The following is a 56,461-nucleotide window of genomic DNA, read 5'->3' as shown; positions in this document are numbered from 1 at the left end:
CCCTGGCGATTTCCGCGGTGACCGACGGGACCAGGTAGGGCATGTCCTCGGTGACAATAGCTACGAGGCTGGCGTCGGCCTCGTTCAGGACGCCGATCACTGCTTGCCCGGGAGCCCGCCGTTCCGCCAATGAGCGGTGGTACCGCGCACGCTCCAGGAGTGCATCCGTGGTGTAGTCGCGGACATCATCATCGGCCACGTGCTCGTAGTAGTCGGTCAGGAATCGGTCCGGGGCGCCGGGGGCAGTGCCTCCCAAGGCGTGGTCCGCGGGCTCGATTCCGGGTGACATGTCGCTGCGCCTCCGCCGCGCAAGGAGCGGCCGTGCTGTAGCGGTCGGCGAAGTCCTGCGCCTGATTTCATGATGGCTGGCGCGGGGCAGGCAGTAAAGGCTTGGACTTGCCTCACTAGCCTGTGCGCCGTTGGAAGATCACTTTCGCTCTCGGCCGGTCTCGACAGGCTGTGCCTGGAGTCGGCTACGCGCGGGATGCGCGAGGATTATTCCATGACACTGGTTCATCTCAGCGGACAACTCGTGTGCCGCGACGCTGACGAGGTCGCCGTCGTCGTCCTCCACCTTGCCCGCCACGTCGCCCTGACACGCGCCGAGGCCGGCTGTATCTCATTTCACGTGACCGCCACCGACGACCCGACGGTGTGGCAGGTTGACGAGAGGTTCAGCGATGAGGCGGCCTTCAGGGCCCACCAAGACCGCGTCGCTAGAAGCGAATGGGGTCGCGCCAGCGCCGGAATAGAGCGTCGATACTCCGTAACAGGGCTCTAGAACAGAGCATCAACCCCTGCGATTCTTTGGTCCAGGATCAATCATCGACTGGCTGCCACGCGGCAGCCAGTCGATGACCGGTGTGTTCGTGAGGAGAGACAGCCGCGGCTTCGCTTTCTCCGGAGGTGTCCGTGCCGTGACTAGCCCTTGACGGCGTCCAGTTTGAGCATCTTGGCGATGACGCCGTCGAGTTCGGAGTCGTCGAAGATCTTCTTCCAGTCGTCCTTGATGATGGTGTCCTTGCCGTACTGGATGGCGATTTCGCAGGCCTCGGAGAACGGGTTCGAGCCGCGCAGGGCGTTGGTCAGGGCGATCTGCACGTGGCCGAAGAGCATGGCCTTGGCTGCTTCTTCCGGGACGCCGGCGGTGTGCACGGTTTCGTGCAGGGCTTCGTTGAGGAGGGTGCCGATCATGCAGGCCACGGTTTCCACGAGGGTGGGTTCGAGGATGGCGAGCTGCTTCACGGTGACCCAGTGGACATCGATCACGGGAGCGTAGATGGTGCGGATGGTCGCCTCGGCCGCGTCGCGGGTCGCTGCGGGGGCGTCCTCGTCGATGGCTGCGACGACGTTCTGGGGGGCGCCCTGGCCGCCGAAGGTGTCGGCCCATTCTTCCTTGGTGGTGCGCTCGAGGAACACGGACGGATGGCAGGGGTGGGCGACCGCCTGGATGACGTCGTCGCGCTTGGCCAGCAGTCCGGCGTAGGCCGCGGCCGGGTCCAGGGTGAGCAGGATCGAGCCGGGCTTCATCTGCGGGACGACGCCTTCGGAGACGATGCCGAGGACGGTGTCCGGCACGGCGAGGATCACGACGTCGGCGCCCTTGACGGCGTCGTCGGTGGCGGTGATTTCGCGGCCTTCGGCGCAGACGCGGTCCTGGCCGGCGGGGGAGTTCTCGCTGTAGGTCACCGTGTGGTTGGACTTCTGGAGGTTGGCGGAAACGCGCATCCCCATCTTGCCACCGGCTCCGACAACGGCGACGGTCAATTGTTCTGCTGACATTTCACTTGCTCCTTAGGAATTCGAGGCTTTGTTGGGTCCACTGGTTTTCGAGGCGGATGGTTTCCGACTCTGAGTCCTGCCAGGGCAGCCAGTGTTCGACGATCTGGTTGATGTTTCTTTGCGCGGGCTGGATCTTTCCGGCCATGTAGTCGTAGTCCAGGAGGCCTTCGCCGAGCGGTGCGCCGGAGTACGTGAACCCGACCCACCCCTCTTTGCGGCTGAACGCAAAGTCTTTGATGTGCATGTTCAGGACATAGGGCGCGACGGCGTCAATCACCTCGCGGGGCATCTCCAGCGCCGCGACGGTGTTGGCGGGGTCGCTGCAGATCCCCAGGTACGGGCTGTCCACCCGCCGGATGACGTCCAGGATCCGTGCCGTGGGGACCCGTTCATAGGTCTCGACGGCGATCCGCACGCCTGACGCTTCGAAGGCCGGAAGGATCCCGGTGAAGATCGCCGTGGCTTCGTCGGCGTCGGGGGTGTGGCCGGGGACGTTGAACATGGTCCGCAGCAGCTTGGCTTCGAGGGCCACAGCGATGTGCAGGAACTTGTGCAGGTGCTCCGGCCGGATGCCCTTCGTGCCGAGTTCCAGCGTGATGCCCAGGGTGTCCGCGGTGGCGCGGACGGCGGCGAGTTCGTCGTCGGACATGTGCTCCAGGGGAGCGTAGTCGCAGATCTGGAACAGCTCCACGCCCAGTCCCGCCGTGCGCCGCAGTGCTTCGTGGATGCTCAACGGTGCCGAGACGGCGTCCGAGAGCTGCCAGAAGAACGCGTAGCTGCTCAGGCCGATGGTTGAGCTCATGCTGCTGCCCCGTTTGCGGCCCTCGCCTGTGCGGATGCGGCGAGACGGGCTGCAGCCTCGTCCAGGATGGTCTTGAGCGCTTGTGGGTCGTGCGCGAAGCGGCCCAGGAACAGGCCGGCGACGGACATGTCCAGCCGGGTGATCAGTCCAGGCCCGGCGCTCCCGCCGTAAATGACCCGGCTCTCGGACTGTCCCGGCAGGCTCCGGAGGTGCTCGTCCAAACCCCGGACCACGGCGCTGATGTATTCGGGCGTCGCGGGTTCCGGTGCGCCGATGGCCCACTGTGGTTCATAGGCCACGATCGTCCGCTTGGCGAGATCGAGGCTGGATGCACGATGAAGGACCGCGTCTAGCTCCCGGGCGCAGTAGGCGACAGCCTCTGCCGCCGTGCCTTGCACGGGTTCGCCGACGCAAAGAACCGGAGTGAGTCCGTTGCGGTAGGCTGCCGCCGTCTTGAGCCCGACCACGTCATCGTCTTCGCCGAAGATGCGGCGGCGTTCGGCGTGTCCCACCTCTACGTAGGACCCGCCGAGTTCGGTGATCATGGGACCGCCAACCTCACCGGTGTACGCGCCTTCGTCTTCCCAGAAGATGTCCTGGGCTCCCGTCCCCGCCCCGGAGGGGGCAAGGACGCTTCCGGCCTCGCTGAGGACAGGGAAAGCAGGGAGGGCGAAGAGCTCGATGCTGCCGTCCTGGACGGCCGGGTGGGCTGCGGCGATATCGGCCACGGCGCGGCACCAGTCAAGCGTGCGTTCGTAGCCGAAGTACATTTTCAGGCTGACGCCGACGACCGCCTTCTCATTCGTCCCGCCACCGGCGGGTTTAGCAGGAAGTGACACCCTCGTAGTCCTTAATGAGCGTGACCTTCTCGGCGGAGGCCGAGGACTCGTCGAAGGTGTATGTGAGCCATTCCTTGGCGAGGCGGCGGGCCAGTTCCAGGCCGACGACGCGCTGGCCGAAGGTGAGGACCTGGGCGTTGTTGCTGAGGACGGCCCGTTCAACGGAGAAGCTGTCGTGTGCGGTGACGGCGCGGATGCCGGGGACCTTGTTGGCGGCGATGGCCACCCCGAGGCCTGTGCCGCACACCAGGAGTGCGCGGTCGGCCTTGCCCGCGGCGATGAGTTCGGCCGCGGCGATGGCCACGGACGGGTAGGGAGTGTGGCTGATGGCGTCCACTCCGACGTCGGTCACGGATTCGACGAGTTCACTGGACTCGAGGTCCGCCTTGAGGGCTTCCTTGTACTCGAATCCGGCGTCGTCCGATCCGATGACCAGGCGCAGTTTGGTGCTCATGCTGTCTCCTTAATGCTGTTTTCGACGGTGTTCTCCTTGAGGAGCGACTCGTAGATTGCCTGGACGATCAGCGCCATCGAGACGGCTCCGGCGTCCGGGGTGCCCAGGCTCTTCTCGGCATGCGGGCGGGCGCGGCCCATGAGCGGCAGCAGGTTCGCGGTGTCCTCGGCAGCCTGTTGGGCTGCCACGACGGCGGTACCCCACGCGTCCGTCAGGGACCGGCCGTCCTGCACGCCTTCTTTGAGAACGTCGCGGAACGGGACCAGCACATCCACCAAGGTCTTGTCGCCCACCTTGGCCTTGCCGAAGTTCATGATGGCCGCGGCGGCATCCGCCACACCGGCGGCGACAGCGCCGCCGTCGGGCGCGTTGGCGTCGCCCAAGGCGTCAGCGACGGCCCGCAGCGCCATGCCCCACAGCGCACCGGAGGTTCCGCCGGCCTTGTCGGCCCAGGCGTCCCCGGCGAAGTGCAAGGTGGTGGCCGCGCCGGCTCCGCGTGCGACGGCGTCTGCCGCGGCTTCCACGGCGGCGCGGACCCCGCGTTCCATGCCGATGCCGTGGTCGCCGTCGCCGGCGATCGCATCGATCCTGCCGAGTTCGTCGGCGTTGGCGCCTACGACGTCTTTGGCGGCGCCAAGTGCGGCGAGGACGCGGACGGCGGCCGCGCGGGACTCGGCCGTGGCGGCAGGGATGGAACGTTCGACGTCGGCCAGCTCGCCGTCGTCGAACGCCAGCGCCTGGGCTGTAATCGCGCCGCGACGGAAGGCGGGGGCGTCGGCCGGCGCGAGCCAGAGATGTTCGAGTTCCTCGTCCAGCCAGAACAGGGTCAGGGAGGTGCCTGCCATGTCGAAGCTGGTCACGAGCTCGCCCACCTGGGGATCCACGACGTCGAGTCCGGCTTCTGCGAGGAGCTGCGCCACGCGGCGGTACACCACGAACAGTTCCTCGTACTTCACGCTGCCCAAGCCGTTGAGGATGGGGACGACGCGGGAACGGCGGATCTCGACGCCTTCGGGAACCTCGGCGAGGAGCTTGGTGACCATCAGCTCGGCGAGCTGATCCGCCGTCGGGATGTCCGTTTCGCCGATGCCCGGTTCGCCGTGGATTCCCATGCCGACGGCCATCCGGCCCTCGGGGACGGTGAAGAGCGGCTGCTCCGCACCGGGAAGCGTGCATCCGGTGAACGCGACGCCGAAGGAGCGGGTGCGGTGGTTGGCGCGTTCGGCGATCTGCACGACGTCGTCAAGGGTGTAACCCGCTTCGGACGCGGCAGCGGCCACCTTGAAGACGGTCAGGTCCCCGGCGATACCCCTGCGCTTGGCTCGTTCCGACGGTGGGGCGGAGGAGATGTCATCCGTGACGGCGATGCTGCGGCAGTCGATTCCCTCCTTGCGGAGTTTCTCCTGGGCCTTGGTGAAGTGCAGGACGTCGCCGGCGTAGTTGCCGTAGCCCAAAAGGATGCCTCCGCCGTTGTCCGCAGCCTTGGCCACGTTGTAGATCTGCTGCGCGGACGGCGAGGCGAAGAGGTTGCCCATCGCGGCGCCGTGTGCCAGGCCCTGGCCGACGAGTCCCCCGAAAGCCGGGTAGTGGCCTGAGCCGCCGCCGATCACCAGTGCTACCGTGCCGGGAGTGCTCCGGGTGTTGCGGGCGACGCCGCCGGAGACGCGCCGTACCCAGCGGCCGTGCGATGCGACGAAACCTTCGATCATCTCGTCAGCGAAGGCTGCGGGTTCATTGAACAAGCGGGTCATGCGGAACTCCTGGACCAAATAGCGAGGATTGGGGTGGTGCCGGATGGCGGGACTGGGGGCGTGATGCCTGGCGACCCAACTAACTGACAGTTGTTGTCGTTCTGAGCCCCCAAAACGACAACAACTGCGAGCTAGTTGGGCAGGCCGGGGTTAGGGCTCTGCGTGGTGGCCGGCGACTGCGGGGTCAAGCGTCTCTGCGGGGATGCCGTCGCTGGCTTTTCCCCGGCGGCTGAGGACAACCATGAGGATCGAGGACAGGAGCATGAAGCCACCGACCACGAACATGGGCACCACGTAGCTTCCGGTCCAGTCCTTGAGCCAGCCCGTGATGTAGCCAGCGCTGAAGCCGGCCAGGTTGCCGACCGTGTTGATCAGCGCAATCCCGGCTGCGGCCGCTGCTCCGGTGAGGAACTGCGTGGGCACCGTCCAGAAGTTCGGCAGTGCCGCGAAGATCGACATGGCGGTGATGGTGATGACGGCGATTGTCGCGGCCGGGGATCCTGCGAACAGTGCCAACGGGATGCTGACGGCGCCGGTCAGCGCGGGGAGGGCAATGTGCCAGGTCTTGACGCCGCGCTTGGTGGCGTCCCTGGACCAGAAGTACAGGGCGACGGCGGCAGGCAGGTACGGGATGGCCGTGATGAGGCCTTGCTGGAAGACGTCGAATTTCGTGCCGAACTGGGACTCGAAGCCCTTGATGATGGTCGGCAGGAAGAAGCCGAGGGCGTAGAGGCCGTAAATGAAGCCGAAGTAGATCAGGGAAAGCATCCAAACGCGGCCATTGCCGAACACGGTGCGGACGCTGACGTGCTTGTTGCTGGCCGCCGTCGTTTCCTTTTCCTTTGCGAGAGCACCGGTCAGCCAGGTTTTTTCCTCGGACGTCAGCCACTTGGCCTTGGCGGGGGAGTCGGCCAGATAGAACCAGGAGATGACACCGATGGCGATCGCCGGGATGGCGACACCGAAGAACATGAACCGCCAGCCTTCAAGGCCGAAGAACACGCCGTGCTGCTGGATCAACGCGCCGGCCAGCGGAGCGCCGATCACCGTGGTCAACGGCTGTGCCAAGTAGAAGAGGGCCAGGATCTTGCTGCGGTGCTTTGCGGGAACCCAGAGGCTCAGGAAGAGAATGGCGCCAGGGAAGAATCCGGCCTCGGCCACACCCAGGATGAAACGCAGGATGTAGAGATGGTCCACGTTGCCCACCCAGGTGAACGCAAGGGACACAATGCCCCAGCTGACCATAATGCGGGCCAACCAGCGGCGTGCGCCGAACTTGTGCAAAGCAAGGTTGCTAGGGATCTCCAGCAGGATGTAGCCGATGAAGAAGACTCCGGACGCGAAGCCGAACTGCGCTGCGGAGAGCGCCAGGTCCTTGTTCATGCCGTTGGGGCCGGCGAACGAGATGGCCGTCCGGTCCAGGTAATTGATGAAGAACATCAAGGCGACGAACGGCACCAGCCGGATCGCGACCTTCTTGATGGCCGATCTTTCGACCACCGATTGTGTGGTGTCCACATTGACTCCTAGAGGTTGCCGGAGCGCGTTGTCCTTCTGCGGACCAGGCGGCTCGGGTTTTCTTAGTGCCGATCCGTGGACTTCGATGCCTCAGGACCGAGCTAAGCGTGTGATAAAAACCATAAGCCTTCCAGCGCAAATTGGTCAACCGGTTGACTGATCGTAATTTTCGGACGCCGGGCTCGCATGGCGGCTGGACCGTGGGTGCGGGCCGTGGGCTGCGTTCCGGAACCCAGCCCACGGCCCGCACCCACGAATTCGTGGGCCTGCGCTGCGGTAGAAATTGGTCATCCGGTTGCTACGCTGTGAAGATGTCAGCGAATTCCGCCGCCGCAGCGGCCCAGATGACGGCAGCCCTTGCCCCCATGGAGCACGGCTCCGTCGTCTCCGAGGTTGCGGAGAGGCTGCTCGCGTATTTCACGAGCGGCGACATTGCGGCGGGGACGCGCCTCCCGGCGGAGCGGCAACTGGCGGCGTCGCTCGGCGTCGGGCGTTCGGCGGTTCGTGAGGCGTTGGCCGCGCTGGAAATCCTCGGCATCGTCATAGTCCGGCCGGGATCCGGAACGTACTTGCGCGACGGCGTCTCCGAATTGCTGCCCCGCACCCTCAGCTGGGGGCTCATGCTGGGCGAGCCACGCACGCGCGAACTCGTTGAACTGCGCAGTGGCCTGGAGGTCCAGGCGGTTCAATTGGCCGCGGCCCGCATTACCGACGAGGCCTTGGAGCGCATGCGAACCAACCTCGACGCGATGGAGGCCGGCTTGGACAACCTTGCGGTCTTCGTCGAGGCCGACGCCGCATTCCATAAGGAAATCGCGTCCGCTTCAGGAAACCAGGTCCTGCAGGAACTCCTGCAGAGCATTAGGTCGCTCTTGCGGATCTGGGTGGACCGGGCGCTGACGGATGAGGGCCATGCCGCCGCCGCGCTCGCCGAGCATCGCGCGATCTTCAAGGCCCTCGAGTCCCGGGATGCCGCGTTGGTGACAGAGGCTATGGTCTCGCACATGGGCACGGCGTCTCGCCGCCTGCTCGCGGGCTACGACGCGGTCCAGTAGCTTCGGCGCCCGCGCAGGGCCGTTTTCGCCCAGTGCAACACATGAGACGTAGTGGCGGGATTCGAACCCGCGTGCGCTGCTTTGCAGGCAGCTCCCTGGCCTCTCGGGTACACCACGTGCATCGAGGTTAGGCAGGCGGCGGCGTGCGAACCAATAATGGTTTCGAAGCCTTTCGCCGGGTTTCGCGGCGTTGCGTCAAGTGACCTCCCGCGACGAGGACCGCCGGGCCTGCATTCTCAAATATTGGTCAACCGGTTGACTCGTCGCATGGCCCGCGTCACAATTGATTCCGGTTACGCTAACTTCCGTCCCCGCTGCAAAGGCCTGCTGTGATCAATGACGAAAACCACGCCAGGCTGTTCGCCCCATCGGAAACGATGGACGCCGCAGCTTGGCGAGCCGAGCTGCGCAACGACGAACTCTCGGACATCACGTTCAACGGCATACCGGTACTTCGGGCCGTTCGCGCAGTGGTCCGCGACCACGATTGGCGCACCCTCGTGCCCACAGTCAGCCGGGTGGCGCAACACGCCCGCGACGGCGGTGTCAGGCTCCAGCTCGGCATCGACTTCGCCGGGTTCGGCACCAGCTACACAGGCGAGCTCGCCGTTCACCTCATGCAGGACAGCGTCAAAGTGACGTTCGACGGCGTCGCTCCCGCAGCCTTCCGCAGCCTTCCGCAGCAACCGGATCGGACTCGTGGTGCTGCACCGCCCCGACGACGCCGGCCGCGCGGTGAGCATCGGCAGCCCCGGCGGCGCTAGTACGCCGTCGTTCTTCCCCATGGACATCAGCCCTCACCAACCCTTCATGGACGTTTCTTCCATGGCATGGGAGCGCGACGGAACACGATTCAGGCTCGACTTCCACGGCGACGTCTTCGAGACCGAAGACCAGCGGAATTGGACGGACGCTTCCTTCAAGACGTACAGCACGCCGCTTTCGAAACCGTTTCCGGTTGATGTTTCCGCCGGCGATCGGGTCCACCAGTCGGTGCTCCTGACGGCGATGCCCGGGCCTGTGGCGCCGTCTGTTCGGCAGTCAGAAGGCGTGCTCGCAGTGCTCGACGGCGGCGCAGCCCGGGTGCCTGGGCTTTCCGTTTCGGCTACCCCCGTCTCGGCAACCTCGGCTTCGGCGACAACATCCAAGACCCGTCCCGAGCCTATCCCCGGCTTGGACGCGCTGCTTCTGGAGCTGGCGCCCGGGCCGGACGCGGAACACATACTCCGGCTCGCGACGGCAGAAGCCGCAGATCTGGGCGTTCCGCTGGATGTGCGCCTGTCGGTCGACTCGTCGGATCGCATCGGGGGGCTCCTGGACCTCCTGCCGTTGGACAACGTGGTCCGGCTCGCGGTGTTCGACGCTTTCAGCCACGTCACGGAGCCAAAGCTCTGGGATGAACTCAGGGACGAGGCTCGGCGGCGAGACTTTACGGGCACACTGCTTTCAGGCGCGCGGTCGCACTTCACCGAGCTGAACCGGAATGCGGAACGCCTCCCGGCGGACGCCGACGCCGTGTCTTTCAGCATCACGCCGCAAATGCACGCGACCGAGGTGCCGCACGTCGTCGAGACCCTGCCTATGCAGCGTCTTGTCGCGCTCAATGCCCTTCGTATCGGCTCGGGACGGCCGCTGCACCTCGGGCCGGTGACCCTGAAGGCGCGGTTCAACGCCGTCGCCACCGAGGGCGACGACGCGGCAGCCGAAGCCATGGCCACGGACCCGCTCCAGCCCGAGGCATTCACGGCCGCCTGGCTGTTGGGCAGTATCGCAGCCCTCAGCTTTCCCGGCGTCGAATCAGTCAGCTATTTCGAGGCAGCAGGATCGCGCGGCATTCGCGGACCCGGCGGCTTCACGCCCGCGGGCGAGCTGCTGGCCGCCGTCGCCGCCTTGCGCGGCTGCGAGGTCCTTGACGTGGCGGGCGGGGTGCCCGGCGTCGTGCTGTATCCCGTGCGCGGCGGCGGCACAACGGTCCTGTTTGCCGCTAACCTCACTGCCAAGCCGCTGAGCGTCGTCGTCCGGCTGCCGGGCGGCGACAGTACCAACCTTGAATTCGAGCCGTGGACTGCTGTTGTCCCCCGCGTGGACTGAACTGAAAGAGGACCCACAATGAGTAAACGACTAGACGGCAAGACCGCACTTGTCACAGGAGCAGGCTCCGGCATCGGGCTGGCCGTGGCCCAGCGCTTCGTTGCCGAGGGCGCCCGCGTGTACTTCGCCGACATCAATCTGGAAGCCGCCGAGAAGGCTGCTGCTGTCACGGGATCGGTCCTAGCCCGGGCCGTGCGCATGGATATCTCGGACGAAGCCAGCGTGAGTGCGGCTTACGCCGCCGTGGCGGAAGGCGGAGCGCTGGACGTCGTCGTGGCCAATGCCGGGGTGCAGCTGTTCGGGCAGGACGCCCGCGTTGGCGAGCTGGATCTGGAGGTTTGGGAGAAGACCGTGTCCATCAATCAGCGCGGAGCCTTCCTCACACTCAAACACGCAGTCCGTGCCATGGAAGGTCGCGGCGGCTCGATCATCTGCACTGGAAGCCCTACGGCGGTGGTGGCCTGTGGGCAGACCTTCACCGCGTACACGAGTTCAAAAGCCGGGGTGCATGGCCTTGCGCGGGTGGTGGCCGCCGACTATGCCGCCGAAGGAATCCGAGTGAATACGGTTGTTCCCGGGTACACCGAGACCCCGCTGGTGCAGACGATCGCGGACGATCCAGTGAGTCGTGCCGGGCTGGTGGACTCCACGATGCTCGGCCGGCCCGGAACCGCGGCCGACGTCGAGGGCATCATGGTGTTCCTCGCCAGCGACGATTCCGCGTACGCCACGGGCGGGCTGTTCACCGTGGACGGCGGCCTGACGGCGCTGTGACGCAGGGCGCTTGCTTACCCCAAGTAACTCGCAGTTGTTGTCGTTTTGAGGCCCCAGAACGACAACAACTGCGAGCCAGTTGGGCTAGAAGCTCTCGGTCGTGACGGCGTTCAAGTAGGCCGCGACTTCGGATGGCATGTCGACCGATTCGTTATCGAGAAGCCACTGGACCTGCAACCCGTCCATGAGCGCAATCAATTGCCGTGCGGCTGCGCTAGGCGCGATACCTGGCCGTAGCTTGCCCTCATCCGCCATGTGCGCGAAGCCCTCGGTCATCAAACGGCGTACCCGCTCGTACCGTTCAAGAAAGTACTTGTGGGCAGGGTGTTCGGGGTCGGTGGCTTCCGCGGACAGTACGCAGTACAGCGCCACGAGGCCTGGGATGGTGGTGTTGTGCCGTGTCAGGTCCACCATGGCGTGCAGCAAGTCTGCACCCTTGGCATCCAAGGCCCCGGTGTAGATCGCGGACTCGTCGTCGCGAAAGGTCAGGAGTGCCTCAAGCAAGGCTTCTTTGCTGGGAAAGTGGTGCAGGAGCCCTGCTTGGGTCAGGCCTACTTTGTCCGCTACGTCCTTCAGCGAGCCTGAGCGGTAGCCCGAGGACGAAAAGACGTCGAAGGCGGCCTTCAGGATTTCCTGCCTCCGCGCCTCCGTCTTGGCATAAGTGCCGCGGCGCCCTCGACGCACCGTCTCGGGCTGGGTGCCGCCCGCGGTCTCTTTCATGGATCAACCCTAACAACGTCGATTTTTGAATAAGTCCATCAATTGGTCAACCACTGTGCGCGTCGTCACATTTCATAACGATTCAAAAAATTCATCTAAAACCTAGTGGTCGCTAGGTTTTTGATGTTACGGTCTTTCCCAATGGCCGTCCATGGTGGACGCCACTGATCGTGAAAGGGACCAAAGATGTTCCGATCCAAGCGAATGGCCGCAGTCATTGCGGCTGTTGCCCTGGGGCTCACTGCTTGTGGTGGTGGCGGTGCCGCTGCCCCCCAGGACCAGTCCTCCCAAACCCTGACCCTGGGCGCGCTGCTGGCGCCCAAGACCTTCGCTGCAAACCAGTCCGAGTTCGCCAACCTGTCGCCGTTCTACCAGGCCGTGTACGACACTTTGATCCGGATGAAGCCGGATGGCTCGCTCGTGCCGATGCTGGCCAAAGACTGGAAGTACAACGCGGACAAGACGGTCCTGACGCTCACGCTGCGGGACGACGTCAAATTCAGCGACGGCACCCCCTTCAACGCCGACTCGGCGAAGCAAAACCTTGAACGCTTCAAGGCAGGCACCTCGCCGGATGCACAATTCCTTGCAGCCCTGAAGACTGCTAAGGCCGTGGACGCAACCACCCTGGAACTGACACTGTCCGCCCCGGACCCGGCGTTCCTGAACTACCTGTCCAAGGACGCGTCCTTCATGCAGAGCCCGGCGTCCTTCGGCAACGCGGACATCGCCACCAAGCCCGTCGGCTCCGGCCCCTACGTGCTGGATACCGCAGCCACCGTGACCGGCACGTCCTACAGCTATCACCGCAACCCGAATTACTGGGACAAGGGCCTGGTGCACTACGACAACTTGGTCCTCAACGTCTACGGCGACCAGACCTCCTTGCTGAACGCCATCAAGTCCGGGCAGCTCAACGCAGCCAACACCGCTGACAACAACACGCTCACGGAGATCCAGGCTGCCGGATATAAGGTCAATCCACTCCAGCTCAACTGGGCAGGGCTCATCCTGTTTGACCGGGCTGGTACCACCAACCCCGCGCTCAAGGACGTCCGCGTCCGCCAAGCACTCAACTACGCCTTCGATACCAAGGCGATGCTGCAGTCCATCGGCCAGGGCTATGGCGAGCTGACCACCCAGGTGTTCCCGCCGTCGTCGGCTGCTTATGACAAGTCCCTGGACTCCCGCTATGCCTACAACCCCGCCAAGGCCAAGGAACTGCTCGCTCAGGCCGGCTACGCCAGCGGATTGACCCTGAAGCTGCCGTCCTCCGCACTCATGGGCAACACCCTCCCGGCGCTGATCACCCAGCAGCTCAAGGACGTCGGCATCACGGCGGAGTTCACTGACACCGGCAACAACTTCATCGCCGACCTCTTGGCGCCGAAGTATGGCGTGAGCTACATGATCCTGGAGCAGCAGTCCGACTGGCAGCTGATCAACATGAAGATCTCCCCGACCGCCCCCTGGAACCCGTACAAGTACGAGGACCCGAAAGTGGACGAGCTGATCAACAAGATCCACGTCGGTTCTACAGATGAACAGACGGCCGCTGCCAAGGAACTGAACAAGTACATCGTGGAGCAGGCTTGGTTCGCCCCGTGGTACCGCCCGCAGTCCAGCTTCGTCACCGACGCCAGGACCAAGGTTGAGGTCCAGACGGGTAACGCCTACCCGTTCATCTGGTCCTTCTCTCCCGCCTCCTAGCGGACAGCCGCCGGGACCGGACCGCCCGCTCAGTGATAAAACGTGCTCACTGACACAAGCGGTGGCCTGGTCCCGGTGGCCCCAGGAACCTTCCCTTAAGGAACTTTGATGTACCGTTTCGTGCTGCGCCGCCTGCTCTCGGGCGTCCTCCTGCTGTTCGTCATTACAACGGTCGCCTACTTGCTGCTGTATGCGGGCGGCGGCGACATCGCCCGCCGCATTGTGGGCCCCACAGCCAGCCAGGCCCAGGTGACACTGAAAGCCTCCCAGCTAGGCCTGGACCGCCCTCTCGTGGTCCAGTACTGGGATTGGCTCACCCACGCCCTTGCTGGTGACCTTGGACGCTCGTGGTTCAACGGCCAGCTGGTCGCCACCGGCGTCAGCAGCAGGGTATCCGTGACCCTCTCCCTGGTGTTGGGCGCCACCATCATCGCCGCGGTGATCTCGGTGGTCATAGCTGTCTTGGCCGCAGTGCGCCGGGGCTGGGTGGACCGTGTGGTCCAGTTCGTGGGCGTTCTGGGCTTCGCGATTCCCGGCTTCCTTATCGCTTTGGGGCTCGTGTCCCTGTTCGCCTTGAACCTCAAGTGGTTCAAGGCCACCGGTTATGTACCGATTACGACGTCGTTCGGCGGCTGGGCGGCCACGGTCACCCTGCCGATCATCGCCCTCTCGATCGGCTGCATCGCCTCGGTGGTCCAGCAGGTCCGGGGCTCCTTGATCGATGCCCTCCGCCAGGATTATGTCCGCACGCTCCGGGCCCGCGGCCTCTCCTTCAACCGGGTGGTGTACCGGCATGTGCTGCGCAACGCCGGAGGTCCTGCCCTGGCCGTCCTCGCGGTCCAGTTCATCGGCCTGCTCGGCGGTGCCGTGATCGTTGAACAGATCTTCGCGCTGCCCGGCCTCGGGCAGATTGCCGTTGCCGCCACCAGCCAGGGGGACATCCCGGTGGTGATGGGCGTCGTCGTCGCCACCGCAGCCATCGTGGTGATCGTCAACCTCATCATCGACCTCGCCCAAGGCTGGCTCAACCCGAAAGTTCGGCTGTCATGATCGACACTTCCATCGCACTGCCCACCCAGGCAGCCAAAGTCTCCTTGTTCCGCAAGCTCCTCACGAACCCCACCGGGGCCGTATCCATGCTGGTCCTCGCGCTCGTGGCGTTGGCCGCGGTGCTGGCACCTGTGCTCGCAACGCACGACCCCAGCCTCGCTAGCCTCCAGGCGGTTTTGGCCAAGTCCGGCCCGGACCACGTGCTGGGGGCGGACAGTGCCGGGCGCGACGTCTTCAGCCGACTGCTCTTCGCGGGCCAGTTCAGCCTGGCCGGGGCACTGTTGGCGCTCGTGGTCGCCGTCGCGATCGGTGTCACCGGCGGCCTGGTGGCCGGATACTACGGCGGCTGGTTCGATTCGATGTCCTCCTGGCTCACCGGCCTGCTCATGGCGATGCCCGGCATCGTCATCCTGCTGGCGGCACGGGCAGTCGTCGGACCATCGATGTGGTTGTCCATGATGATCTTCGGCGTCCTGCTTTCCCCGGCTTACTTCCGGCTGGTCTACGCGTGCGTGACGGCGGTTCGCAACGAACTGTATGTCGACGCGGCACGGGTCTCCGGGCTCAGCGATTTCCGGATCATCGGCCGCCACATTCTCACCGTGGTGCGCGCGCCCGTCATCATCCAGTCCGCCATGGTCCTTGGCATCGCCATCGCCATCCAGGCCGGCCTGGAATTCCTTGGCCTGGGCGACCTGAACATCCCCACGTGGGGGAGCATGCTCAACGACGGCTTCATCAACCTCTACAAGGCACCCACCCTTGTACTGTGGCCAAGCCTCGTCCTCGGCGTCGTCTGCATCGCGCTGACCCTGCTGGCCAATGCGATGCGCGACGAACTTGAGCGCAGCCGCGGACCGGTCAAGCGCCGTCGCAAGGGGGCCGCCGTCGTCGATTCCGCAGAAGCTGCCGCCAAGCGCGGCGAGCCTGCCGTGGTGCATCCCGAGGCGCCCGCCGGTGAAGACAACACCATCGGTGAGATCCTCCTGGAGGTCACCGACCTGGGCGTCGGCTACGACCAGCGCGACGGTTCCACCACCCACGTAGTGAACCATGTGGGCCTCACGGTCCGCCGCGGTGAAGTTCATGGTCTGGTGGGCGAGTCCGGCTCGGGCAAGACCCAGACCGCTTTCTCCATCCTCCGGCTCCTGCCGCAAGGCGGACGCGTCACCGGCGGCTCCATCATCTTCGATGGCACGGACCTGGCCCGCCTCTCCGAGAAGGAAATGACGAAGGTCCGCGGCAAGCGCATCGCCTACATCCCCCAGGAACCCATGAGCAACCTGGACGCCGCGTTTACCATCGGCAGCCAGCTTATGGAGCCCATGCGGGTATGCCTCGGTATCTCCAAGGCGGAGGCCCGGAAGCGGGCACTGGCCCTGCTGGCCAAGGTGGGGATTCCGAACCCCGAGCGGACCTTCAACGCCTATCCGCATGAAATCTCCGGAGGCATGGCCCAGCGAGTGCTGATCGCCGGTGCGGTCTCCTGCGAGCCGGACCTGCTCATCGCGGATGAGCCCACCACGGCACTGGACGTCACCGTGCAGGCCGAAGTGCTTGACCTGCTGCGCGAACTCCAGGACGAGCTGAAAATGGGCGTCATCTTGGTGACCCACAACTTCGGTGTCGTCGCCGACCTGTGCGACCGCGTGACCGTGATGCAGACGGGCCGCGTCGTGGAAACCGGGCCCGTCCGGACCATCTTCAAGGACGCCCGCCACCCCTACACCCGGCAGCTGCTGGAAGCGATCCTCGAGGACGCGGCACCGCGTGCCCCCCTCAACACCGGGGGACCGCTGAAGTCGCGCGGGGAACTCACCACCGGCGGCCAGTCCAAGGCATTGAAAGGAGTGACGCCATGACCGAAACACTGCTCGACGTCAGGGACGTCGTCGTCGAATATCCCCTCAAGGGCTTCCGGAAGGAACCGTTCAAGGCCCTCAAGGGCGTCTCCCTGGACATCCGCCCCGGCGAGACCGTGGGTCTTGTCGGGGAGTCGGGCTCCGGCAAGACCACGCTGGGCCGCGCCGTGCTGGGGCTGGCCCCGGTCACGGGGGAAGCATCAAGTACCGCCGACAGGAAATCTCCAAAGCAACCCGCCCCCAGCGCAAGGAGCTCAGCCACGAGATCCAGGTGGTGTTCCAGGACCCGTACACCTCGCTCAACCCGTCCATGACCATCGAACAGATCCTCACCGAGCCGCTCACGGTCCGGAAAGTGGAACGCCAGGCGGCCAACAAGCGGGTCGCCGAGCTGATGGACCAGGTCAGGCTGCCGCACGGCGCTGCCCACCGGCTGCCGCGCGAGTTCTCCGGCGGGCAGCGCCAGCGCATCGCCATCGCCCGGGCCCTGGCACTGGACCCGAAGCTGATCGTGTGCGACGAACCCGTCTCGGCCCTGGACCTCTCCACCCAAGCCACGGTGCTGGACCTCTTCATCGAGATCCAGGAACGCACCGGCGTCGCCTACCTCTTCGTCTCCCACGACCTCGCGGTGGTCCGCCACCTCAGCCACCGAGTGGCCGTGATGTATCACGGCGAAATCGTCGAATGGGGCGACGGCGAGCAAGTCACCGGAGAACCGGAACATCCCTACACCCAGCGACTCTTCATGGCCGCCCCGGTCCCAGACCCGGACCGGCAAGCCCAACGCCGCGCCGACCGCCTGCGCTTGCTGGACATCCAGCACCAGCAGAACGTCCAAGCCGGCGTGGCCTGACGCAACGCAAGCCCCACCTTCAGAACAGCACAGACACACGAAAGGCTAGCCCATGACGCAGCCGCCACTGTCCGCGGGCCCGGAGCTCTCCCCAGCCGCCATGTTTCCCGCCGACTTTGCCTGGGGCGTGGCCACCGCGGCGTACCAGATCGAAGGTGCCGTCAACGAGGGCGGCCGCGGCCAGAGCATCTGGGACACCTTCTCGCACCAGGCGGGCACTACCATCCACGGCGACAACGGGGACATCGCCTGCGACCACTTCCACCGATGGGAAGAGGATCTTGACCTCATGGCTGAGCTGGGCATCCCGTCCTACCGGCTGTCCTTGTCCTGGTCCCGGCTGCAGCCCACCGGCGTTGGTCCGCTCAACCCGGAAGGCGTGCGCTTCTACCGTGAGCTGCTGGAGGGCTGCGCCGCCCGCGGCATCACTCCGTACGTGACGCTCTACCACTGGGACCTGCCGCAAGCGCTGCAGGACGACGGCGGCTGGCCGGCCCGGCACACTGCCTACCGTTTCGGGGAGTACTCCGGACTCGTGGCCGAGGCCCTGGGTGACCTTGCCGAGCACTGGATTACCATCAACGAACCGATGTGCGTGGCCTTCCTTGGCCACTCCTGGGGCATGCAGGCCCCGGGCTTCAAGGACGATCGCCTTGCTGTGCGTGCAGCCCATCACTTGCTCGTGGCCCACGGCCTGGCGCTGGCCGAATTCCGTGCCCGCCGCCCCGAGGCCAAGATGGGCATCACCAACATCATCGGCAATCTGAACCCGGCCAGCGACTCCGACGCCGATCGCAAAGCCACGGAATACTGGGACGCCATCAGCAACCGGATCTTCCTGGACCCTGTCTACCGAGGCCGCTACGCCGAGTCCACCATTGCGGTCTATGGCCAGTACGGATTGACCGCCATGGGCGAGGGTGCCGGACCGGAAGATCTGGTCCAGCCCGGCGACCTGGCCATCATCTCCGCGCCCGGTGACTTTGCCGGCATCAACCACTACACCAACATGCTGGTTTCCGCGGACGAATCAGCCCCGGGAGGGGCGAGCTGGACGCACGTGCAGCCTGCGCCGTCGTCGTTCGGTTGGTCCAATACGCCCGGGGCACTCAAGGCGGTACTCAAGCGGGTAGCCGCAGAGTACACCTCCCTTCCGCTCTACGTCACGGAAAACGGTGTGACGTTCCACGACTACGTGGATCCGAACGGCGAGGTCCGCGACCCCGAACGCATCGACTACCTGCGAGGTTACATTTCCGCAGTGGGCGAGGCGATCGCCGACGGCGTCGACGTCCGCGGCTACTTCGCGTGGTCCTTCATGGACAACTTCGAATGGGCCGAAGGCTACGACAAGCGCTTCGGCTTGGTCTACGTGGACTACGGCACCCAGGCCCGGATCCCCAAGTGGAGCGCGTACTGGTACCGGGACATCATTGCCGCCCAACGCGAAGCCGCCGGGGCCGCGGTCACCGCGGACGCCACCGCATGAGCATCGACACTTCATCAGCTAGTACAGACAAGAAAGCCACCATGGAAACCATCACCGACCAGACCATCGACCAGCGCCTCGAGTCCCTTCTTGCTCTGTTGAGCCTGGAGGAGAAGGTGCGGTTGTTGACGGGCCGGGATTTCTGGACGACGTGGCCGGTGGAGAAGATCGGGCTCCGCCGGATGTTGTTCTCGGACGGGCCCACCGGTGTGCGCGGCGAGGTGTGGGATGAGCGGCAGCCGTCGATGAACTTCCCCTCGGCCACGGCAATCAGTTCTTCCTGGGATCCTGCGATGGCTGACCGTCTGGGGGCGGCGTCGGCGGTGGAGGCGCGCCGCAAGGGAGTCGACGTCGTCCTCGGTCCGACGATCAACCTGCACCGTTCCCCGCTGGGTGGCCGGCATTTCGAGGCGTTCAGCGAGGACCCTGTCCTGACCGCTGAGCTCGCAGCGGCGTATGTCGCCGGGGTGCAGCGCAACGGCGTCGGTGCGACCCCCAAGCATTACGTGGCCAATGATTCGGAGACGGACCGGTTCACCGTGGACGTTCTCGTCGACGAGCGCCCCCTGCGGGAGCTGTATCTGCTGGCGTTCGAGAAGGCGATCGTGGACTCGAAGGCGTGGCTGGTGATGAGCGCGTACAACTCGGTCAACGGCGCCACGGCCACGGAGAACGAGCTCCTGGAATCCCCGCTGAACACCGAGTGGGGTTTCGATGGCGTGGTGATCAGTGACTGGACCGCGGTGCGCAGCGTGGAGAGCGCGAAGCATTCCCAGGATCTGGTGATGCCGGGTCCGGACGGTCCGTGGGGTTCCGCGCTCGTGCTGGCGGTGAAGTGCGGCACGGTTCCGGAGGCTGCGGTTGACCGGAAGGTGCTGCGGATCCTGCAGCTCGCCGCCCGGGTGGGCGCCCTGGAGGGCTTCGAGCCGGTGGCCCCTGAACAGGTCGACGGAGTGCCGGCGGAGCGGGAGGATCCGGTCGCGTTCGCGAGGGAGGCGTCCGTGGCTGGCACGGTGATGGTGAGGAATGACGGCGTGCTGCCGCTGGCTCCTGCCTCCGTCACCAGTGTGGCGGTCATCGGGCACAATGCCCGCCATGCCAGGACCCAGGGCGGCGGGTCCGCGACTGTGGTCCCGGAAAAGATCGTCACCCCGCTGGACGGGATCCGTGCCGCGTTCGGCCCGGAGAACGTCTCCTACAACGTGGGCGCGGTGGTGCAGGAAGGCATCGCCGAACTGCCCCTGGAACAGCTGAGGAACCCGGTCACGGGCGGGCCGGGGCTGCGGGTGCGCTTCTTTGCCTCCACCGGCACCGAACTCTTCGCGGAGGACCGCCGCTCCACCGCGCTGGTCTGGTTCGGCGGGGACGCCCCGATCGCGGAGTCCTCCATGGTCCAGTTCCACACGATCTACACTCCCGGGGAGACCGGCACCATCCGCCTGGGCTTCTCCACCGTGGGGCACGGGCGGATCTTCGTGGACGGGCAGCTCCTGCGCGAGGCGTCCATCGAGGCCACGGGCACGGATCTGGGCGCTGCGTTCCTTGCCCCGCCCTCCGCCTCCGTCCCGGTCGCGGCGAGGGCCGGTGTTCCGCTGGAAGTGACGGTGGAACTGGACCTCGCCGGGCGCACCGGCGCCCTGGGCAATGCCCTGGCCGTGACCATCGGGCTCGAAGCGGATGACACCGACCCCGAGGCCCTGATCAACGACGCCGTCGCCGCGGCGAAAGCGGCGGAGGTCGCCGTCGTCGTGGTCGGCACGAACTCCCGGGTGGAATCCGAAGGCTACGACCGCACCACACTGGAGCTGCCGGGCCTGCAGGACCGCCTGGTCCACGCCGTCGCCGCGGCCAACCCGCGCACCGTGGTGGTGGTGAACTCCGGGTCCCCGGTGCTGCTGCCTTGGCGGGACGAGGTGGCCGCGACCCTGATCGGGTACTTCGGCGGGCAGGAATTCGGCACCGCCCTCGCCGAGATCCTGGTTGGCGCCGCCGAACCCGGCGGCCGGCTCCCGACCACCTGGCCCGCGACCCAGGAGGACGTGCCGGTCATCAACACCACCCCTGACGCGGACGGGGAACTCGCCTATACCGAGGGGATCCACATCGGCTACCGCGCCTGGCTCAAGGCTGGAGCGGCGCCGGCCTACGAGTTCGGGCACGGACTCGGCTACACCCACTGGACCCTCGACACAGCCGAGGGCCCCGGCACCGCGTTGCCCGGCGCCGTCGTGTCCCTCACGGTGACCCTGAGCAACACCGGCACCCGCGCCGGCAAGCAGGTGGTGCAGGTTTACGCCGAACGGCCCGGCTCCGCCGTGGACCGCCCCGTGCGCTGGCTCGTCGCCTCCGCCCCCGTGTGGGCCGAACCCGGCGAGACCCTCACCGCAACCCTGAATGTGCCCACCCGGCTGCTGGCCTACTGGGACAACGGCTGGACCTACGAACCCGGTGACTACCGCCTGCGCATCGGCACCTCAGTCAGCGAGCTTCCGCTCGAAACCGCTCTAACCCTGACCGACGCAACCCTTGGAGGCGCTGCATGAACTTCCCTAACCCACTGATTCCGGGCTTCAACCCTGATCCCAGCATCGTCAAGGTCGGCGAGGGCTACTACCTGGCGACCTCCACGTTCGATTACCTCCCCGGCATTCCGATCTACCACAGCACCGACCTGGTCAACTGGGACCGGATCGGCCATGTGGTGGACCGGGAAGGGCAGCTCGACTCAAGGGACGTGCCCACCCTTGGCGGCGCTTGGGCACCCACCATCCGTTTCCACGACGGCCTGTTCTACGTCGCTGTCACCGACGCCATGGCGCGGGGGACCCTGGTGTTCACTGCCAAGGATCCTGCCGGCCCGTGGAGCGACGGACTCGTCATCGAGGGCGCCATCGGGATCGACCAGGATCTAGCCTGGGACGAGGACGGCACCGCCTACATGACGTATTCAGGACTCGACACGGTCACCGGGAACATCGGCGAGCACGGCGGCATCCTTCAGGTCCGCGTGGATCTTGAAGCAGGCAGGGCTCTTGAGGAACCCCGCAGCGTGTGGTCCGGCACCGGCCTGATGTTCCCCGAAGCACCGCACCTTTACCGCCATGACGGCTACTGGTACCTCATGATCGCCGAGGGCGGCACTGAGCGCGGACATAGCGTCAGCATTGCCCGCGGAACGTCGCCGGCCGGTCCGTTCGAGGGCAACCCCGCCAACCCCATCCTGAGTGCCCGAAGCACCGAGCGCCCCATCCAGAACACCGGCCACGGCGACCTCGTGCAGACGCCCGACGGCGGCTGGGCCATGGTGCTGTTGGGCATGCGTCCCAAGGGCATGACCCGGGCCTTCTCCGCCTTGGGCAGGGAAACCTTCATCACTCCGGTCACGTGGGAGGACGGCTGGCCCGTCGTCGAACCGGTCATCCTCCACCCGCGCACCGGCGGCGGCGAGTTCGAGGACAACTTTGCGGACGCCGAGCTCGACGGCGGCTGGATCGCCGTGCGGCGATTCCCCGGCACGTTCGCCTCCGCCGAAAAGAACCCCGGGCGGCTCACCCTGGTCAGCGACGGCACCGGCCTGGACGATTCCCGGCCTTCCTTCCTGGGGCGCCGCCAGCGCTACCAGGTGGAGACCATCTCCGCGCTGGTGGACACCGGATCTCCTGAGGAACTTGGCACCCATGCCGGGACGGGGAACGCCGGTGGACTCGCCGTCCGTTATGACGAGGCGCACCACTACTCCATCGAACTGAAGGGGACCACCCTCATGGCAAGGGCCCGGATTTCCTCGATCGAACAATGCTGGACGCGACAGGTTCCTCCGGGGCCGCTGGAACTTCGCATCGAAACCCGCCAGCCGGATTCGGGCGTGGGCTTCGGGCACCTGAGCTCGGACACCATCGCCCTCCAGGCGGTCGTCGACGGCGAACTGGTCACCTTGGCCGAACTGGACGGCCGCTACCTCTCGGCGGAAACCGCGGCCTCCTTTACGGGACGGGTGGCCGGCGTCTTCGCGAGCAGCGGCACGGTCACTTTCGACTGGTTCCGTAGTGAAGGCCGCGAACCACAGTAGGAACTACAGCGCCCGCCCACCCACCGTATTCCGAAAGGCCCTCCGTGACATCAACCTCCTTGGCACCTCAGCCAGCAGGTCTCCGCCAGACTTCTGTCAGCCGGTTCAGCGCTGAGTACCGGACCGACACCGCCTTCGTTGCCAATCCGCGGCCGCGGCTCAGTTGGGTCGTCGCCACTGACAGCATGGATTGGCAGCAGATTCGTGCCGAACTGCGGCTGAACCGTGAAGGGACTGTCGAGTCGGCAGTGTACGAAGGCCCTGAATCGGTGCTGGTGGACTGGCCTTTTGCGGCCATCGCCGCCGGGGAACAGGTCGCGGTCGAGGTGCGGGTCTCGGGGAACGACGGCGGCACCACCGCTTGGAGCGAGCCTCTCACCCTGGCGGGCGGTTACCTTGGAGGGCCATGGCAAGCCGAGGCCATCGGCCTGCCCGCCGTCGCCGGAGAGGAAATCCCGCTGGGGCAGCCGGGACAGCTGCGCCACGAATTCACGGTGGGCCCGGGCTTGACCAGGGGTACCCTGTTCGCCACTGCACACGGTGTCTACCAGGCCGAAATCAACGGCTCGGAAGTGGATGACCAGGTGCTGAAACCGGGTTGGACCGCCTATGCGGACCGTCTCAACCACGAAACCACCGACGTCACCTCGCTCCTCCGAGCGGGGGCCAACGCCGTTGGTGTGTGGCTCGCAGGAGGCTGGTACACGGAAAAGTACGGCTTCCACGGCTTCGCTAAACCGTTCTACGGCGTGCAGCTGGCCGTCAAAGTTGAACTGCATCTCGAATACGCCGACGGCACACGTCAAACCGTGGCCAGCGGCCCGAAGTGGCGGGCCACCACGGCAGGCCCGATAGTTTCCAGCGGCATCTACGCGGGGGAAGCCTTCGATGCGCGGCGCCTCGAGGTCGGCTGGTCATCGCAGGGCTTCGACGATTCACGCTGGCTTCCCGCTTCCGTGGACTCCGGACCAGTGGACTTCAAGTTGTGGGCGGAAGCAACTCCCGCCGTAGCGCCTCCGGTCCGTCGGATCGAAGAGATGCCAGTCAGGGAAGTCCTGACCACGCCCTCCGGTGCCACCGTCCTGGACTTCGGCCAGAACCTCGTGGGACGCCTGCGGATCCGGGTCAGCGGCGATGCAGGACATCGGATCACGCTCCGCCACGCTGAGGTCCTGGAGGGTGGTGAACTGTCCCTTCGTCCGCTTCGCCTGGCCTCCGCCACTGACAGCTACACGCTCGCTGGCGGCGGGGAAGAGGAATGGGAGCCCCGCTTCACGTTCCATGGGTTCCGCTACGCCCAAGTAGACAATTGGCCAGGCGAGCTGGACCCGGCGGCGATCACCGCCGTCGTCATCCACAACGACATGCGCCGCACCGGCTGGTTCGAGTGTTCGGACCCGATGTTGAACCGGCTGCACGAGAACGCCCTGTGGGGAATGCGTGGCAACTTCCTGGCGCTGCCCACCGACTGCCCGCAGCGGGACGAGCGGCTTGGCTGGACCGGAGACATCCAGGTATTCAGCCCCACGGCCAGCTACCTGTACGACTCCTTGGGGTTCCTCAGTTCCTGGCTGCAGGATCTCGCCATCGAGCAAAGCCACCGCAACGGCGTGGTGCCTATTGTGGTTCCGGCGGTGCTCGGCATGCTGGAATCGCCGGTAGCCGCCTGGGGCGACGCCGCCACCGTGGTTCCGTGGGTGCTCTATGAACGCTTCGGTGACCGTGGACTGCTGGGAAGGCAGTACCAAAGCATGTGCGATTGGGCCGATGCGTTGCTCCGCGTCCGGGACAGTTCGGGGTTGTGGCAGGGCCAGATGCAGTTGGGCGACTGGTTGGACCCGGCAGCCCCGCCGGACAAGCCCGGCGCCGCCCGCACGCACGGCGACATCGTGGCCAGCGCCTACCTTTTCCGTTCCCTCGACCTCGCGGCCAAGGCCGCGGCCGTGCTGGGCGCCGACGACGACCACGGCAAATACTCAACCCTCGCCGAAGACGTGCGCAGCGCGTTCCTCTCCGAGTACGTCACGCCCTCCGGCCGCATGGTCTCCGATGCCCAGACAGCCTACTCGCTGGCACTCATGTTCGGGATCTGCACTGATCCCGTCCAGCGCCAGGCACTTGGCGACCGGCTCGCGGAGCTCGCGCGGCTGGGCGGCTACAGGATCGCCACCGGGTTCGTCGGCACGCCGCTCATCGCGGACGCCCTGACAATCACCGGACACATGGATGCTGCCGAGCGCTTGCTCACCCAGACCGAATGCCCGTCCTGGCTTTACCCGGTCACCCAGGGCGCCACCACCATCTGGGAACGCTGGGACTCCATTCTGGAGGACGGCAGCATCAACCCGGGCGAAATGACCTCCTTCAACCACTACGCGCTCGGCGCCATCGCCGACTGGATGCACCGGACGGTTGCGGGCTTGGCCCCGGCGGCGCCCGGTTATCGGAAACAGCACATCGCCCCGCGTCCGCTCCGTAGCCTGCAGCACGCCAGCACCTCACACGAGACGCCTTACGGGCTGGCCAGTGCGGCGTGGAAGCGCTCCGGCGAGCGGATCCGTGTGGAAGCAGTCGTGCCTCCGGGGACCACCGCCGTCGTTTCTTTGCCGGACGGTTCGGAAGAGTTCGAGGTGGGATCCGGTCGGCATGCCTGGACCGTGCCCGACGCCGGGCCTGCCTCGGCTCCCGGTGCCGTGTCCCTGGACTCGCCGCTGTCCGCCATCATGGACGATCCCGAGGCCTACGCGGCAGCCTGGCAGGCCATCGAGGCGCATGATCCGGCCGCGGCCGCCCAATTCCGCAAGGACACGGTCTGGTACCGCCAGACATCACTGAATCAGGGGCTGATCTTCACTCCAGCGCCTATCAAGGAAGACATCGGCTCCGCATTGTCGGCCCTGAACGGCACACGCGCTGCTGTCCCGTCCACGAAACCCTGAAACGAGAAGGCAAAGATGACCACGTTCACCGCTGAAAGCCCCCTGTACTTCGTGATGCGGCACGCCGAAGGCAACCGCATCCTGAGCGAGCGCGTCCCTACCCTTGTTAACAGCCCGGCGCTGCACACGCTCTACTTCCACGAGGTGGGCACCATCCTGGGGACCGAAGAGGCCCTACAGGGGAAGCCCAAGGAAACCGCGGAAATCCTGCGCCTCCTCGGCGAGTTGGAACCCGAGGATCTTCTGGCCCAGCGCGCGGCTGAGGCGGCGGCTGATCTTCCCGACCCGTCCGGGGACTATGAGCCTGGCTCTGTCGTGCGCGGCAGTGCGGTTGCCGTATACCCGACGACGGCGGCCGCCCGGGAGCGGTTCGAGCTCACCGTCGCCGGCCCGTCGCACGGCAACCCGTTCACCGACGTCGAAGTCCGGGCCGTGTTCACGTCTCCGTCCGGCGGCACGCTCAGTGTGCCGGGTTTCTACGACGGCGGCGGCGTGTACCGCGTGCGGTTGCTGGTGCCGGAGGCGGGGGAGTGGACGTTCACCACTACCAGCAGCGCGCGCTCGCTGGACGGCGTCGCCGGCGCGTTCACGGCCGGGGAAGCGGTTGCCGGGGCGAAGGGGGTTGTCCGGGTGGCCGAGACTTTCCACTTCGCCTACGGGAATGGGGCCCCGTACCTGCCTATCGGTACGACGTCCTATGCGTGGACGCATCAGGGGGATGCGTTGGAGAAGCAGACCCTGGACACGCTCGCGGCCGGGCCGTTCAACAAGATGCGCATGTGCGTTTTCCCGAAGTCCTACTTGTTCAATGAGAACGAGCCGGAGTTGTACCCGTTCGAAGGATCCCTCGCTGGCGGGTTCGACTATGAGCGGCCCAACCCGGAGTTTTATCGTCATCTGGAACACCGGATCGGGCAGCTGGAGGAGCTCGGCATCGAGGCGGACCTGATCCTGTTCCATGCCTATGACCGCTGGGGCTTTTCCACCATGAGTCCGGGCCAGGATGACCGCTACCTGAAGTACGTGGTGGCCCGGCTGGCTTCGCACCGGAACATCTGGTGGTCCCTGGCCAACGAGTACGATCTGTTGTTCCGCAAGACTACGGAAGACTGGGAGCGCTTCGCGGGCATCGTCCAGGCCAATGATCCCAACGGTCACCTGTTGTCTATCCACAATTGCCATGCGTTCTACGACTACTCCCGGCCGTGGATCACGCACAGCAGCATCCAGCGCCAGGACGTGCACAAGACGGCAGAATTCACAGGGGAATGGCGGGACCGCTGGCAGAAACCGGTGGTCATCGACGAGTGCGCCTACGAGGGCAACATCGACCAGGGCTGGGGAAACATCACCGGGGAAGAAATGACCCGGCGATTCTGGGAAGGGGCCGTCCGGGGCGGCTACGTAGGCCACGGCGAAACCTACATGCATTCCGACGACGTGCTGTGGTGGGCCAAGGGCGGGGAATTCCATGGCAGCAGCCCGGACCGGGTCGCCTTCCTGCGCCGCATCCTCGAGGAAACCCCCGGAGGGTTCCTCGAGCCGCTGCCCAGCGCCTGGGACGTCCCGACCGCCGGCATCCGGCACGAGTACGAGCTCAGCTATTTCGGTTTCAACCAGCCCACCTACCGGAACTTTGTGATGCCTGCCGGCCGCCGCTACGAGGTGGACATCATCGACACCTGGAACATGAGCGTTGAAACCTTGCCGGACGCAGTGGAAGGACGCTTCCGCCTGGAACTCCCCGGCCGTCAGTTCATCGCCGTGAGGCTCCGCGCCGTCGCCTGAGGCCCAACTGACTCGCATTTGTTGTCGTTTTGGGGGCTCAGAACGACAACAAATGCGAGTCAGTTGGGTTGGGGAACGGCTACCCCAGCAGCGTGTTCACCAAGCGCGCGGCCACCTTGGCGGTCCGCGAGTCGATATCGAACTCGGGGTTGAGCTCGGCAACGTCCAGGTGCAGGAGCTTTCCGCTCGCGGCAAGTTGCTTGCACACCGCGCTGATGACGGGCATCGGCACACCATACGCCGCGGGAGCACTCACGCCGGGAGCAACCGACGCCGGCAGCACGTCCAGGTCAATCGTCAGGTAGAGCACGTCCACGGTGTCCAGGAACCGTGCCACGAACTCCTGCACGGCCTCCGGGGAGCAGTCCTCATCCAGCAGGTACTTCACGCCGAGGCGGTCCGCCGTGTCGAACAGGGTACGCGTGTTGTTGGGCTCGGAAATTCCGACGACGGCGTAGTTCAGTTCGCGGCCCTCGGCGGCTTCCGCTCGAGCCATCTGCAGGAACGGCGTGCCCGAACTCGGCACCGGCTCGTCCCGAAGGTCGAAGTGCGCGTCCAGGTTCAGGACGCCGAGGCGCTTGCCGCTTGCCACAGCCTCCGAGCCAGCCACGCCCAGGTAGCTGGCGAAAGCAGTTTCATGGCCGCCGCCGAGCAGCACCGTGAGTTTGCCGGCGTCGAGCAAGTCCGAAATCACGCGGCCCGCGCGATCCTGCCCCGCCTCCAGCGAGCCGTCCTCCACAACGACGTCCCCGGCGTCGAACACGTCGCGGTCCAGATGGAAAGCCATCGGGCCCAAAGCTTTGCGGATAGCCTCCGGCGAGGCCGCCGCGCCAATACGGCCCTTGTTGCGCCGCACGCCTTCATCACTGCGGAAGCCAACGACGACGGCGGGCCGTGAGCCCGCTTCCGTCCCGCCGGGGGCGGCTACCTCGGGAGAATGGGGCGCCACTGCCTGCCACCAGCGGCGGTGCTCGTCGCCGTCGCCGTCGAAGCGGCCGGTCCACGGCGTCGGGCGGACATCGGCAACAGCGGGGGAAATCTCCATGATTCAAGCTCAGCGCATGACGGCAGCGAAAAACACCGCTCGCAGGCGGAGGGTGTCCGGTATTCCGGAAAGGCCTACTTCACGCCCAGGATTTCCTCGACGGGACCGATCCCGAAGAACAGCAGGAATGCTGCGGCCACGGCCCACATGAGCGGATGGACTTCGCGGGCCCGGCCCTGGAAGGTGCGGATGAGTGCGAAGGAAATGAACCCGGCGCCCAGGCCGTTGGCGATCGAGTAGGTGAACGGCATGAGGGACAAGGTCAGGAATGCGGGAATGCCGACACCCCAGTCCTGCCAGTGGATCTTGCCCACCTGGGACACCATCATGAAACCCACCACCACCAGGGCGGGGGCGACGGCTTCGAACGGGACCAGGTTGATGAGCGGGGTGAAGAACATGGCTACCAGGAACAGCAGGCCGGTCACGATCGACGCGAGGCCGGTGCGGGCGCCTTCGCCGATGCCGGCGCCGGATTCCACGAAGATCTGGTTGGAGGACACGGACGAGCCGCCACCGATGATCGCACCGAGCGCGTCCACTTGCAGGACGCGGTCCACGTTGGGGATGTTTCCGTGCTTGTCGATGTTTCCTGCTTCCCTGGCCAGGCCCACCATGGTGCCCATGGCGTCGAAGAAGATGCTGAGCAGGATCACGAATGCCAACAGCGTGGCGGCGATGATGCCAAGGTGCTGGAACGCGCCGAGGGGGTTCGCCTTGCCGATGAGGGACAAGTCCGGTGCGGCCCACTCGGTGAACTTGGGCGCAACGAGGGACCAGCCACGGGGATTGTAGGTCTTGCCGTCGAAACTCGGGCCGATGTGCAGGGTGAATTCAAGGATGGCCGCGAGGGCCGTGGAGACGACGATGCCGATCAGGATGGCGCCACGTACTTTGCGGACCACCAAGGCGATGGTCAGGACCAGGCCTACAACGAACACCAGGGTGGGCCAGCCAAGCAGCTTCCCGTCGACGCCCAGGCCCAGCGGGACCGTGGTGCCGGCGGCGTCCGGGATGCGGCGTACGAAGCCGGCGTTGACCAGGCCGATCAGCGCGATGAAAAGGCCGATGCCCACCACGATCGCTGTCTTCAGTGCCTCAGGTACGGCTTTGAAAACCGCGGTCCGGAAACCCGTGAGCACCAGGATCAGCATGGTCAGGCCCGAGAGCATCACCAGGCCCATCATGTCCGGCCACGTCAGGCCGGGGTGCGACGCAATCGTGACTGCCACGAAGGCGTTGACGCCCAGCCCGGTAGCCACTGCGAAGGGGTGCTTGGCCCAGGCTCCCATGAGGATGGTCAGGATGCCGGCTACGAAGGCCGTGGTGGCGGCGACGGCGGCGAAGCCAAGGGAAGCGCCACTCGAGTCCGCCCCGGAAAGGATCAATGGATTGAGGACCACGATGTAGCTCATCGCAAAGAAGGTCGCGAAGCCGCCTCGGATTTCTCGCGAGTAGTTGGATCCGCGTTCCGAAATCTTGAAGTAGCGGTCGATGGCTGAGCCCTGCTTGAGCATGGAAGTCTCCGGGGATCGGGGAAGTGTGCTCTCAAATCCTATGCCCGCGGCTTAGGCCCTCCCGCGAATTCGCCTAGTCTGTAAGGAATCCAACACCAAGGGAGTCATTCGCTCATGCGCCCTATCCGCCAGCTGCTGGCCGTCGTCGTCGCTTTCACAGCGGTTCTTTTCTCTGCCGCCCTGTTCTCAGCGGCACCCGCCTTCGCGCACGACGTCGCCGAGTCAACGTCACCGGCCAACGGCTCAACCGTTGCCAGCGTCCCGGACTCCGTGTCCATCACGTTCAACAACCGGCCGCTTCTGCTCGGCTCACAGATCCGGGTGAACGACGCCTCAGGCCAGAACTGGGCAGATGGTTCCGTCGAGATTGTGGACGCCGTGGTGTCGCAGAAACTGCGGCCTGGCGCACCTGCCGGCGCCTTCACTGTCATCTGGCGAGTTGTCAGTTCGGATTCGCACCCCATCGAAGGCACCTTCACGTTCACCGCGAAAGCAGGAAGTACGACGGCGGGCAGCGGCTCCGCGGGCACCGCACCTTCCGTGGAGGTACCCACCGCCGGCACCGCCGCGCCGGGTTCGACCGCGACGCCGGAAAAAGTGCCCGATGCATCCCAGCCGTTCCCCTGGAGCATTGTGGTCTTCGCGGTGGTGGCTGCGGGCCTGCTGGTCTTCCTGGGTGTCACCGCACGACGCAGGCTGGCAGTCGGGGATTCCGGCGATTCTGACGATTCCGGGGATGACGAGGACCCCGAGGACTCGTAGGAAGTCCGTCCAAACTGGTTCTAGGCCGAGGCAGGAACTGCTGCAAAGGTGCCGGTGAGGGCACCATGGACGCTGTCCGGGTAGACCTTGGCGGAAATCGCCTGGCCCACCACCTTGGCTTGGCGCAGGACTTCCTTCGGGGTGGGCGTGGCAAGTTCGCCGACGCCAACCAGGTACATTCCAATCGCGCGCATGGCTGCGACGAGGTTCTGGCCGATTGCGATGCCGAGCTCGGCAAGCATCCGCCGCAACTGGCTCTGTCCACAGCGGGTGACAACGACGTGGTCGGCCAAGAGAACTCCGTTGGCGGTGTGCACGGCCCACTGGTACGAGGCCACCCCCGAGGATGCCACGCCGGGCGCTGCCAGATCTGGTCCGACTGGGTTGGAAAGCTCGGAGCCGGAAACCACCGATCCGGAAATCACGGTCCCCACGGCAGCTTCGTCCAGGCGATCAAGGCGGACGGCCCGTGTGGTGCTTCGCACATCGAGGCCGTGACTGGCTGCGTAATTGCGCAGGTGCCGCAGGATTTCGCTGCGCTCCTGGAGGCACGCGGCGTCCGCGGCGTCACAGCGCTGCAGGATGCCGGTATTGAGCGGCTGCAAAGGGGCGGGGACATACATTCCGTCCACCACGATCGCGTCTACGCCGTACCGGCTGAGTTCGCTGGCCACGGCCAGGCCGGGCATGCCGGCACCGATGACCACGGTGGTGGTGCGTTCCGTACTCGCAGCAGGCATGGTTGACACAGCTTGGCTCCTCTTTGAAGGTGCGTTGCCGAAGGCAACACCGGGGTGGCGTCCGAGTCCCCAAAGCGGTCGCTAATGATGGCCGTTGATGTGTTGAAAAACACGATCCCCGGTCACCAGTGCCTCGAACATTACAGAAGAAATCGCGTGGTGGATAGCCCCGGGACCGGCATGTCCGCCGATGCGTTTTTCGCGCCCCGATTCGGCAGATTTCCACGCCCTCCGGCGGGTTTCCACATACGCTTCTTCCGGCTTGATTCGGCCCTTGCAAACGAGAATAGTGAGCATTGGAGACCGCAACTCACGGCAGTCAAGCGAGAAACACGTTGTGGGCGCGGCCTCTGGCAGAATAGCCGCAACATCAGCCAGCAGTGCGAGGAGGCAGGCCCCATGGACCAGCACGGCAAACACTCTGAGAGCCATCGACCAGAGACCGAAGGCAACGCAGAGGAACCATCCATTGCCCCGGGCGGAATTGTGGTTGGCGTTGACGGCAGCGAACACGGCCAATGCGCCCTCATTTGGGCCGCCCGCGAGGCTGAACGCAGGCAGCTTCCCCTGCATGTAGTCACGGCCTACTCCGTGCCCATCTTCGCGGCTTCCGGCCTGGACGGCGGCTACGCAACAGTGGATGACTCCGTTATCCGGGACGGCGCCGAGGCAATCGTCAAGCAGGCCCTTGAGAAGGTCTCCGGCTACGCCATCGACGTCGATGGATCGGTGGAGAACGGAGATGCCTCCGGCGTGCTGCTTGATCTGTCCGAAACGGCCGAGCTCCTGGTCTTCGGCACCCGGGGACGCGGCGGCTTTGTAGGCAGGCTCCTGGGCTCCGTGAGCAGTGCCCTGCCCGCGCACTCCAAGTGCCCCACCGTGACAGTCCCGCTCTTCTGCGCGGACCGATTGGGTGAAACCACAGAGGACAAGCACATCAAGGCCGAGCGCGCGAAGGTTGGCTCCCGCGTGATCGAGAACGTGGTCGCAGTCGGCGTGGACGGCTCTGAACAGGCCCGCGTTGCCGTCCTGGAAGCCGCAGAGCAGGCCCAACGCATGGGCGCCAAGCTGCGCGTCATCTGCGCCGTACCCGAGTACAGCGGTTCCCTGGCGTGGGTTCCGGCACCACTGGACCGGGAGGCACTCTTCAAGGACATCAGGGTTCAGCTCGACGCAGGCCTGGCGTGGCTCAAGAGCCACTTCCCCAAGCTTCCAGCGGAAACGCAACTGCTTGATGGTTCGCCCGTGGAAGTTCTCGTGGAAGTGAGCCGCAGCGTCGAACTCGTGGTGCTGGGCACGCGTGGGCGGGGAGGCTTCGCAGGAATGCTCCTCGGATCGACGTCGGATGGCGTCCTGCACCATGCCAAAGGGCCCATGCTGGTTGTTCCCGACCGCGAGGATCCCAGGCTGGCGGACCGCGTCAACTTCGGTCCGATGCTCGCCGCCTAACAGGCAAACCCAAGGACCGGTGGACGCAGGCGGACGGCAACGGTGGAGCACGCACAGCCCGGGGACGCATCGCGCTTGATCGTCGAGCTGCGCCGGATCCGGGCAACCATGCTTCCAGAGGTCGGCGGCAAGGCGGCCAATCTCGGCGAACTGATCTGGGCGGGACTTCCAGTCCCGCCCGGGTTTTGCCTGACCACCGAGGCTTACCGGCGCGCGCTACAGCCCGATGGAAGCCCCGAGTCGGCGCTCCCGGACATTCTCCGTGGCCTTGAGGCCGTGGAAGCCGGCGACCTTAAGGGCCTCGCTTCCCTCGCGGCCCGCGCCAGGGAAGCGGTGCTCGACGCCGGCATCCCTGCAGACATCGAAGACGCCGTTCGCTCGGCCTACTCCGCGCTGGGCCCGGAAGTCCCGGTGGCCGTCAGGTCCTCTGCCACTGCCGAGGACCTGCCCTTTGCGAGTTTCGCCGGCCAGCAGGACACCTACCTGAACGTCCTCGGGGCCGACGCCGTGCTGCAGGCCGTCCGGAAGTGCTGGGCCTCCCTGTGGACCGACCGGGCGGTCAGCTACCGGGCAAGCAACGGGATCGACCACGCCACGGTGACGCTCGCCGTCGTCGTCCAACGGATGGTGGATGCTGAGACCGCAGGAGTGTTGTTCACCGCCAATCCGGTGACCGGGCGGCGCCGCGAGGTGGTCATCGACGCCAATCCCGGGCTCGGTGAGGCCGTGGTCTCGGGCGGGGTGAATCCGGACCACTTTGTGGTGGATTCCCTCACCGGGAGGATCACGGAACGACGGATCGGCGACCGGAAGCTGGTGATTCGCTCCATTCCCGGCGGCGGAACCGAAAGGCTCGACGCGGCGGCGCAGGCAGAAGACGGAGCGGCCGGGGATGCCTGCCTTGCCGACTCCCAGATCAGGGCGCTCGCTGTCCTCGGCCAGCGCGTCGAGGAGCACTACGGAGCACCGCAGGACACCGAATGGGCCATCGATGGCGACGGCAAACTGTGGCTCACCCAAGCCCGCCCCATCACCACGCTCTACCCGCAAATGACCCGCCAACCCGCGGTCCCCGGTCCGCACGCGTACCTTTGCTTCAGCCTCGCCCAAGGACTCACCCGTCCCCTGACTCCCATGGGCCTCGCGGGCATCAGGCTCATGGGGTCCTCGGTAGCCGACGCGGCGGGATTCCGGGTTCCCGAACCGCGGGACGGGCCTTCGCCCTACTACGAGGCGGGGCAACGGATCTATTTTGACCTCACTTCGATGTTCCGAAGCAAGGCCGGGCGGGCCATCGTGCCCAGGATCTTCGACGTCATGGAAGCACGTTCGGCGGCCATTGTGCGCGGCCTGTTCGAGGACCCTCGTTTCGCCGTCACGAGCAAGACGCCCTTCAAACTGCTCAGGCACGTTGCCCCGATCGTGCTCCGCTTCCGCCTTCCGGAGATCCTGCTGCGCGCCCTCTTTCGGCCGGACGTTGCCCTTGAAAACGTGGAACGGCTAGGCGAGAAACTGAAGGCCATGAATGAAGTCCCCGCCGATGCCACTCCCCGCGAAAAGCTGGACCAGGCCGAGCGGATACTTCGCGAGGGATTGTTCCCCATACTGCCCAATATCCTGCCACCGGTAGCGCTCGGCTTCGGGATGATCGGGTTGGTCCGGAAAATACTTGGCGAACAAGCCTCCTGGGGCGAGCTCCAAACCATCATCCGCGGCCTGCCCAACAACGTCACCACTGAAATGGACCTTGCTCTGTGGCGGCTCTCAACAAGCATCCGCGAAGATCCCGCTTCCGCGGAGGCCTTTACCGGCGGCGAGCCCGCGGTCCTCGCGGAGAGCTACCGCGACGGCGGCCTGCCCGCAGTCGCGCAGGCGGGGTTGGCCTCGTTCCTGCGCGACTACGGCCACCGGGCCATCGCGGAAATCGACCTGGGCATGCCCCGCTGGTCCGACGACCCCACCCACATCATCGGAGTCCTGGTCAACTACCTTCGCCTCGACGATCCCCGACTGGCGCCGGACAAACAGTTCGAAAAAGCTGCCCACGACGCCGAGGAACAGCTCGCCGTACTGGTGGCCCGTGCGCGGTCCAAGAGTCCGTTGCACGCGAGGATCGTGAAAATGGCCCTTGAGCGGACACGCATGTTTGCGGGACTCCGTGAGCTTCCGAAGTACCACCTCGTGCATGGCTTCGCCGCGGTCCGCGCCCGGCTTTCGGAAGTGGGGGAGACCTTGGCGGAAGCGGGAGTCATCGATGACGCCGGCGACGTCTTCTTCCTGGATTTCAAGGACGCCCGCCACGGCTTGGACGGCAAGGATCTCCACGATCTGGTGGCCCAGCGGCGCGAGGCCTACGAGCTTGAACTCAAGCGCCGGCACGTGCCACGCGTACTGCTCTCCGACGGCACCGAGCCGGAAGCCCTGCCCGCCGGTTTCCTGAACAGCGGGAATGGACGACCCGCGTCGGGCGGCGCACTGCCGGACGGCATGCTGCTGGGGACCCCGGCTTCGGCGGGAACGGTGACGGCAGTGGCCAGGGTGATCATGGATCCGGTGGGCGCGCATCTCGAACCCGGAGAAATCCTGGTGGCGCCCTCCACGGATCCCGGCTGGACGCCCCTCTTCCTGACTGCCGGGGGACTCGTGATGGAGATGGGCGGGCCCAACTCACATGGCGCCGTCGTGGCCCGTGAGTACGGGATTCCGGCAATCGTGGGCGTCCCGGATGCCACGTCCCGGATCAGTTCAGGCCATACGATCACGGTGGATGGCGCCGCGGGGACGGTGGCTATCTAGCCGAAACCGTGGGTGTGGTCCGGGAGCTGCGTTCCGGAACGCAGCGTGCGGCCGGCACCCACGATCCCGGCGCCTATCCCCAGCCGAGCTCGTGCAAGCGGTCGTCGCCGATGCCGAAGTGGTGGGCGATCTCATGGATCACGGTGATGGCCACCTCGTCGATTACCTCCTGGCGGGATCCGCAGATATCCAGGATCGGCTGTCGGAAAATGGTGATCCTGTCAGGGAGGGAACCGGCATCCCACCAAGAGTCCCGTTCCGTCAGCGGCACCCCCTCATACAGGCCCAGGAGCACGGTGTCCGGCTCGTCTCCAGGCTGCGGGATGTAGTCGTCCTCGATGAAGATAGCCACGTTGTCCATGGCCCGGGCTGCTTTGTCCGGTATCAGGAGCAAGGCATCGCTGACGGCCGCCTCGAAGTCTTCCGGCGACATCTCGAATGGAACGGTGTTGAACTGCGCGGCCGCGGCGCCAGTGCCAACCCCACTGCTGGTACCAGGGAGTCGGGAGGAAATGCGCTGGCCGCCAGGGGAATCACCGTCGGGAACGATCGGCAGGCCGGGAGGTAAATTCGCGGGCATGTTCTGACTCTAGTCCGCGGCCCGGTCGTTGACGCCGGATGTGATGACAGCTACAGTTTTCCGGGCTGGTAATTCGTATAACCCAGTCCCAGGTTAAGCCAAGCCAGTCGTGCGGATCCTGCGACAAGTGCACCTAGCGCACCCAACAGACAGGCCAGCCCATGACCCGCCCCGGCAGCCGCTCCGGCACGACGATGAACGACGTCGCTGCCGCTGCCGGTGTTTCCCAGGCCACGGTCTCCCTGGTGCTCAACGACGCCGCGGGAACCAGGTTCTCGGAAGAAACCCGGCGCAGGGTCCATGCTGCCGCGCACGAACTGGGGTACCGGACCAACGCCCACGCCAAAGTGCTCCGCGACGGCGTGGCCGGCATGATCGGCTTCGTCGGCGACTTCGTGGCCACGGCGCCATTCGCCGGCAAGATCATCGAGGGCGCCCAAGCCCGGGCTTGGGAGGCCGGGCTGCTCCTCCTGACCGTCAACACGGGCGGGGACAAGGCCCTCGAAGCCGCTTCGCTGGAGACCATGCTGTCCTACAAGGTGGCAGGAGTGGTCTACGCCGCCATGTACCACCGGATCCTTGACGTGCCGGATGTCCTGGCGGAGGTGCCCGCCGTCGTGCTCAATTCGCGCGACCGGTCCGGGCGCTTTCCGAGCATCGCCCCGCAAGAGGAACTGGGAGGCTACACCGCCACCAAACGGCTGCTGGACGCAGGCCACCGGCGTATCGCGATGATCAACATCGGTGCGGTGGACGGTGAACTTCCCGCCGCCGTCGGACGCTATGCGGGCTATCTCCGGGCCCTCAAGGAGGCCGGCCTCCACCCCGACCCCGGGCTCCATCGGATCGGCGACGGTCATGAGTCCGGCGGTTTCGGCAATGCCCTGGCACTCATGACCGGCCCGCAGCCACCCACCGCCATCTTCTGCGCCAACGACCGCACCGCCTGGGGTACCTACCAAGCGCTTGCCCAGCTCGGACTGTCCATCCCGCACGATGTGTCGCTGGTGGGTTTCGACAACCAGGAAACGCTCGCCCCGCACTTGCGGCCCGGGCTGACCACGCTGGAACTGCCCTTCCTTGAGATGGGCCGGCGCGCCATCGAACTACTGCTGGCCGGCGCGGAACGTGACGGCAGTACCGAATACTTTGAATGTCCCCTCGTCGAACGCCATTCCGTGGCGGCGCCACTGAAAACCAACCACCAGCCACTGAAACTCCCCAACCAAGGAACAGGAAACGCATGAACCACTCGCCCCTTGCGTCCGAGCCGCTCGACGTCGTCGTGGTCGGCGAAGCCCTCATCGACATCGTGAACTCGCCCAAAGGTCAGACCGAATACCCCGGCGGCTCGCCTGCGAACGTCGCCTACGGCCTTGGGCGGCTCGATGTGAAGGCCGGGCTGCTGACCGCCGTCGGGCGTGATTCCCGGGGCGAGTCCATCGCGGCGCACCTGGCAAGCGCCGGTGTGGTTGTGCTGCCGGGCTCGCAATCGCTTGCGAAGACTGCGACGGCGACGGCGGAGATCGCCGCGGACGGTTCGGCCGAGTACACCTTCGACATCGAATGGAAGCTGGCTCCTGCCGCTCTCCCTTACGCCCCGAAGGTGCTCCACACGGGCTCGATCGCCACGTTCCTCGAGCCCGGCGCCGCCGTCGTCAGGACCCTCCTGGAGCAGGCCCAGGGCGGGTGCATCGTCACGTACGACCCCAACATCCGCACCGACCTCCTGGGCAGCCACGGCGAGGCACTCCGCATTTTCGAGGAGCTCGTACCGCTGACCAGCGTCGTGAAGCTCAGCGACGACGACGCGTTCTGGCTCTACCCCGGCAAGTCCTTGGAAGAGACTGCCAGGCACATCCTGGGCCTCGGTGCAGGCCTGGCCGTCGTCACGCGGGGCGCCCAGGGTTCCCTCATGGCGACGCCGCACACCCAGCTGACGGTTCCCGCGGTGACATCGGTGGTGGCGGACACCATCGGCGCCGGCGATTCCTACATGTCGGCACTGATCCTCGGGCTGCTGCTGCGCGGCAGCCAAGGGCTTGCGCCCACGGTTCTCGAACGCATCGGGCAGACCGCCTCCATGGCCGCAGCCATTACCGTGGGGCGTCCGGGAGCCAACCCGCCCACGCACCGCGAGCTTCTCGCCGGAATGGCGAGGTAGCGACGGCGGAGGTTCGACGGCGGCGCCTCGCTAGCGGACGTGATCCTAACGGGAGCGGCGCCGCGTCAACCCGACACCCACGAGGCAGATGACGCCGCCCACGAGGCCCCAGATGGTGGGGATTTCCTTGAGCACCGCCCAGGAAATCAGAATCGTGGCCCCCGGAACCAGGTACGTCGTGGCGGCGAGTTTCCCGGCCTCAATGAGGGACAGCGCGTAGGCCCACGTGGTGAAAGCGATGGCTGTCGGGAAGATCCCGAGATACACCAAGCCGAGAGTGGCCGGAAGGGGTGCGGCCTGCACTTCGGCCACCAGTTGGCCGGCCCACGGTAGACAGCATACGGCGCCCACCATGATGCCAAACCAGGTGGCCTGAGCCGCGGAGAACTTCCGCAACACGGGCTTCTGGACAATCACGCTCACCGCGGCGAGCACAGCGGCAAGGAGGCACAACAGCACTCCGGCGACGTCCGCCGTCGAGCGCTGTCCCGAACCGAGCGCGATCAGTGCAACACCGCCGAACGCCACGAGGCTGCCGATGATCAGCCAGCGCGGAAAGCCTTCTTTCAGGATGACGCCGGCGAGCACGGCGATGAGGATCGGCGAGACGTTGATGAGCATGGCACTGGTTCCGGCATCGAGCATGTGCTCGGCGGCGTTCAGGGCGAGGTTGTAACCCGCGAACCACATGACACCGTAGGCCAGGATCGGCAGCCACTCCCGGCCTTTGGGCCAGCGCTTGAGCCTGGGCAGGGCGACAATACCGAGCGCGACGGCGGCAACCACCAGCCGTCCGAGCGTCAAGGAGCCGGGGGAGAAGCTGGGTCCCACGGCCCGGATGCCCACGAAGGCGGATGCCCAGAGGACAACGGTGACGATGACGGCGGCGATGCCGAGCTTACTGATGGTCCGGGAGGTGGTGTTCGCCCGAGAGATTGGGGTGCTTGTGGCCATGATGCCAATCTAGCCCGGGACGGGTCGGACGGACTGGCGGAATTCGGACGTCTTTCAACAAGAAACCGCCAACTCTGACGGAGCGGATTTGAACGGTGGTTTGAGGCCGGTTTGCGTTTCGCGGGGTGCGATTTGGGAATATCCCCGACTATGCTCTAAAGTTTTAGAGTCCAGTTCGGACGAGCGAGAAGCGGTAAACGCATAGCGTTGTTGACCGTCGCGAATTCGGATTGTTCCAGGCCCCCATCGTCTAGCGGCCTAGGACACCGCCCTTTCACGGCGGCGGCACGGGTTCGAATCCCGTTGGGGGTACGCAAGGAACTGGTCAGCTCGGACTGAAAAGTCTGGTAGGCTGGAAGCCTTGAAAAAAGCGGTAGAGATACTGCAAACAAGCAAGGCCCTGTAGCGCAGTTGGTTAGCGCGCCGCCCTGTCACGGCGGAGGTCGCGGGTTCAAGTCCCGTCAGGGTCGCTCTGATTGCCGGAAGAAATTCCGGCAATCATGGTGACATTGTCACCTAAGGCTCTGTAGCTCAGTTGGTAGAGCGTTCGACTGAAAATCGAAAGGTCACCGGATCGACGCCGGTCGGAGCCACCACTGGGAAGCGTCAGTTCTTCGGAACTGGCGCTTTTCTTCTTTTAACCTGCGGGGAAAAGCCTGGGGTTATTCGGTTTCTGCCTAAAAGGCGAACATTTCCGTGCACGCGTGCCATTTTCGAGCGTGCGCGACGGATTCTGCTCAATCATTCGAATGGACAAACCCCATCCCCCTGGAATCACGTGGCCGGCAAGCTATGCGACCGGGATGATCCAGCAGAATCCGACGGCCACGGCCGGCTTGTCTCCGCCTTGACTTGGCCAAGCGCTAGGGTGGTACTCAAGAGAAGGGGAGGGCTAAATGGACCAGCAGGAAAGCTACACCGCGCCTGAACCGGAAGCCGTTGGGGCTCCGGTGTCCGAGGACCGTCAAACGGCGGCAGGAAGTGGCCGCACAGTGATCTCGGATTCCGCTGTCGCCAAGGTTGCTGGCATCGCCGCCAGGGCTGTTCCAGGCGTCTATTCCCTAGGCTCGGCTCCTTCGCGCGCCCTCGGAGCCATCCGCGATGCCGTCGGCAGCCAGGACCATGCTGCGGGTGTCCGCGCCGAGGTCGGAGAAACCCAAGTGGCCGTGGACCTCAATCTTGTGGCTGTCTATGGATACCCTTTGCATGATGTCGCCAACCAGGTCCGCGCGGCCGTCTATCAGGCGGTCGAATCGTTGGTGGGGCTGGAAGTCATCGAGGTCAACGTTGAGATCAACGACGTCTACGTTGCTCCGCCCATCAAAGCCGGAACAAGAGGCGCATTATCGGAAAGGGAGCCACTCCAGTGAACTTGACCGTTGTCGGAATCGGGATCGGCGCTTTCGTGGCGTTCATGGCCTTCCAATTCGGGCTGTGGGGTTTCATCATCGCCCTTCTCTTCATGGGCATCGGCGCACTTCTGGGCCGCGCCGCGGACGGAAAGCTTGACCTGCGCAGCGTGCTGGATGCCCTCACCGGCCGCCGCTCGTCGTCATGAGTTCCACGGCTGAGGCTGTGCAGCCCGCCGTCTCCCTGGCTGGCCACAACCGAATCAGCACCCAGGCCCTCACGACGTTGGCCCAGGCGGCTGCCGCGGAAGCGCTCGGTGTCTCGGCGCAGGATGTTCGCGCCGAATGGTCGGACGACGACGGTCTGCTGGCACTCTCGATTGCCGCCCCGATCCGGGTGCCCTCGCTGACGGAAGTCCTCAGAGACCCGCTGCGGGTAGAGGGATACGGTGGGACGGTTTGGGACCGGGCCGTCGCTGCCAAGACGGCCATCCTTGAGCGAGTCACCCAGCTCAGCGGTTCCACCTTGAGCCGCGTGGATATCCGGATCAGCGGCGCACGCATCAGCGAAGGAGCTCGCGTCCAATGAGCCACGCCCAGACCCCGCACGCCCGGCGCAGCCACCCGGACCCTGCGGACGCGCAGACAGCCGACGGCGAGGCCCCAGTCATCCAGACACCGGGGACCTCGGACGTCGGCGACCGGATCGACGTCGGGCTCCAGCGCATCCTGAAGCGTGAGACCCGTTCCTCCCGTGCGGGAATGGCGGGGCTGGCCGCGGCCCTTGTGATCGCGGCCTGTGTCTACGCCCTCCTCGAATCGGCTTTGCGCGCCATTGGCCAACCACCGTGGCTCATCGATCCGCAAACGGCTGCCGAACGGCTCACGGCGCTGCCCTCAGGTATTTCGCCCTTGCTGCTCGGTGCCCTCGGCGGCGTCGTGGCCATGGTGGGCCTGGTTTTCTTCTTGAACGCGGTCCTGCCCGGCAGAAAGTCCCGGCACTTGCTTGAGGATCCCCGGGCCGGAGTAGTCGTGGACGACGAAGTCATTGCTTCGGCACTTGCCAGAGCCGCCCGAACAGCAGCGAACGTCACCCACGAGCAAGTCATGGTGGTGGTCTCGCAAAGGCTGGTTGTGGTCAACGTCCGGCCTACCTCGGGCGTGCCCTTGCACGAGGAACGGATCCTTGCCGCCGTCGAGGATGAACTTCAAAGGATGGCCCCTTCGCCCATGCCTTCAGTCCGCGTCCATGTCGCTACGTCCGGGGTGATCGGGGCATGAACGGTACCCCGCACGTCCTCAACCGCATCCTGATCGGCATCCTTGGCCTGAAGCTGCTGGCCATCGGCATTCTTCTGGTCCTGCTCGCCACCGTTCCCGCCGTGGGAAGTTGGTGGCAAAGCTGGTCTGCCGGCCTCTGGGAACACGCCAAGTACCTCTCTGAGCAGACCCGCATTCCAGGACGGGAGGAAAGCTGGCTCTGGGTTGCAGCCGCTGCGGTGCTTGTTGTGCTGATCGTGCTCATGGTGTCCTGGGTGTCGCAGCAAGGCAAAGGCCGCGCCAACCTCATTGTGTCGGAGTACGACGACGCCCGGACGCCCGGCGACGTCAACATCGGCGGGAACCTTGCCGAGCAGGCGCTCAAGGCGGCCCTTGCGGAACGTACGGATCTCGCGGGCGTAACGGTGGCGACCTACGAGGTCAACGGTCGTCCCGGGCTCCGGGTCAGGGTCCAGCCCCGTCAAGGTGTTTCCCCGCACCTGCTGGCCGCGGACGTCTCCCGGCTGGTGGAGGCGCTGGACGTGGTGGTGGGACGCAGGACTCCCGTGTTGATTCATATCGGGGCCGGCGCGCGGACCCGGTTCAGCAAGGCCGAGCGCGTTCGTTGAACTGACTCCAACCCCTGTTAACCGGATAGCTAAGTTACCTCCCGGGCGTTTTGCGTTGCAGAGCTGTCCGTGGGGCCATAGTTTGAAGGTTAGGGGGAACTCTTCCCTTTGGTTGGGCTTGCCCGGCCGGCACCGGACCTTGGGTCCGAGTCAAGCCGATGGACCAAAAAACTTGGACCAGGAACAAGGAGAAAACCATGAGCGAAGAACACAACAACATCAAACAAACGGCCGAAGCCGCAGCTGAACAGGCCAAGCAGCTCGCGGGCGATGCCGCGGAGCACGTGAAGGAATTTGCCGGCGAGGCGGTCGGGAACGCGAAGGAATTTGCCGGCGATACCGCGGAGCACGTCAAGGAGTTCCTCTCGGGTGACGTGGCTGAGAAAGCCAAGGACCTCGCGGGGGATGTTGCCGGGAACGCCAAGGAAATCGCGGGCGATGTGGCCGAGAACGCCAAGGGCCTCGGCTCCAGGATCGCCGGTTTCTTCAAGGGCGGCAAATAGGCTCCACGCCGGTCATGACGGCGCCTTCCTGACCCTCTTTGGCTGGAGAACGGGGCCGACACGCACAACTTGCTGCGTGTCGGCCCCGTTTCCGTGCCGGAGAAGGTCGGGAAGGGAAGACCCTACTTAGCCACGAGGTACGCCCCGCTGTTCGGGACAATCGAGGCCCCGCCCGATCCGCCATCGCTGGAGAGTTCCACCCGGAAGCCGGCCGGGACAGGGAGAGCTGCGGTACCCATGTTGACAACTACCAGCACGTCCCGGTTGTGGAAGGCAAGGACTCCGTTGGCGGGATCGTGCTCCTCAGCCCACTGGAACGTGCCCGAGCCCAGGCGGTGCGAGCGGCGGAATGCCAGGACGGAGCGGTAAAGCTCCAGGGTGGAGCCCTCGACGCCGGCCTGGACGTCCGCCGCCAGCTCGCCGAACGCTTCGGGCTGAGGCAGCCAGGGCGCAGCGGGCGCTTTGCCAGCAGCACCGGCGCCGCCCGTACCAGCCGATGCCGCTTCCGAGAATCCGAAGCCAGGCGCTGCGGATTTCCAGGGCAGCGGCACGCGGCACCCATCGCGGCCGCGTTCCACGCCCTTGGTCCGGAAGAAGGAGGGGTCCTGGCGCGCCTCGGCCGGCAGGGACGTGTGCTCCGGAAGGCCCAGTTCCTCACCCTGGTACAGGTAGGCCGAGCCAGGCAGGGCGAAAGACACCATGGAGGCTGCGCGTGCCCGCGCCAGGCCCAGCGCGGCGTCGGGCTGTTCGTCTTCCGCCGAGATTCCCTTGGGGAAGGTGGTGGGATCTGCCAGCCCGAAACGGCTGGGGTGCCGGACGGTGTCGTGGTTGCTCAGCACCCAGGTGGAGGGGGCCTCGACGGATCCCGCGGCGTCCAGAGAAGATTCGATTGCCACTGCCATGCGCTCCGCGTCCCAGCCTGCCAAGAGGAAATCGAAGTTGAAGGCTTGTTGCATTTCATCCTTGCGGACGTACCGGGCCAATCGCTCCGCGGGCTCCACCCAGGCCTCGGCAACAAGCATGCGGTCGCCGTCGTATTCGGCGAGGACTCTGTGCCATTCGCGATAGATGTCATGGACGCCGTCCTGGTCGAAGAAGGGCGACGGCGGGTCCAGCGGCGGCTTGACCTTGTGCTCGACGGCGGTCGCCACGGCCGCCGAGTTTTCGAGTGCGGGGACAATGTGAAGCCTGGCCGTGTGCGGTTCGACGGCTTCGCTGTGGGCGCCTGGCGCGGATAAACCACCTTCGACCATGGCGGCCTCGCCCTCCCAGTCCGGCAAGCCGGCTTCTTTGACCAGGCCGTGGGCAACGTCCACCCGGAAGCCGTCAACTCCGCGATCCAGCCAGAAGCGCAGTACCGAACGCATCTCTTCGTGGACTTCGGGGTTCTCCCAGTTGAGATCGGGCTGCTTCGTATCGAAAAGGTGCAGGTACCACTGGCCGGGAGTGCCGTCGTCGTTCCTTAGGCGTGTCCACGCGGGGCCACCGAAGATGGATTTCCAATTGTTCGGGGCCAAGGCCCCGTCCCCGGAGCCTGGTTTGGAGTCTTTGCCCGGGTGGAACATGTAGCGCGCGCGTTCAGGGGAGCCGGGGGCGGCGGCGAGGGCTTCGCGGAACCAGGCGTGCTCGTCCGAGGTGTGGTTGGGCACGAGGTCGACGATCACCTTGATACCCAGACTGTGTGCCTTCTCCAGCATGGCGTCGAAGTCATCCAAGGTGCCGAAGAGGGAATCCACGGCCCGGTAGTCCGCTACGTCGTATCCGGCATCAGCCTGCGGCGACTTGTAGAACGGGGAGAGCCAGACGGCATCCACGCCCAACGTTTGCAGATAGGGCAGTTTCGCGGTGACCCCGGCAAGGTCGCCCATCCCGTCGCCGTTGGCGTCGGCGAACGAGCGGGGATAAATCTGGTAGACGACGGCGCTTGCCCACCATGCGGAATTGCTGGAACCGGGGGTTGGGATCGGGGAGTGCGGCACTGGATTCCTCTCGATGACATATTTTTGTGTAAACGCTTGCATTACTACCCGGAAGCTTACTAATGTGAGGCTCACCACATCAACCGCACTGCGGAAATACCTGGTCCACTCACTGAGGAGTTCCCAGCATGAACACACGCAAGTACCTTTTGCCGGCCGCTGTTGCCGGCGTGCTAGCCATGTCCCTGTCCGCCTGTGGTGGCGGCGGTGGCGGCAGCACAGCCTCAAGCGGCGGAGATGCCGCAGCGAACCTCGACGGACGCGGTCCAATCACCTACGTCCAGGGCAAAGACAACAGCAACGTTGTCCGCCCGCTTGTCGATAAGTGGAATGCGGCGCACCCGGACCAGAAGGTCACTTTCAAGGAGCAGTCCGACCAGGCGGACCAGCAGCACGACGATTTGGTCCAGAACTTCCAGGCCAAGAACGTCAATTACGACGTCGTTGACGTGGACGTCATCTGGACCGCTGAGTTTGCCGCGAAGGGTTGGCTGCAGCCGCTCACGGACAAGATGAGCATCGATACCTCCAAGATGCTGCCTGCCACGGTCAAGACGGCAACGTACAACAACACGCTCTTCGCGGCACCCCAGACCTCGGACGGCGGCATCCTCTACTACCGCAAGGACCTGGTGCCCACCCCGCCCAAGACCTGGGACGAGATGATGAGCATGTGCTCCATCGCGAAGTCGAACGGCATCGACTGCTACGCCGGACAGATGGCTAAGTATGAAGGCCTCACCGTGAACGCTGCTGAAGCCATCAACTCGGCAGGCGGCACCATCGTTGGAGACGACGGCAAGTCCACCGTGACCTCCGCGGCGGCCAAGGCCGGCCTCAACAACCTCGTCACCGCCTACAAGAACGGAAACATCCCCACGCAGGGCGTGACCTACCAGGAAGAACAGAGCCGGCAGTCCTTCGAAGACGGCAAACTCCTCTTCCTGCGCAACTGGCCCTACGTCTACAACCTCGCCAAGACGGACGGCTCATCCAAGGTGAAGGACACCTTCGGCATGGCTCCGCTCCCGGGTAAGAGCGGCCCGGGTGCCTCGTCCCTCGGTGGACACAACCTCGCCGTCAGCGTCTACTCGGCGCACAAGGCAACGGCCAAGGACTTCCTGACCTTCATGACCAGTGAAGAGACTGAAAAGTTCTACGCAACGCAGGGCTCGCTCGCCCCGGTGCTCGGTTCCCTGTACGACGATCCGGCCCTGGTCCAGCAGCTGCCGTACCTTCCGGTGCTGAAGACCTCGATCCAGAATGCCGTGCCGCGCCCGGTCACGCCGTTCTACCCAGCAGTCACCAAGGCCATCCAGGACAATGCCTACGCTGCCATCAAGGGTGACAAGTCCGTCGATCAGGCAATGACGGATATGGACACGGCCATCAACTCGGCCAGCCAATAGCGACACCTCCAGTGAACCTCGGGCGGCTGGCGCTTCAAGCGTACGGTCGCCCGAGGGGCACGCTATCAATTTCCGGAAGGAGGGGAAATGTCCACCCTTGCGCAGCCTAAGCGGGCGCCAGAGACACCAAGCCCCAAAACCAAAAAAGTTCAAAAAGAAGTAGGACAGGACCGGGCGGCCACGTCTCAAGGCCGGTGGGCGTTCTGGTTGATTTCCCCGGCCTTGGTATTGCTTGCCGTCGTCATCGTGTACCCGGTGGTCAACGCGATTATCATGGCGTTCCAGAAGGACCAGGGCCTGGATCCGGTGACCAAGGTCTTCGTCCAGGGGGGACCCGCCGGCTTCGATAACTTTGTCCACTGGTTGGCCCAGCAGTGTGGTTCAGCTGCTTGTGCACCCGGCACTCTTGGCGCCCAATTCTGGAGCGCCGTTGGAACGACGTTCTTCTTCACGGCGGTCACCGTTGTCCTGGAGACCGTTCTCGGGTTCTGGATGGCCGTCATCATGGCCCGGACTTTCCGCGGCCGCAGTGCCCTTCGTGCTGCTGTCCTGGTTCCGTGGGCCATTCCGACTGCCGTGACCGCGAAGCTGTGGTTCTTCATCTTCGCTTTCGACGGAATCGCCAACAAGCTCTTCGGCACGGCAATCCTGTGGACAGGCAGCGAGTGGCCAGCCCGTTGGGCGATCATCATTTCGGACGTTTGGAAGACGACGCCGTTCATGGCCTTGCTGATTTTGGCTGGCCTGCAGATCATCCCGGCGGAAGTGTACGAAGCAGCCAAGGTCGACGGTGCCTCGGCATGGCAGCGTTTCACCCAGATCACCTTGCCGCTCGTGAAGCCGGCGCTCATGGTGGCTGTCCTGTTCCGTGTCCTTGACGCACTGCGCATGTATGACCTCCCGGCCATCATGACCCAGGGCTCGAACGGCACAACAACGTTGTCCATCCTGGTGGTTGACCAGATCCGTCAGGGATTCAACTCAGCAGCGGCCTTGTCCACCATCACCTTCTTGATCATCTTCCTGGTTGCGTTCATCTTCGTTCGCTTCCTGGGAGCCAACGCAGTCGCCTCAGCCACACCCAAGACCACCAAGGGGCAGGAAAAATGACCGCCGTGAGCATTGACTCCGCGCCCAAGACAGCTGCCCGACGGCGGGAACGCTGGGCGAGCGGACGTACGTACATCAGCGCAGCGCTCATCTTCATCTGGTGCTTGATTCCCTTCTACTGGATGATCGTGACCGCGTTCCGCGACGTTGGATATACCTTCGATTCGACGCCTTTCTTCACACACGTCACCTGGGACAATTTCAACACGGTGTTCTCTGAAAGCCTGGGCAACCACTTCGGCCGGAACCTCTTGAACTCGCTCTTCGTAGCAGGGGTAACCACCGTAGTTGCCCTGCTTTTCGGGGTTTTCGCGGCGTATGCCTTGTCCAGGCTTGAATTCCGGTTCAAGTTCCTGGTCCTCGGCTTTGTCCTCGGGGCATCGATGTTCCCGGGCGTGGCCTTGGTGACGCCGTTGTTCCAGCTGTTCACCAACATCGGCTGGTACGGCACATATCAGGCGCTGATCATTCCGAACATCTCCTTTGTGCTCCCTCTGACGGTTTACACCTTGACGTCCTTCTTCCGGGAAATGCCGTGGGAGCTGGAGGAATCAGCTCGAATTGATGGCTGCACGCAGGGCCAGGCATTCCGCAAGGTGATCATGCCGCTTGCTGCGCCAGCTGTTTTCACCACTGCAATCCTGGCGTTCATCGCTTCGTGGAATGAGTTCCTCATCGCGAGCCAGCTGTCCAATGACCAGACGAAGACAGTCACGGTCGCTATCGCCTACTTCGCCGGTGCCCAGGCCCACCAGGAGCCGTACACCGCCGTCATGGCAGCCGGAACGGTTGTGACGATTCCGCTGGTGATCCTCGTTCTGGTCTTCCAGCGCAAGATCGTGGCGGGCCTGACAGCCGGCGCTGTCAAATGACGCAAACTCCGGATTCGGCCGGGCCGTCCCTCGGCGGCCCGGCCAAGGAGCAGCACTCGCGGGTGAAATCGGCGGAAGATTTCGACCTCGTGATAGGTTTCCTCGGCTTTTGGGCCTTGGTCCTGCTGGTCATCACCGTCGCCGCCGAGCTCACGGCCCAGCCCGCACTGGGCTGGGCCCTGGGCCTGCTGGCAGTGTTGCTGGCCTTGTGGGGGATGCTTCGGCTTCGCCGGCGGCTCCCCGCACGGACATCCAGGCGCATCAGGTGAGCAGCGAACGGAAATAAGTAGCGCGGAATCGGCGGAGGGCAACCAAGCGGAATACGCTGGTTATCTGCCGTCTGGGAAGGAACCCCCGGCTTCCGCACGGATTCTTTGAGGGGGCTTGAGTGGCAAAAACGAGTGAACGGTCCCAGCGTGGCGGCCACGCAGGAGCCAGCATTGAGGACGTCGCACAGGCCGCAGGCGTTTCCACCGCCACCGTTTCCCGCGCGGTGCGCGGCCTTCCCCGGGTATCTCCTGCTACCCGGGAAAAGATCCTAAGGGTTGCCGGTGAACTCGGGTACGTGGCGTCGTCGTCCGCTTCGGGACTGGCCACAGGCCGCACCAGGACGATCGGTGTCCTGGCACCCTACGTGGACCGCTGGTTCTTCTTCAAGGCCATCGAGGGCGTAGACCGCGAGCTCCACGCTCGCGGCTACAACCTGTCCCTGTTCAACTTGGGCGGCCAGCGCGGAGCGCGGGAACGGCTCTTCAGCAAGACGATGGTCTATAAGCAGATCGATGCACTCCTGGTCCTCTGTATGTCCCTGACGCCCGAGGAAATTGCCGATCTCCAAAGGATCGAGATCCCCTTGGTGATTGTCGGTGGTCCAGTGGAGGACTGCCCCAGCATCGGTATCGACGATTACGCCGCCTCGGTGGAAGCCACCATGCATCTTTTGAACCTCGGCCATCGGGAGATCGCGCTGCTCCACGGCCAGGACGATTCCGACCTGAACTTCACCGTGCCGCGACTACGCGTTGACGGCTTCACGGATGCCATGACGAGCGCGGGCTTCTCCATGCCTCCGGAATGGGACATTTTCGGAAACTTCACCGTGGGCAGCGGCCAGGAAGCCTTCGACGAGCTCTGGAGCAAGCCCGGACCCAAACCGACAGCGATCTTCTGTGCTTCCGATGAAATGGCCATGGGAGCCATGTTGCAGGCGCGGCGCCGTGGCGTCCGCGTACCGGAAGACTTGTCCATTATCGGCATTGACAACCACGAATTCGCCGAGGCCATGGGCCTGACAACAGTGGCGCAGGATCCCGTTGAACAAGGCCAGTTGGGCACGCGGATGCTGTTGGACGAATTGGCCGGGGCCGCAGGTTCCGTGCGGTCCATGAAAGCAGCCCACCGGCTGATCGTCCGCGAAACCACTGCTCCGCCGCGCCCGAAGGGCTAACCCGCCCCAGCAGCCGGGAAACCCAGAGTCAGGAAGCCCGGGCCAACTGCCTGATGGGGATCCAGCGGGAAGCCAGCCTGCGATAAGCCGCGGCCGCTCCCGTCATGTCGCCCTCGGCCAGGCATTCGATGCCGAGCCTGACATCCATGGGCGACTCGTCCGGGTACACCTTGTCCGCCACGGCGCCGTAGTCCAGCTCGACCATTGACTGCACGTGGAACAACTCGAGCCACTCGGTGAGCTGGGTGAGGTCGTCCAGCATGTCCAGGTCAGGGGCGGCGAGGGCAAGGTTGGCTACGGCAAAGCGTGCCCGGTCCAAGGCATCCGTCAGTGAGGCCCAGACCCTGACCGTCAAGATGCGTCCGCCGGATTCCACGACATCCTTGCGGTCCGACTCCTGGAACAGCGAGAACCAGCTGAAGGGGATGCCCCACGTGGAGGCCCGCGTGTGCACGCGCTTCGCGTCGTGACTGGCGTTGATACGGTCGATGCGTGCCTGGTGCCGGTCGCGCTGGTCCACGGGGATGAGCAGGTCCGCGAGGGGTCCGTGGATACCTTCCATGAGGGCATTGGCCGCCAATCCTGCCCGGATGACCAGTTGGCTGGGGCAGTAAAGCAATCGGCCGGCGTCGGGATCGTTCCGGTCTCCGGAAGGAACCCGCGTGATGCGGACCAGATCGGTGCTGCCGGTCGGGAACGGATCCCCGCCCTTGCGGGTGACCCGCCCGAGGGAAGCGAGCAGCTCGGCACTTTCGACGGCGGCCCGCGAACCGCTGCGGGTACCGCTCGCCACGAGCTGCTGCCGCTGGTCCTCGGGAAACGCCTCAAGCGGTTCGTAGACGCGCAACGCGGAAGAGAAGGGCAGTCCTGCCTGGCTCCCGTATAGCTTTCCGCTCATCGCGGGCCCGCCTCCTCCGTCATTGTTGCCGGTCAGTCCGTAAGCTCCACGATCACGGGAGCGTGGTCCGAGGCGCCCTTGCCCTTGCGTTCCTCGCGGTCGATTGAGGCCCCGGTAACGCGGGCGGCCAGCGCGGGGGAGGCCATGACGAAGTCGATACGCATGCCTTCCTTCTTGGGGAACCGCAGCTGCGTGTAGTCCCAGTAGGTGTAGACGCCGGGACCCGGGGTGTAAGCGCGCGCGACGTCGGTGAAACCGGCCGCTTCGAACGCCCGGAAGGCCTCGCGCTCGGGTTCGCTGACGTGGGTGAGCGCGTTCGCCCGGAAGTAATCGATGTCCCAGACGTCCTCGTCCAGGGGCGCGATGTTCCAGTCGCCCATGAGCGCCACCTGGGTCTCGGGGTTCTCCGTGATCCAACCGGCGGCGTGGCCCTTCAGGGTGTCCAGCCACTTGAGCTTGTACGGCATGTGTTCGTCGTCCAGGGAACGGCCGTTGGGAACGTACAGGCTCCAGACCCGGACCCCGCCACACGTTGCGGCAATCGCACGGGCTTCCTGGACAGGATCCTTGCCGGCTTTTCCGAAGGCGGGCTGGTCAACAAAGGTGCGCTCGACGTCGTCGAGCCCTACACGCGAGGCGATCGCGACGCCGTTCCATTGGCTCAGACCGAAGTGGGCAACCTCGTAGCCCATGCGCTCGAAGAGCTCCCACGGGAAGTTATCGTCCTTGCACTTGGTTTCCTGCATGGCGAGGACGTCGCAGTCACTGCGCTGCAGCCAGGCCTCGACGCGGTCGGCACGTGCGCGGAGCGAATTCACATTCCAGGTAGCTATCTTCACAGCCACTAACTTACCGAACTTGGGACCCAGCGCATCCCCTCGCGGCAGATTGCTCCCGCAAGGGCTAATGGGCGAGCATCACCGAAGTGGAGGCGCGCCTGCGGAGCTTGATGCCGGAGGCGATCAACAAAACACCACTGACCGCGGCGTAAGTCGCGAGGAGCGCCACCACGCCCAGGAATCCCGCGCCCGGATTGACGAGCACAAAAAGCCCGAACAAAGTGGTGACCAAGGCTGTCAGCATCCAGATCCACCAAGCCCTGACCGTCGTCCTGGTGTCCATGGCAAGGATGATCTGCGAAATGCCGAGGACCAGGGCCCATGCTCCTATGAGGACGCCCAGTGCCGCGGCGGTGATGCCCGGCCACGAAACGGCCACGAGGCCGGTCGCAACGGAGACGAAGCCGCCGATCATGCTCCAGCGGGAGTGGCGCGCAGGGTCGTAGAAGTAGTGGGCCATGTTGGTGAGCCCGTCGGTGATGGCGAAGACGCCGAACACGTAAACGAGGGCAAACACCGTGGCGACCGGCAAGGAAGCAACCAGGAAGGCGAAGAGAAGGGCCAAGGCTCCCCGGAAGATGAGCGCCGTTCCTGAATGCTGGAACAACTTGCGTCCTGCGGTGTCGGACATAGGGTCAGTGTAGACCCGGCGCGGTAGCTGGTGAAGGGGGGCGCTGGAACTCCCCACCTTTGGGCTTTGACCCCGACGGCGGCTCGCGCCACCAAGCGGGCGGCGCTGCGTCGGGCGTCAAAAGCGGGGAGTTTCAGCGGGGTTCCTTAGATCGACTCCAAAACGGAGACATAATTCGCGATGCCCACGCCGCCCATGTTCTGCACGGCTCCGCGGCGGGCGTTGGGCAGTTGCATGGCTCCCGCGGTTCCCGTGAGCTGCATGGCCGCGATGACGTGCTGCGATACGCCTGTTGCGCCCACGGGGTGGCCTTTGGCCTTGAGCCCGCCCGACACATTGACGGGCAGCTTGCCGTCCTTGTAGACCCAGCCTTCCTGCACCGCCCGGGATCCTTCGCCCCGCGGCGTCAGTCCCATGGCCTCGTACATGATCAGTTCGGCGATCGTGAAGCAATCGTGCACCTCGGCGAAGTCCAGTCCGTCGATCCCGACGCCGGCCATCCCCAGCGCGCGCTCCCAGGACACCCGCGTGGCGGCGAACTCCGTGGGGTCGCGGCGCTCTACCGGGAAGAAGTCGTTCGCGTGCCCGAAGCCCGCCAGTCGCACGGGTTCAGTAGCAGCGCCCGACGCCGGGCCTACGGAAAGCACGACGGCGGCGGCGCCGTCGGACACGGGGGAGCAGTCGGTGCGGCGAAGCGGCTCGGCAACCATGGGATTCTTCTCGGAAACCGTCCGGCAGAACTCCTCGCCGAAGTCCCGGTGCATCTGCGCATAGGGGTTATCCATGCCGTTGTGGTGGTTCTTGGCGGCGATGGAACCGAGGATGTCGCCCAGGCCGCCGGCAAAACCAAAACCGTGAATGCCAGCGCCGTAGCGCTTTTCGTAGTGCTTGGCCACCTCGGCGAACAGCCCCGTGAAGCCGGTAGTGGAGGCCTTGCCCGCCATTTCGTAGGACGCGCCAAGAAGGGCTGCTCCGACAACGTCGGCTCCGGCGTCGGTCATCTTTTCCGCCCCGATCACCAGGACGTTGCGGGAAGTGCCGGCCAAGACGGCCTTCACGCCTTGCTGGAATGCTGCGGAACCGGAAGCGCACGCGTTTTCGGTTCTCGTAGCCGGGACGTTTGCCAGGTCCTCGGACAGTTGCAGGGCCAGCGAGGACGTGAAGCCAAGGGGCTGCATGCCTGAGTTGAACTGGCCAAGGTAGATTTCGTCGATGTCCCGTGGGTCAAGGCCGGAGTTCCGGATGGCCTCCGTGGACACCTGGACGATCAGGGACTCCAGCGTCTCGTCCGTGAGTTTGCCGAACTTGCTGTGTCCCCATCCGGTGAGGAGGACATCTTTGCCGAACTGCTGTTTCAGGCTCATGCCGGTGTTCCTTTCCATGCAGGGGTGGATTCCAATGCGACGTCGAATGCTGCCTCGGTCTTTTCGCGGAGCTCTTCGACTGATATCCCGGGGGCGAGGCGGGTCAGGGTGAGTTGCCGCCCGCCGTCTGTTTCTTGTACGTTCCGCACAAGATCGAACACCGCGAGGTCACTGACAATGCGGTCCACCACCCCCAGGCCCGTCAACGGCAGGGTGCATTCCCGGACGATCTTGGCGCTCCCGTCCTTGGCATTGTGCTCGGTGAGGACCACGACGCGCGGGGTGCCGGCGACCAGGTCCATGGCGCCGCCCATGCCCTTGACCATTTTTCCCGGAATGGTCCAGTTGGCGAGGTCGCCATTGCCGGAAACCTGCATGGCGCCGAGGATGGCAACCTTGACGTGTCCCCCGCGGATCATGCCGAAAGACGTCGCGGAGTCGAAGATGCTGCCGCCGGGCAGGACCGTGACGGTCTGCTTGCCGGCGTTGATGAGGTCGGCGTCTTCCTCGCCCTCATAAGGGAAAGGGCCCATGCCGAGGAGGCCGTTTTCACTTTGCAGGACAACCCGCACGCCGTCGGGCAGGTTGTTGGCAACGAGGGTGGGAATGCCGATGCCGAGGTTGACGTAATCGCCGTCGTTGAGTTCCTGGGCCGCAATAGCGGCCATTTCGTCGCGGGTCCATGCCATGGTGGTGCTCCTTGTCGGGTGGGTGCTTAGAGGGCCAGGGCTTCGGCGCGGGGCCGGACGGTGCGCTGCTCAATGTCCTTAGTCCGGCCGCTTGCCTGAACCAGTCGCTGGACGTAGACGCCGGGTGTCACGATGTGGTTCGGATCCAATTCGCCGGGCTCCACGATCAGTTCGGCCTCGGCGATGGTCACGATTCCCGCCGTCGCCACGACCGGGTTGAAGTTCCGGGCCGTGTAGCGGTAGATCAGGTTGCCGTCCGTGTCCGCGGTGTGTGCGTGGACCAGCGCGACGTCGGCGACGATCCCGCGCTCGCGGACGTACGTGACGCCGTCGAACTCTTCGAGCGGCTTGCCCTCGGCAACCAGGGTTCCGACGCCGGTCCTCGTGTAGAAAGCGGGGATGCCGGCACCCCCTGCGCGGAGGCGCTCGGCCAGGGTGCCCTGGGGAGCGAACTCGACCTCGAGCTGGCCGGAGAGGTACCGCTCGGCGAAGAGTTTGTTCTCTCCCACGTACGAGGCGATGACTTTGCGGACCTGGCCGGTTTCGATGAGGACGCCAAGCCCCTTGCCGTCGATGCCCATGTTGTTGGAGACCACGGTCAGGTCCTTGACTCCCGAATCGCGGACGGCGTCGATCAGGTCCGCGGGGATGCCGCTGAGCCCGAAACCGCCGACGGCGATCGTCTGGCCGTCGCGTAGGACGTCCTGCAGTGCAACGGCTGCGCTGGGCTGGATTTTGGCCATGGCTTTGTCCTCGTCTTTGGGTAGGGTCACTCAGTGGCTATCCACTTTGTGGACACAGGGCTGAGCTAGTCGTCTGAAAAGAAGCCTAAGGTGACCCGGTGCGGAGGGTCAACGGCATCGCGTGGCCGGTAGGGCTGGAATGGCATAGTGTGGACGCTAGTCTTGGAAATATCCACATTGTGGAGGAAATCTTCGGAAAGGGGTAGATTTGCCGACTCAGCAGCCGCAAACCAAGCCGGTCCAGGGCGCCCAAGTGGTGGGCCGGGTTGCCGCGCTCCTGCGGTTCGTGGGACGCAAACCGGAGGGCATGTCCATCGCTGGGCTGGTCCGCGAGTCGGGGTTGACGCGCCCGACGGTGCACCGCTTGCTCGCGTCCCTCGCCGCCGAGGGCCTGCTGGACCACGACCAGCGGACCGGCAACTGGATCCTGGGGCCCGAGATCTTCCTGCTGGGATCCGTGGCGGCGGCTCGATTCCCGTTTGAGGACCTGGCTCGGCCCAGCCTGCGCCGCTTGGCCGAGGAGAGCGGGGAAAGCGCCTTCTATTCCATCCGTCGTGGCCACGAAACCGTGTGCGTGCTCCGCGAAGAAGGCAGCTTCCCCGTGCGCTCGTTCGTCTTGCACGAGGGCGTCAGGTTCCCGCTCGGCGTGGCGTCGGCCGGCACGGCGATCATGGCGTTCCTGCCGGATGAGGAACAGGGAGCGATCCTGTCCGGCTGGGAACGGCATGCGGGGGACTTCGCGGCCGGCCACACCGAGAGTGTGGTGCGCCGGAACCTTGAGCAGACCCGAATGGCTGGGTACTCGGTGAATCCCGGTCTGGTCCTCGAAGGCAGTTGGGGGATGGCGGCTGCCGTCTTCGACCAAATGGGGAGGCCAGTCGGCGCTTTGTCCCTCACGGGCATCGAGCCGCGATTCCGACCTGAACGCCAGGAATTCCTCGGCAAGTTGCTCATGGAAGAAGCCCACCGCATGAGCTCCGCAAGAACCGACCACCTTTGAGCCGCAACGTCGGCACCCACACCGCCATCCGGGGTCGGGGGCGTCCAAAACTGGTCGGATCTTGAGGGGCTCCCAAATTAAGTTTTGAAACTCACCCATCCCTGCAGCCCACACCTCCGAATAGCTGGCATAAGGACTTAGCCCGCAAGGGTGAAGTGCTTTCACGCCGGAATCAACCGGCAC

General features: G+C 65.2%; 51 protein-coding genes, 4 tRNA genes and 1 pseudogene (1 of these 56 cut by a window edge). 34 read left to right on the top strand and 22 right to left on the bottom strand.

From position 1 onward, the window contains the following. Positions 1–289 carry the 5' portion of an NAD-glutamate dehydrogenase gene (locus tag ABD742_RS20865; RefSeq protein ID WP_234752811.1) on the bottom strand. Its footprint begins 4,643 nt before the window's first position, so 289 of the gene's 4,932 nt are visible here — the first part of the coding sequence; its start codon is at positions 287–289; its stop codon lies beyond the left edge, outside the window. Positions 290–502: 213 nt separating this feature from the next. Between ABD742_RS20865 and ABD742_RS20860 the strand changes: the two genes are divergently transcribed. Further along, complete coding sequence (locus ABD742_RS20860; protein WP_234752809.1) at positions 503–781, top strand: putative quinol monooxygenase; 279 nt, start codon at positions 503–505, stop codon at positions 779–781. Between the two features lie 140 nt (positions 782–921). Here ABD742_RS20860 and ABD742_RS20855 read toward each other — a convergent pair whose 3' ends face one another. The 6 genes from ABD742_RS20855 to ABD742_RS20830 form a co-directional block, all read right to left on the bottom strand. Next, a complete protein-coding gene (locus ABD742_RS20855) occupies positions 922–1,782 on the bottom strand; it encodes a phosphogluconate dehydrogenase C-terminal domain-containing protein (RefSeq protein ID WP_234752808.1) in 861 nt (286 codons plus the stop codon). 1 nt (position 1,783) lies between these two features. Then, positions 1,784–2,584 carry a sugar phosphate isomerase/epimerase family protein gene (locus tag ABD742_RS20850; protein WP_234752807.1) on the bottom strand — a complete coding sequence of 267 codons (801 nt, stop codon included), beginning with the start codon at positions 2,582–2,584 and terminating at the stop codon, positions 1,784–1,786. Next, complete coding sequence (locus ABD742_RS20845) at positions 2,581–3,423, bottom strand: triose-phosphate isomerase family protein (RefSeq protein ID WP_234752806.1); 843 nt, start codon at positions 3,421–3,423, stop codon at positions 2,581–2,583. The genes ABD742_RS20850 and ABD742_RS20845 overlap by 4 nt, the downstream gene beginning before the upstream one ends. Then, positions 3,407–3,877, bottom strand: coding sequence for a ribose-5-phosphate isomerase (locus ABD742_RS20840; protein ID WP_234752804.1), 471 nt, complete (start codon positions 3,875–3,877; stop codon positions 3,407–3,409). Before ABD742_RS20840 ends, ABD742_RS20845 begins: the two co-directional genes overlap by 17 nt. After that, positions 3,874–5,628: a dihydroxyacetone kinase family protein gene (locus ABD742_RS20835; protein ID WP_234752803.1), complete on the bottom strand. Its 1,755-nt coding sequence runs from the start codon at positions 5,626–5,628 to the stop codon at positions 3,874–3,876. The genes ABD742_RS20840 and ABD742_RS20835 overlap by 4 nt, the downstream gene beginning before the upstream one ends. Positions 5,629–5,778: 150 nt before the next feature. Next, on the bottom strand, positions 5,779–7,146 hold the full coding sequence (locus ABD742_RS20830) for an MFS transporter (RefSeq protein ID WP_234752801.1): 1,368 nt from the start codon (positions 7,144–7,146) through the stop codon (positions 5,779–5,781). A 311-nt stretch (positions 7,147–7,457) separates the two neighbouring features. On the opposite strand from ABD742_RS20830, the gene ABD742_RS20825 reads away from it, so the two are divergent. Next, positions 7,458–8,201 (top strand): FadR/GntR family transcriptional regulator, encoded by a 744-nt coding sequence (locus ABD742_RS20825; RefSeq protein ID WP_234752799.1) that lies wholly within the window; start codon positions 7,458–7,460, stop codon positions 8,199–8,201. A 46-nt stretch (positions 8,202–8,247) separates the two neighbouring features. Here the strand turns inward: ABD742_RS20825 and ABD742_RS20820 are convergent. Next, positions 8,248–8,318: transfer RNA gene (locus ABD742_RS20820), tRNA-Cys, on the bottom strand. A 212-nt stretch (positions 8,319–8,530) separates the two neighbouring features. Between ABD742_RS20820 and ABD742_RS20815 the strand changes: the two genes are divergently transcribed. From ABD742_RS20815 to ABD742_RS20805, 3 genes are read left to right on the top strand one after another with little or no spacing between them, the layout of a single operon-like run. Beyond that, the gene (locus ABD742_RS20815) at positions 8,531–8,965 is read left to right on the top strand and encodes a D-apionate lactonase family protein (RefSeq protein ID WP_234752797.1); all 435 of its coding nucleotides are present in this window, start codon (positions 8,531–8,533) and stop codon (positions 8,963–8,965) included. Continuing rightward, positions 8,901–10,292 carry a D-apionate lactonase family protein gene (locus tag ABD742_RS20810; protein ID WP_234752795.1) on the top strand — a complete coding sequence of 464 codons (1,392 nt, stop codon included), beginning with the start codon at positions 8,901–8,903 and terminating at the stop codon, positions 10,290–10,292. The genes ABD742_RS20815 and ABD742_RS20810 overlap by 65 nt, the downstream gene beginning before the upstream one ends. Before the next feature lie 18 nt (positions 10,293–10,310). Beyond that, entirely contained in the window at positions 10,311–11,066 is a 756-nt protein-coding gene (locus ABD742_RS20805; protein ID WP_234752793.1) for an SDR family NAD(P)-dependent oxidoreductase, read from the top strand. An 84-nt stretch (positions 11,067–11,150) separates the two neighbouring features. On the opposite strand, the gene ABD742_RS20800 is transcribed toward ABD742_RS20805, so the two are convergent. After that, entirely contained in the window at positions 11,151–11,786 is a 636-nt protein-coding gene (locus tag ABD742_RS20800) for a TetR/AcrR family transcriptional regulator (RefSeq protein ID WP_234752791.1), read from the bottom strand. 186 nt (positions 11,787–11,972) lie between these two features. Between ABD742_RS20800 and ABD742_RS20795 the strand changes: the two genes are divergently transcribed. The 9 genes and pseudogenes from ABD742_RS20795 to ABD742_RS20755 all read left to right on the top strand — a co-directional run bounded on the left by ABD742_RS20795 (position 11,973) and on the right by ABD742_RS20755 (position 27,549). Then, positions 11,973–13,496 (top strand): ABC transporter substrate-binding protein, encoded by a 1,524-nt coding sequence (locus ABD742_RS20795; protein ID WP_234752789.1) that lies wholly within the window; start codon positions 11,973–11,975, stop codon positions 13,494–13,496. Positions 13,497–13,604: 108 nt separating this feature from the next. After that, on the top strand, positions 13,605–14,546 hold the full coding sequence (locus ABD742_RS20790) for an ABC transporter permease (RefSeq protein ID WP_234752787.1): 942 nt from the start codon (positions 13,605–13,607) through the stop codon (positions 14,544–14,546). Beyond that, positions 14,543–16,408: a dipeptide/oligopeptide/nickel ABC transporter permease/ATP-binding protein gene (locus ABD742_RS20785; RefSeq protein WP_234752786.1), complete on the top strand. Its 1,866-nt coding sequence runs from the start codon at positions 14,543–14,545 to the stop codon at positions 16,406–16,408. Before ABD742_RS20790 ends, ABD742_RS20785 begins: the two co-directional genes overlap by 4 nt. Then, positions 16,405–17,264, top strand: a pseudogene (locus ABD742_RS20780) (ATP-binding cassette domain-containing protein). Before ABD742_RS20785 ends, ABD742_RS20780 begins: the two are co-directional and overlap by 4 nt. Before the next feature lie 52 nt (positions 17,265–17,316). Continuing rightward, complete coding sequence (locus ABD742_RS20775; protein ID WP_234752783.1) at positions 17,317–18,753, top strand: GH1 family beta-glucosidase; 1,437 nt, start codon at positions 17,317–17,319, stop codon at positions 18,751–18,753. A 41-nt stretch (positions 18,754–18,794) separates the two neighbouring features. After that, on the top strand, positions 18,795–21,296 hold the full coding sequence (locus ABD742_RS20770; protein WP_234752781.1) for a beta-glucosidase family protein: 2,502 nt from the start codon (positions 18,795–18,797) through the stop codon (positions 21,294–21,296). Continuing rightward, positions 21,293–22,822, top strand: a complete 1,530-nt coding sequence (locus ABD742_RS20765; RefSeq protein ID WP_234752779.1) for a glycoside hydrolase family 43 protein — start codon at positions 21,293–21,295, stop codon at positions 22,820–22,822. Before ABD742_RS20770 ends, ABD742_RS20765 begins: the two co-directional genes overlap by 4 nt. 44 nt (positions 22,823–22,866) lie before the next feature. After that, entirely contained in the window at positions 22,867–25,761 is a 2,895-nt protein-coding gene (locus ABD742_RS20760; protein WP_234752777.1) for an alpha-L-rhamnosidase, read from the top strand. A 15-nt stretch (positions 25,762–25,776) separates the two neighbouring features. Next, entirely contained in the window at positions 25,777–27,549 is a 1,773-nt protein-coding gene (locus ABD742_RS20755) for a DUF5605 domain-containing protein (protein ID WP_234752775.1), read from the top strand. 79 nt (positions 27,550–27,628) lie between these two features. Here ABD742_RS20755 and hutG read toward each other — a convergent pair whose 3' ends face one another. After that, positions 27,629–28,594, bottom strand: coding sequence for a formimidoylglutamase (gene hutG, locus ABD742_RS20750; protein WP_234752773.1), 966 nt, complete (start codon positions 28,592–28,594; stop codon positions 27,629–27,631). 74 nt (positions 28,595–28,668) lie between these two features. Further along, a complete protein-coding gene (locus tag ABD742_RS20745; RefSeq protein ID WP_234752772.1) occupies positions 28,669–30,111 on the bottom strand; it encodes an NCS2 family permease in 1,443 nt (480 codons plus the stop codon). Between the two features lie 114 nt (positions 30,112–30,225). On the opposite strand from ABD742_RS20745, the gene ABD742_RS20740 reads away from it, so the two are divergent. Then, the gene (locus tag ABD742_RS20740) at positions 30,226–30,873 is read left to right on the top strand and encodes a copper resistance CopC family protein (RefSeq protein WP_234752770.1); all 648 of its coding nucleotides are present in this window, start codon (positions 30,226–30,228) and stop codon (positions 30,871–30,873) included. Positions 30,874–30,893: 20 nt separating this feature from the next. On the opposite strand, the gene ABD742_RS20735 is transcribed toward ABD742_RS20740, so the two are convergent. Together ABD742_RS20735 and ABD742_RS20730 are read right to left on the bottom strand one after the other, a co-directional pair. Next, the gene (locus ABD742_RS20735) at positions 30,894–31,613 is read right to left on the bottom strand and encodes an NAD(P)/FAD-dependent oxidoreductase (RefSeq protein WP_234752827.1); all 720 of its coding nucleotides are present in this window, start codon (positions 31,611–31,613) and stop codon (positions 30,894–30,896) included. 81 nt (positions 31,614–31,694) lie between these two features. Continuing rightward, on the bottom strand, positions 31,695–31,910 hold the full coding sequence (locus ABD742_RS20730; RefSeq protein WP_234752769.1) for a hypothetical protein: 216 nt from the start codon (positions 31,908–31,910) through the stop codon (positions 31,695–31,697). Positions 31,911–32,012: 102 nt separating this feature from the next. Between ABD742_RS20730 and ABD742_RS20725 the strand changes: the two genes are divergently transcribed. Beyond that, positions 32,013–33,062, top strand: coding sequence for a universal stress protein (locus ABD742_RS20725; RefSeq protein ID WP_234752768.1), 1,050 nt, complete (start codon positions 32,013–32,015; stop codon positions 33,060–33,062). A 42-nt stretch (positions 33,063–33,104) separates the two neighbouring features. After that, entirely contained in the window at positions 33,105–35,858 is a 2,754-nt protein-coding gene (locus tag ABD742_RS20720) for a PEP/pyruvate-binding domain-containing protein (protein WP_234752766.1), read from the top strand. A 73-nt stretch (positions 35,859–35,931) separates the two neighbouring features. Here the strand turns inward: ABD742_RS20720 and ABD742_RS20715 are convergent, their stop codons facing one another. After that, the gene (locus ABD742_RS20715) at positions 35,932–36,291 is read right to left on the bottom strand and encodes a metallopeptidase family protein (RefSeq protein ID WP_372460959.1); all 360 of its coding nucleotides are present in this window, start codon (positions 36,289–36,291) and stop codon (positions 35,932–35,934) included. A 308-nt stretch (positions 36,292–36,599) separates the two neighbouring features. Here ABD742_RS20715 and ABD742_RS20710 point away from each other — a divergent pair, with 308 nt between their 5' ends. Then, positions 36,600–37,685 (top strand): LacI family DNA-binding transcriptional regulator, encoded by a 1,086-nt coding sequence (locus ABD742_RS20710; RefSeq protein ID WP_234752762.1) that lies wholly within the window; start codon positions 36,600–36,602, stop codon positions 37,683–37,685. Next, the gene (locus ABD742_RS20705; RefSeq protein ID WP_234752760.1) at positions 37,682–38,602 is read left to right on the top strand and encodes a carbohydrate kinase family protein; all 921 of its coding nucleotides are present in this window, start codon (positions 37,682–37,684) and stop codon (positions 38,600–38,602) included. The genes ABD742_RS20710 and ABD742_RS20705 overlap by 4 nt, the downstream gene beginning before the upstream one ends. Before the next feature lie 45 nt (positions 38,603–38,647). Here ABD742_RS20705 and ABD742_RS20700 read toward each other — a convergent pair whose 3' ends face one another. Next, positions 38,648–39,556, bottom strand: a complete 909-nt coding sequence (locus ABD742_RS20700) for a DMT family transporter (RefSeq protein WP_234752758.1) — start codon at positions 39,554–39,556, stop codon at positions 38,648–38,650. Positions 39,557–39,795: 239 nt separating this feature from the next. Here ABD742_RS20700 and ABD742_RS20695 point away from each other — a divergent pair. The 9 genes from ABD742_RS20695 to ABD742_RS20655 all read left to right on the top strand — a co-directional run bounded on the left by ABD742_RS20695 (position 39,796) and on the right by ABD742_RS20655 (position 43,297). Next, positions 39,796–39,868, top strand: a tRNA-Glu gene (locus ABD742_RS20695). Positions 39,869–39,952: 84 nt separating this feature from the next. After that, positions 39,953–40,026: transfer RNA gene (locus ABD742_RS20690), tRNA-Asp, on the top strand. A gap of 50 nt (positions 40,027–40,076) precedes the next feature. Next, positions 40,077–40,152, top strand: a tRNA-Phe gene (locus tag ABD742_RS20685). A gap of 300 nt (positions 40,153–40,452) precedes the next feature. Further along, positions 40,453–40,926 carry an Asp23/Gls24 family envelope stress response protein gene (locus ABD742_RS20680; protein ID WP_234752757.1) on the top strand — a complete coding sequence of 158 codons (474 nt, stop codon included), beginning with the start codon at positions 40,453–40,455 and terminating at the stop codon, positions 40,924–40,926. Further along, the gene (locus ABD742_RS20675; RefSeq protein WP_059388473.1) at positions 40,923–41,114 is read left to right on the top strand and encodes a DUF2273 domain-containing protein; all 192 of its coding nucleotides are present in this window, start codon (positions 40,923–40,925) and stop codon (positions 41,112–41,114) included. The genes ABD742_RS20680 and ABD742_RS20675 overlap by 4 nt, the downstream gene beginning before the upstream one ends. Then, entirely contained in the window at positions 41,111–41,494 is a 384-nt protein-coding gene (locus tag ABD742_RS20670) for a hypothetical protein (protein WP_234752755.1), read from the top strand. The genes ABD742_RS20675 and ABD742_RS20670 overlap by 4 nt, the downstream gene beginning before the upstream one ends. Beyond that, on the top strand, positions 41,491–42,186 hold the full coding sequence (locus ABD742_RS20665; protein ID WP_234752753.1) for a DUF6286 domain-containing protein: 696 nt from the start codon (positions 41,491–41,493) through the stop codon (positions 42,184–42,186). Before ABD742_RS20670 ends, ABD742_RS20665 begins: the two co-directional genes overlap by 4 nt. Further along, positions 42,183–42,794 carry a hypothetical protein gene (locus ABD742_RS20660; protein WP_234752751.1) on the top strand — a complete coding sequence of 204 codons (612 nt, stop codon included), beginning with the start codon at positions 42,183–42,185 and terminating at the stop codon, positions 42,792–42,794. The genes ABD742_RS20665 and ABD742_RS20660 overlap by 4 nt, the downstream gene beginning before the upstream one ends. Before the next feature lie 197 nt (positions 42,795–42,991). Next, positions 42,992–43,297: a hypothetical protein gene (locus tag ABD742_RS20655; RefSeq protein WP_234752749.1), complete on the top strand. Its 306-nt coding sequence runs from the start codon at positions 42,992–42,994 to the stop codon at positions 43,295–43,297. A gap of 122 nt (positions 43,298–43,419) precedes the next feature. On the opposite strand, the gene ABD742_RS20650 is transcribed toward ABD742_RS20655, so the two are convergent. After that, entirely contained in the window at positions 43,420–45,165 is a 1,746-nt protein-coding gene (locus ABD742_RS20650; RefSeq protein WP_234752826.1) for a glycoside hydrolase family 13 protein, read from the bottom strand. Between the two features lie 239 nt (positions 45,166–45,404). On the opposite strand from ABD742_RS20650, the gene ABD742_RS20645 reads away from it, so the two are divergent. The 5 genes from ABD742_RS20645 to ABD742_RS20625 all read left to right on the top strand — a co-directional run bounded on the left by ABD742_RS20645 (position 45,405) and on the right by ABD742_RS20625 (position 50,114). Further along, positions 45,405–46,685, top strand: a complete 1,281-nt coding sequence (locus ABD742_RS20645) for an ABC transporter substrate-binding protein (protein WP_234752747.1) — start codon at positions 45,405–45,407, stop codon at positions 46,683–46,685. A gap of 87 nt (positions 46,686–46,772) precedes the next feature. Next, a complete protein-coding gene (locus ABD742_RS20640) occupies positions 46,773–47,795 on the top strand; it encodes a carbohydrate ABC transporter permease (protein WP_234752745.1) in 1,023 nt (340 codons plus the stop codon). A gap of 5 nt (positions 47,796–47,800) precedes the next feature. Then, a complete protein-coding gene (locus ABD742_RS20635; RefSeq protein ID WP_234752743.1) occupies positions 47,801–48,667 on the top strand; it encodes a carbohydrate ABC transporter permease in 867 nt (288 codons plus the stop codon). After that, a complete protein-coding gene (locus ABD742_RS20630; RefSeq protein WP_234752741.1) occupies positions 48,664–48,936 on the top strand; it encodes a hypothetical protein in 273 nt (90 codons plus the stop codon). The genes ABD742_RS20635 and ABD742_RS20630 overlap by 4 nt, the downstream gene beginning before the upstream one ends. A gap of 119 nt (positions 48,937–49,055) precedes the next feature. Next, positions 49,056–50,114 (top strand): LacI family DNA-binding transcriptional regulator, encoded by a 1,059-nt coding sequence (locus tag ABD742_RS20625; RefSeq protein WP_234752739.1) that lies wholly within the window; start codon positions 49,056–49,058, stop codon positions 50,112–50,114. A gap of 28 nt (positions 50,115–50,142) precedes the next feature. Here the strand turns inward: ABD742_RS20625 and ABD742_RS20620 are convergent, their stop codons facing one another. From ABD742_RS20620 to ABD742_RS20595, 6 genes are all read right to left on the bottom strand, one after another. Continuing rightward, positions 50,143–51,012, bottom strand: a complete 870-nt coding sequence (locus ABD742_RS20620; protein ID WP_234752738.1) for a DUF8083 family protein — start codon at positions 51,010–51,012, stop codon at positions 50,143–50,145. A gap of 32 nt (positions 51,013–51,044) precedes the next feature. Then, positions 51,045–51,851, bottom strand: coding sequence for an exodeoxyribonuclease III (locus ABD742_RS20615; RefSeq protein WP_234752737.1), 807 nt, complete (start codon positions 51,849–51,851; stop codon positions 51,045–51,047). 64 nt (positions 51,852–51,915) lie between these two features. Next, positions 51,916–52,482 (bottom strand): HdeD family acid-resistance protein, encoded by a 567-nt coding sequence (locus ABD742_RS20610; RefSeq protein WP_234752736.1) that lies wholly within the window; start codon positions 52,480–52,482, stop codon positions 51,916–51,918. Between the two features lie 146 nt (positions 52,483–52,628). Continuing rightward, positions 52,629–53,846, bottom strand: a complete 1,218-nt coding sequence (locus ABD742_RS20605) for an acetyl-CoA acetyltransferase (protein ID WP_234752734.1) — start codon at positions 53,844–53,846, stop codon at positions 52,629–52,631. Further along, on the bottom strand, positions 53,843–54,535 hold the full coding sequence (locus tag ABD742_RS20600) for a CoA transferase subunit B (protein ID WP_234752732.1): 693 nt from the start codon (positions 54,533–54,535) through the stop codon (positions 53,843–53,845). The genes ABD742_RS20605 and ABD742_RS20600 overlap by 4 nt, the downstream gene beginning before the upstream one ends. A gap of 26 nt (positions 54,536–54,561) precedes the next feature. Next, complete coding sequence (locus tag ABD742_RS20595) at positions 54,562–55,278, bottom strand: CoA transferase subunit A (protein WP_234752824.1); 717 nt, start codon at positions 55,276–55,278, stop codon at positions 54,562–54,564. A gap of 208 nt (positions 55,279–55,486) precedes the next feature. Here ABD742_RS20595 and ABD742_RS20590 point away from each other — a divergent pair, with 208 nt between their 5' ends. Beyond that, on the top strand, positions 55,487–56,278 hold the full coding sequence (locus tag ABD742_RS20590; RefSeq protein WP_344788876.1) for an IclR family transcriptional regulator: 792 nt from the start codon (positions 55,487–55,489) through the stop codon (positions 56,276–56,278). Positions 56,279–56,461 lie beyond the last annotated feature (183 nt).

The organism is Arthrobacter ramosus, from assembly GCF_039535095.1.
In the GTDB taxonomy this organism is placed as follows: Bacteria; Actinomycetota; Actinomycetes; order Actinomycetales; family Micrococcaceae; genus Arthrobacter; species Arthrobacter ramosus.
Note: the sequence above shows the minus strand (reverse complement) of the source record. Positions and strands in the feature narration are given on the sequence as shown.

Bases quoted from the DNA above. Each gene is read 5' to 3' on its own strand.
- ABD742_RS20860 (WP_234752809.1), top strand. From the start codon at position 503: ATGACACTGGTTCATCTCAGCGGACAACTCGTGTGCCGCGACGCTGAC.
- ABD742_RS20855 (WP_234752808.1), bottom strand. From the start codon at position 1,782: ATGTCAGCAGAACAATTGACCGTCGCCGTTGTCGGAGCCGGTGGCAAG.
- ABD742_RS20850 (WP_234752807.1), bottom strand. From the start codon at position 2,584: ATGAGCTCAACCATCGGCCTGAGCAGCTACGCGTTCTTCTGGCAGCTC.
- ABD742_RS20840 (WP_234752804.1), bottom strand. From the start codon at position 3,877: ATGAGCACCAAACTGCGCCTGGTCATCGGATCGGACGACGCCGGATTC.
- ABD742_RS20835 (WP_234752803.1), bottom strand. From the start codon at position 5,628: ATGACCCGCTTGTTCAATGAACCCGCAGCCTTCGCTGACGAGATGATC.
- ABD742_RS20825 (WP_234752799.1), top strand. From the start codon at position 7,458: ATGTCAGCGAATTCCGCCGCCGCAGCGGCCCAGATGACGGCAGCCCTT.
- ABD742_RS20805 (WP_234752793.1), top strand. From the start codon at position 10,311: ATGAGTAAACGACTAGACGGCAAGACCGCACTTGTCACAGGAGCAGGC.
- ABD742_RS20800 (WP_234752791.1), bottom strand. From the start codon at position 11,786: ATGAAAGAGACCGCGGGCGGCACCCAGCCCGAGACGGTGCGTCGAGGG.
- ABD742_RS20795 (WP_234752789.1), top strand. From the start codon at position 11,973: ATGTTCCGATCCAAGCGAATGGCCGCAGTCATTGCGGCTGTTGCCCTG.
- ABD742_RS20790 (WP_234752787.1), top strand. From the start codon at position 13,605: ATGTACCGTTTCGTGCTGCGCCGCCTGCTCTCGGGCGTCCTCCTGCTG.
- ABD742_RS20785 (WP_234752786.1), top strand. From the start codon at position 14,543: ATGATCGACACTTCCATCGCACTGCCCACCCAGGCAGCCAAAGTCTCC.
- ABD742_RS20775 (WP_234752783.1), top strand. From the start codon at position 17,317: ATGACGCAGCCGCCACTGTCCGCGGGCCCGGAGCTCTCCCCAGCCGCC.
- ABD742_RS20770 (WP_234752781.1), top strand. From the start codon at position 18,795: ATGGAAACCATCACCGACCAGACCATCGACCAGCGCCTCGAGTCCCTT.
- ABD742_RS20765 (WP_234752779.1), top strand. From the start codon at position 21,293: ATGAACTTCCCTAACCCACTGATTCCGGGCTTCAACCCTGATCCCAGC.
- ABD742_RS20755 (WP_234752775.1), top strand. From the start codon at position 25,777: ATGACCACGTTCACCGCTGAAAGCCCCCTGTACTTCGTGATGCGGCAC.
- hutG (WP_234752773.1), bottom strand. From the start codon at position 28,594: ATGGAGATTTCCCCCGCTGTTGCCGATGTCCGCCCGACGCCGTGGACC.
- ABD742_RS20745 (WP_234752772.1), bottom strand. From the start codon at position 30,111: ATGCTCAAGCAGGGCTCAGCCATCGACCGCTACTTCAAGATTTCGGAA.
- ABD742_RS20740 (WP_234752770.1), top strand. From the start codon at position 30,226: ATGCGCCCTATCCGCCAGCTGCTGGCCGTCGTCGTCGCTTTCACAGCG.
- ABD742_RS20735 (WP_234752827.1), bottom strand. From the start codon at position 31,613: ATGCCTGCTGCGAGTACGGAACGCACCACCACCGTGGTCATCGGTGCC.
- ABD742_RS20730 (WP_234752769.1), bottom strand. From the start codon at position 31,910: ATGCTCACTATTCTCGTTTGCAAGGGCCGAATCAAGCCGGAAGAAGCG.
- ABD742_RS20725 (WP_234752768.1), top strand. From the start codon at position 32,013: ATGGACCAGCACGGCAAACACTCTGAGAGCCATCGACCAGAGACCGAA.
- ABD742_RS20715 (WP_372460959.1), bottom strand. From the start codon at position 36,291: ATGTCGCCGGAAGACTTCGAGGCGGCCGTCAGCGATGCCTTGCTCCTG.
- ABD742_RS20710 (WP_234752762.1), top strand. From the start codon at position 36,600: ATGACCCGCCCCGGCAGCCGCTCCGGCACGACGATGAACGACGTCGCT.
- ABD742_RS20705 (WP_234752760.1), top strand. From the start codon at position 37,682: ATGAACCACTCGCCCCTTGCGTCCGAGCCGCTCGACGTCGTCGTGGTC.
- ABD742_RS20700 (WP_234752758.1), bottom strand. From the start codon at position 39,556: ATGGCCACAAGCACCCCAATCTCTCGGGCGAACACCACCTCCCGGACC.
- ABD742_RS20680 (WP_234752757.1), top strand. From the start codon at position 40,453: ATGGACCAGCAGGAAAGCTACACCGCGCCTGAACCGGAAGCCGTTGGG.
- ABD742_RS20670 (WP_234752755.1), top strand. From the start codon at position 41,111: ATGAGTTCCACGGCTGAGGCTGTGCAGCCCGCCGTCTCCCTGGCTGGC.
- ABD742_RS20665 (WP_234752753.1), top strand. From the start codon at position 41,491: ATGAGCCACGCCCAGACCCCGCACGCCCGGCGCAGCCACCCGGACCCT.
- ABD742_RS20660 (WP_234752751.1), top strand. From the start codon at position 42,183: ATGAACGGTACCCCGCACGTCCTCAACCGCATCCTGATCGGCATCCTT.
- ABD742_RS20655 (WP_234752749.1), top strand. From the start codon at position 42,992: ATGAGCGAAGAACACAACAACATCAAACAAACGGCCGAAGCCGCAGCT.
- ABD742_RS20650 (WP_234752826.1), bottom strand. From the start codon at position 45,165: ATGGGCGACCTTGCCGGGGTCACCGCGAAACTGCCCTATCTGCAAACG.
- ABD742_RS20645 (WP_234752747.1), top strand. From the start codon at position 45,405: ATGAACACACGCAAGTACCTTTTGCCGGCCGCTGTTGCCGGCGTGCTA.
- ABD742_RS20640 (WP_234752745.1), top strand. From the start codon at position 46,773: ATGTCCACCCTTGCGCAGCCTAAGCGGGCGCCAGAGACACCAAGCCCC.
- ABD742_RS20630 (WP_234752741.1), top strand. From the start codon at position 48,664: ATGACGCAAACTCCGGATTCGGCCGGGCCGTCCCTCGGCGGCCCGGCC.
- ABD742_RS20620 (WP_234752738.1), bottom strand. From the start codon at position 51,012: ATGAGCGGAAAGCTATACGGGAGCCAGGCAGGACTGCCCTTCTCTTCC.
- ABD742_RS20610 (WP_234752736.1), bottom strand. From the start codon at position 52,482: ATGTCCGACACCGCAGGACGCAAGTTGTTCCAGCATTCAGGAACGGCG.
- ABD742_RS20605 (WP_234752734.1), bottom strand. From the start codon at position 53,846: ATGAGCCTGAAACAGCAGTTCGGCAAAGATGTCCTCCTCACCGGATGG.
- ABD742_RS20600 (WP_234752732.1), bottom strand. From the start codon at position 54,535: ATGGCATGGACCCGCGACGAAATGGCCGCTATTGCGGCCCAGGAACTC.
- ABD742_RS20595 (WP_234752824.1), bottom strand. From the start codon at position 55,278: ATGGCCAAAATCCAGCCCAGCGCAGCCGTTGCACTGCAGGACGTCCTA.